The 56,937-nt window shown below is 69.1% G+C and carries 52 protein-coding genes and 1 tRNA gene (2 of these 53 only partly in view); 20 read left to right on the forward strand and 33 right to left on the reverse strand.

Annotated features, from left to right (window positions below; translation table 11 throughout):
- The 3 genes in view from C471_RS07030 to C471_RS07040 are tightly spaced (each overlapping or abutting the next) and all read right to left on the reverse strand, a layout consistent with a single transcriptional unit that may run on beyond the window.
- Window positions 1-204 carry the 5' portion of a DUF7126 family protein gene (locus C471_RS07030; protein ID WP_004047472.1) on the reverse strand. It extends 183 nt beyond the left edge of the window, so the window shows 204 of its 387 coding nt (coding positions 1-204); its start codon is at window positions 202-204; its stop codon lies beyond the left edge, outside the window.
- The gene (gene guaA, locus C471_RS07035) at window positions 204-1,121 is read right to left on the reverse strand and encodes a glutamine-hydrolyzing GMP synthase (RefSeq protein WP_004047474.1); all 918 of its coding nucleotides are present in this window, start codon (window positions 1,119-1,121) and stop codon (window positions 204-206) included. Before guaA ends, C471_RS07030 begins: the two co-directional genes overlap by 1 nt.
- A complete protein-coding gene (locus tag C471_RS07040; RefSeq protein WP_004047476.1) occupies window positions 1,122-2,777 on the reverse strand; it encodes a CTP synthase in 1,656 nt (551 codons plus the stop codon).
- Between the two features lie 168 nt (window positions 2,778-2,945).
- Here C471_RS07040 and C471_RS07045 point away from each other — a divergent pair, with 168 nt between their 5' ends.
- Window positions 2,946-3,380 carry a hypothetical protein gene (locus C471_RS07045; protein ID WP_004047477.1) on the forward strand — a complete coding sequence of 145 codons (435 nt, stop codon included), beginning with the start codon at window positions 2,946-2,948 and terminating at the stop codon, window positions 3,378-3,380.
- Between the two features lie 588 nt (window positions 3,381-3,968).
- Here C471_RS07045 and C471_RS07050 read toward each other — a convergent pair.
- A tRNA-Leu gene (locus C471_RS07050) sits at window positions 3,969-4,052 on the reverse strand.
- Window positions 4,053-4,149: 97 nt separating this feature from the next.
- On the reverse strand, window positions 4,150-5,067 hold the full coding sequence (locus tag C471_RS07055) for an EamA family transporter (protein WP_004047480.1): 918 nt from the start codon (window positions 5,065-5,067) through the stop codon (window positions 4,150-4,152).
- A 165-nt stretch (window positions 5,068-5,232) separates the two neighbouring features.
- Here C471_RS07055 and C471_RS07060 point away from each other — a divergent pair, with 165 nt between their 5' ends.
- Together C471_RS07060 and C471_RS07065 are read left to right on the forward strand one after the other, a co-directional pair.
- Window positions 5,233-5,790 carry a DUF309 domain-containing protein gene (locus C471_RS07060; protein WP_004047483.1) on the forward strand — a complete coding sequence of 186 codons (558 nt, stop codon included), beginning with the start codon at window positions 5,233-5,235 and terminating at the stop codon, window positions 5,788-5,790.
- Between the two features lie 86 nt (window positions 5,791-5,876).
- On the forward strand, window positions 5,877-6,680 hold the full coding sequence (locus tag C471_RS07065) for a succinylglutamate desuccinylase/aspartoacylase domain-containing protein (protein ID WP_004047485.1): 804 nt from the start codon (window positions 5,877-5,879) through the stop codon (window positions 6,678-6,680).
- A 16-nt stretch (window positions 6,681-6,696) separates the two neighbouring features.
- Here the strand turns inward: C471_RS07065 and C471_RS07070 are convergent, their stop codons facing one another.
- Window positions 6,697-7,095, reverse strand: coding sequence for a cupin domain-containing protein (locus tag C471_RS07070; RefSeq protein WP_004047487.1), 399 nt, complete (start codon window positions 7,093-7,095; stop codon window positions 6,697-6,699).
- 115 nt (window positions 7,096-7,210) lie between these two features.
- On the opposite strand from C471_RS07070, the gene C471_RS07075 reads away from it, so the two are divergent.
- Window positions 7,211-8,398: a CBS domain-containing protein gene (locus tag C471_RS07075; protein ID WP_004047490.1), complete on the forward strand. Its 1,188-nt coding sequence runs from the start codon at window positions 7,211-7,213 to the stop codon at window positions 8,396-8,398.
- Between the two features lie 39 nt (window positions 8,399-8,437).
- Here the strand turns inward: C471_RS07075 and C471_RS07080 are convergent, their stop codons facing one another.
- Entirely contained in the window at window positions 8,438-8,641 is a 204-nt protein-coding gene (locus C471_RS07080) for a hypothetical protein (protein ID WP_004047492.1), read from the reverse strand.
- A 104-nt stretch (window positions 8,642-8,745) separates the two neighbouring features.
- Window positions 8,746-9,687, reverse strand: coding sequence for an ATP-dependent sacrificial sulfur transferase LarE (larE, locus tag C471_RS07085; protein WP_004047494.1), 942 nt, complete (start codon window positions 9,685-9,687; stop codon window positions 8,746-8,748).
- Window positions 9,688-9,820: 133 nt separating this feature from the next.
- On the opposite strand from larE, the gene C471_RS07090 reads away from it, so the two are divergent.
- Window positions 9,821-11,827: a MutS-related protein gene (locus tag C471_RS07090; protein WP_004047496.1), complete on the forward strand. Its 2,007-nt coding sequence runs from the start codon at window positions 9,821-9,823 to the stop codon at window positions 11,825-11,827.
- Window positions 11,828-11,853: 26 nt separating this feature from the next.
- Here C471_RS07090 and uvrA read toward each other — a convergent pair whose 3' ends face one another.
- Window positions 11,854-14,805: an excinuclease ABC subunit UvrA gene (uvrA, locus tag C471_RS07095; protein ID WP_004047498.1), complete on the reverse strand. Its 2,952-nt coding sequence runs from the start codon at window positions 14,803-14,805 to the stop codon at window positions 11,854-11,856.
- 123 nt (window positions 14,806-14,928) lie between these two features.
- Complete coding sequence (gene tatC, locus C471_RS07100; RefSeq protein ID WP_004047500.1) at window positions 14,929-17,160, reverse strand: twin-arginine translocase subunit TatC; 2,232 nt, start codon at window positions 17,158-17,160, stop codon at window positions 14,929-14,931.
- A gap of 134 nt (window positions 17,161-17,294) precedes the next feature.
- Between tatC and C471_RS07105 the strand changes: the two genes are divergently transcribed.
- Window positions 17,295-18,476, forward strand: coding sequence for a twin-arginine translocase subunit TatC (locus tag C471_RS07105; protein WP_004047502.1), 1,182 nt, complete (start codon window positions 17,295-17,297; stop codon window positions 18,474-18,476).
- 409 nt (window positions 18,477-18,885) lie between these two features.
- Here the strand turns inward: C471_RS07105 and argF are convergent, their stop codons facing one another.
- The 15 genes from argF to C471_RS07175 all read right to left on the reverse strand — a co-directional run bounded on the left by argF (window position 18,886) and on the right by C471_RS07175 (window position 34,745).
- A complete protein-coding gene (argF, locus tag C471_RS07110) occupies window positions 18,886-19,785 on the reverse strand; it encodes an ornithine carbamoyltransferase (RefSeq protein ID WP_004047504.1) in 900 nt (299 codons plus the stop codon).
- 167 nt (window positions 19,786-19,952) lie between these two features.
- The gene (locus C471_RS07115; protein WP_004047506.1) at window positions 19,953-21,131 is read right to left on the reverse strand and encodes a [LysW]-lysine hydrolase; all 1,179 of its coding nucleotides are present in this window, start codon (window positions 21,129-21,131) and stop codon (window positions 19,953-19,955) included.
- On the reverse strand, window positions 21,131-22,258 hold the full coding sequence (locus C471_RS07120; protein WP_004047507.1) for an aspartate aminotransferase family protein: 1,128 nt from the start codon (window positions 22,256-22,258) through the stop codon (window positions 21,131-21,133). The genes C471_RS07115 and C471_RS07120 overlap by 1 nt, the downstream gene beginning before the upstream one ends.
- On the reverse strand, window positions 22,255-23,163 hold the full coding sequence (locus C471_RS07125; RefSeq protein WP_004047509.1) for an acetylglutamate/acetylaminoadipate kinase: 909 nt from the start codon (window positions 23,161-23,163) through the stop codon (window positions 22,255-22,257). Before C471_RS07125 ends, C471_RS07120 begins: the two co-directional genes overlap by 4 nt.
- A complete protein-coding gene (gene argC, locus C471_RS07130) occupies window positions 23,160-24,209 on the reverse strand; it encodes an N-acetyl-gamma-glutamyl-phosphate reductase (RefSeq protein WP_004047511.1) in 1,050 nt (349 codons plus the stop codon). Before argC ends, C471_RS07125 begins: the two co-directional genes overlap by 4 nt.
- Window positions 24,206-25,093 carry a lysine biosynthesis protein LysX gene (gene lysX, locus C471_RS07135; RefSeq protein ID WP_004047513.1) on the reverse strand — a complete coding sequence of 296 codons (888 nt, stop codon included), beginning with the start codon at window positions 25,091-25,093 and terminating at the stop codon, window positions 24,206-24,208. Before lysX ends, argC begins: the two co-directional genes overlap by 4 nt.
- Window positions 25,094-25,134: 41 nt before the next feature.
- Window positions 25,135-25,323 carry a lysine biosynthesis protein LysW gene (gene lysW, locus C471_RS07140; protein ID WP_004047516.1) on the reverse strand — a complete coding sequence of 63 codons (189 nt, stop codon included), beginning with the start codon at window positions 25,321-25,323 and terminating at the stop codon, window positions 25,135-25,137.
- Between the two features lie 136 nt (window positions 25,324-25,459).
- On the reverse strand, window positions 25,460-25,618 hold the full coding sequence (locus tag C471_RS17360; protein WP_160163128.1) for a hypothetical protein: 159 nt from the start codon (window positions 25,616-25,618) through the stop codon (window positions 25,460-25,462).
- Entirely contained in the window at window positions 25,615-27,087 is a 1,473-nt protein-coding gene (gene argH, locus C471_RS07145) for an argininosuccinate lyase (RefSeq protein ID WP_004047518.1), read from the reverse strand. Before argH ends, C471_RS17360 begins: the two co-directional genes overlap by 4 nt.
- Window positions 27,088-28,329 (reverse strand): argininosuccinate synthase, encoded by a 1,242-nt coding sequence (locus C471_RS07150; protein ID WP_049909071.1) that lies wholly within the window; start codon window positions 28,327-28,329, stop codon window positions 27,088-27,090.
- Window positions 28,330-28,700: 371 nt separating this feature from the next.
- On the reverse strand, window positions 28,701-30,038 hold the full coding sequence (gene hemL / locus C471_RS07155; RefSeq protein ID WP_004047522.1) for a glutamate-1-semialdehyde 2,1-aminomutase: 1,338 nt from the start codon (window positions 30,036-30,038) through the stop codon (window positions 28,701-28,703).
- A 208-nt stretch (window positions 30,039-30,246) separates the two neighbouring features.
- Entirely contained in the window at window positions 30,247-31,926 is a 1,680-nt protein-coding gene (locus C471_RS07160) for an ammonium transporter (protein WP_004047524.1), read from the reverse strand.
- A gap of 568 nt (window positions 31,927-32,494) precedes the next feature.
- The gene (radA, locus tag C471_RS07165; RefSeq protein ID WP_004047526.1) at window positions 32,495-33,526 is read right to left on the reverse strand and encodes a DNA repair and recombination protein RadA; all 1,032 of its coding nucleotides are present in this window, start codon (window positions 33,524-33,526) and stop codon (window positions 32,495-32,497) included.
- A 193-nt stretch (window positions 33,527-33,719) separates the two neighbouring features.
- Entirely contained in the window at window positions 33,720-34,220 is a 501-nt protein-coding gene (locus C471_RS07170; RefSeq protein ID WP_004047527.1) for an ACT domain-containing protein, read from the reverse strand.
- A gap of 54 nt (window positions 34,221-34,274) precedes the next feature.
- A complete protein-coding gene (locus C471_RS07175; RefSeq protein WP_004047528.1) occupies window positions 34,275-34,745 on the reverse strand; it encodes a hypothetical protein in 471 nt (156 codons plus the stop codon).
- A gap of 178 nt (window positions 34,746-34,923) precedes the next feature.
- On the opposite strand from C471_RS07175, the gene C471_RS07180 reads away from it, so the two are divergent.
- A complete protein-coding gene (locus tag C471_RS07180; protein ID WP_004047530.1) occupies window positions 34,924-37,119 on the forward strand; it encodes an ATP-dependent DNA helicase in 2,196 nt (731 codons plus the stop codon).
- A gap of 4 nt (window positions 37,120-37,123) precedes the next feature.
- Here the strand turns inward: C471_RS07180 and C471_RS07185 are convergent, their stop codons facing one another.
- Entirely contained in the window at window positions 37,124-37,483 is a 360-nt protein-coding gene (locus tag C471_RS07185; protein ID WP_004047531.1) for a DUF7473 family protein, read from the reverse strand.
- A gap of 60 nt (window positions 37,484-37,543) precedes the next feature.
- Window positions 37,544-38,101, reverse strand: a complete 558-nt coding sequence (locus tag C471_RS07190; RefSeq protein WP_004047533.1) for a TATA-box-binding protein — start codon at window positions 38,099-38,101, stop codon at window positions 37,544-37,546.
- A gap of 87 nt (window positions 38,102-38,188) precedes the next feature.
- Here C471_RS07190 and C471_RS07195 point away from each other — a divergent pair, with 87 nt between their 5' ends.
- The 3 genes from C471_RS07195 to rpiA all read left to right on the forward strand — a co-directional run bounded on the left by C471_RS07195 (window position 38,189) and on the right by rpiA (window position 41,373).
- Window positions 38,189-39,280 carry a THUMP domain-containing protein gene (locus tag C471_RS07195; RefSeq protein ID WP_004047535.1) on the forward strand — a complete coding sequence of 364 codons (1,092 nt, stop codon included), beginning with the start codon at window positions 38,189-38,191 and terminating at the stop codon, window positions 39,278-39,280.
- Window positions 39,281-39,441: 161 nt separating this feature from the next.
- The gene (locus C471_RS07200; RefSeq protein WP_004047537.1) at window positions 39,442-40,569 is read left to right on the forward strand and encodes an ORC1-type DNA replication protein; all 1,128 of its coding nucleotides are present in this window, start codon (window positions 39,442-39,444) and stop codon (window positions 40,567-40,569) included.
- A 72-nt stretch (window positions 40,570-40,641) separates the two neighbouring features.
- Window positions 40,642-41,373: a ribose-5-phosphate isomerase RpiA gene (gene rpiA / locus C471_RS07205; protein WP_004047539.1), complete on the forward strand. Its 732-nt coding sequence runs from the start codon at window positions 40,642-40,644 to the stop codon at window positions 41,371-41,373.
- 115 nt (window positions 41,374-41,488) lie between these two features.
- Here rpiA and C471_RS07210 read toward each other — a convergent pair whose 3' ends face one another.
- Window positions 41,489-41,656, reverse strand: a complete 168-nt coding sequence (locus C471_RS07210) for a DUF1931 family protein (RefSeq protein WP_004047560.1) — start codon at window positions 41,654-41,656, stop codon at window positions 41,489-41,491.
- 186 nt (window positions 41,657-41,842) lie between these two features.
- Between C471_RS07210 and larB the strand changes: the two genes are divergently transcribed.
- Both larB and C471_RS07220 read left to right on the forward strand, forming a co-directional pair.
- Window positions 41,843-42,628: a nickel pincer cofactor biosynthesis protein LarB gene (gene larB / locus C471_RS07215; protein WP_004047562.1), complete on the forward strand. Its 786-nt coding sequence runs from the start codon at window positions 41,843-41,845 to the stop codon at window positions 42,626-42,628.
- Between the two features lie 70 nt (window positions 42,629-42,698).
- Complete coding sequence (locus C471_RS07220; RefSeq protein WP_004047564.1) at window positions 42,699-42,947, forward strand: GIY-YIG nuclease family protein; 249 nt, start codon at window positions 42,699-42,701, stop codon at window positions 42,945-42,947.
- 15 nt (window positions 42,948-42,962) lie between these two features.
- On the opposite strand, the gene hisG is transcribed toward C471_RS07220, so the two are convergent.
- Entirely contained in the window at window positions 42,963-43,853 is an 891-nt protein-coding gene (hisG, locus tag C471_RS07225) for an ATP phosphoribosyltransferase (protein ID WP_004047566.1), read from the reverse strand.
- 99 nt (window positions 43,854-43,952) lie between these two features.
- Here hisG and C471_RS07230 point away from each other — a divergent pair, with 99 nt between their 5' ends.
- On the forward strand, window positions 43,953-44,249 hold the full coding sequence (locus C471_RS07230; RefSeq protein ID WP_004047569.1) for a ribbon-helix-helix domain-containing protein: 297 nt from the start codon (window positions 43,953-43,955) through the stop codon (window positions 44,247-44,249).
- Window positions 44,242-44,520 carry a type II toxin-antitoxin system RelE family toxin gene (locus tag C471_RS07235; protein ID WP_004047572.1) on the forward strand — a complete coding sequence of 93 codons (279 nt, stop codon included), beginning with the start codon at window positions 44,242-44,244 and terminating at the stop codon, window positions 44,518-44,520. The genes C471_RS07230 and C471_RS07235 overlap by 8 nt, the downstream gene beginning before the upstream one ends.
- Before the next feature lie 397 nt (window positions 44,521-44,917).
- On the opposite strand, the gene C471_RS07240 is transcribed toward C471_RS07235, so the two are convergent.
- Window positions 44,918-45,325, reverse strand: a complete 408-nt coding sequence (locus C471_RS07240) for a hypothetical protein (protein WP_004047574.1) — start codon at window positions 45,323-45,325, stop codon at window positions 44,918-44,920.
- 122 nt (window positions 45,326-45,447) lie between these two features.
- Between C471_RS07240 and uvrB the strand changes: the two genes are divergently transcribed.
- The 5 genes from uvrB to C471_RS07265 all read left to right on the forward strand — a co-directional run bounded on the left by uvrB (window position 45,448) and on the right by C471_RS07265 (window position 52,773).
- Window positions 45,448-47,502: an excinuclease ABC subunit UvrB gene (gene uvrB, locus C471_RS07245; protein WP_004047575.1), complete on the forward strand. Its 2,055-nt coding sequence runs from the start codon at window positions 45,448-45,450 to the stop codon at window positions 47,500-47,502.
- Window positions 47,503-47,603: 101 nt separating this feature from the next.
- Window positions 47,604-48,134, forward strand: a complete 531-nt coding sequence (locus C471_RS07250; protein WP_004047577.1) for a hypothetical protein — start codon at window positions 47,604-47,606, stop codon at window positions 48,132-48,134.
- Between the two features lie 79 nt (window positions 48,135-48,213).
- The gene (locus C471_RS07255; RefSeq protein WP_004047579.1) at window positions 48,214-48,804 is read left to right on the forward strand and encodes a hypothetical protein; all 591 of its coding nucleotides are present in this window, start codon (window positions 48,214-48,216) and stop codon (window positions 48,802-48,804) included.
- Between the two features lie 331 nt (window positions 48,805-49,135).
- Window positions 49,136-51,748 carry a ribonucleoside-diphosphate reductase subunit alpha gene (locus C471_RS07260; RefSeq protein ID WP_004047581.1) on the forward strand — a complete coding sequence of 871 codons (2,613 nt, stop codon included), beginning with the start codon at window positions 49,136-49,138 and terminating at the stop codon, window positions 51,746-51,748.
- 32 nt (window positions 51,749-51,780) lie between these two features.
- Window positions 51,781-52,773: a ribonucleotide-diphosphate reductase subunit beta gene (locus C471_RS07265; protein ID WP_004047582.1), complete on the forward strand. Its 993-nt coding sequence runs from the start codon at window positions 51,781-51,783 to the stop codon at window positions 52,771-52,773.
- A gap of 119 nt (window positions 52,774-52,892) precedes the next feature.
- On the opposite strand, the gene C471_RS07270 is transcribed toward C471_RS07265, so the two are convergent.
- The gene (locus C471_RS07270; protein WP_004047585.1) at window positions 52,893-54,122 is read right to left on the reverse strand and encodes an SPFH domain-containing protein; all 1,230 of its coding nucleotides are present in this window, start codon (window positions 54,120-54,122) and stop codon (window positions 52,893-52,895) included.
- A gap of 174 nt (window positions 54,123-54,296) precedes the next feature.
- Here C471_RS07270 and C471_RS07275 point away from each other — a divergent pair, with 174 nt between their 5' ends.
- Complete coding sequence (locus C471_RS07275) at window positions 54,297-55,601, forward strand: O-acetylhomoserine aminocarboxypropyltransferase/cysteine synthase family protein (RefSeq protein WP_004047586.1); 1,305 nt, start codon at window positions 54,297-54,299, stop codon at window positions 55,599-55,601.
- A gap of 25 nt (window positions 55,602-55,626) precedes the next feature.
- On the opposite strand, the gene C471_RS07280 is transcribed toward C471_RS07275, so the two are convergent.
- Window positions 55,627-56,457: an ABC transporter permease gene (locus C471_RS07280; protein ID WP_004047588.1), complete on the reverse strand. Its 831-nt coding sequence runs from the start codon at window positions 56,455-56,457 to the stop codon at window positions 55,627-55,629.
- Window positions 56,454-56,937, reverse strand: partial view of an ABC transporter ATP-binding protein gene (locus C471_RS07285; RefSeq protein WP_004047590.1) — the 3' end only. Its footprint extends 518 nt past the window's final position; 484 of the gene's 1,002 nt are visible here — the last part of the coding sequence; its start codon lies beyond the right edge, outside the window; it ends in the stop codon at window positions 56,454-56,456. The genes C471_RS07280 and C471_RS07285 overlap by 4 nt, the downstream gene beginning before the upstream one ends.

The following is a 56,937-nucleotide window of genomic DNA, read 5'->3' on the forward strand; positions in this document are numbered from 1 at the left end:
CTCCACGTCGGTGAGGACGAAGTAGGCGGCCTCGGAGATACCGGCCTCGGAGAGCGTGTCGGCGGTGACGAGCCCGTCGATCCGGCGGATCTCGACGCCGAGCGCTTCGAGTTCTTCGCCGAGCCCGTGCTCGTCTGGGCCGGCGACGACGGCGATAGGCCCCTCGGCGCCACCGCCGTCGGGGCGGGCGGGTGTCCCCGCCATCACTCGTACTCGATCGTCGCGGGCGGCTTGTGGGTCACGTCGTAGACGACGCGCGCCACGTTCTCGTTCTCGCCGGTGATCCGGCTCTGAATCCGCTGGAGGGTGCTCCAGTCGAGCTCCTGAGCGCGCGCGGTCATCCCGTCGCGGCTCTCGACCGAGCGCACGGCGACGACCCAGCCGTGGACGCGGTTGTCGCCCTTGACGCCGGTGGCCTTCCCGAGCACGGCGGCGAACGCCTGCCACGGGTCGTACTCCTCCAGCTCCTCCTCGACGACGTGGGTGGCTTCGCGGGCGACCGCGGCCTTCTCCGGGGTCACCTCGCCGACGATCCGGACGGCGAGCCCGGGCCCGGGGAACGGCATGCGCTCGGAGATGATCTCTTCGAGGCCGAGCTCACGGGCGACTTCCCGCACCTCGTCTTTGTACAGGTCGCGCACCGGTTCGACGATCCCCTCGAAGTCGACGACCTCGGGGAGCCCGCCCACGTTGTGGTGCGACTTGATGTTCCCCTCGGACTCGATGCGGTCGGGATAGATCGTCCCCTGCACGAGGTAGTCGGCGTCGACGTCGCGCGCGACGGTCTCGAACTCGTCGATGAACCCCTCGCCGATGACGTGGCGCTTCTCCTCCGGGTCGGTGACGCCCGCCAGGCGGTCGAAGAACCGGTCCTGCGCCTCGATCACCCGCAGCGACTCCATGAAGGAGAAGGTGTCTCGGATCTCCTCGGTCTCCCCCTTCCGCATCAGCCCCGTGTCGACGTACACCGGGGTGAGCTGGTCGCCGACCGCCTCGTACGCGAGCGTCGCCGCGACCGAGGAGTCGACGCCGCCCGACAGGGCGATCACGGCGTTCGCGTCGCCGATCGCCTCCCGTATCTCCGCTTTCGCCTCCGCGATGAATTCCTCCGTCTCGACCATCTATAGCCTCACGTCCGCGTTCCGCTCGGTTGTGTCCGTCGATCCCAGCGCCGCCTCGACCAGCGCGACGAACGGCGGGCTCGCGCGGTCCGGGCGCGACCGGAACTCGGGGTGCGCCTGCGTGCCGAAGAAGAACGGGTGATCGGCGCGTTCGAGGATCTCCATCCGGTTGTCGGCCCGGCCGGAGAAGTCCAGCCCGTCCGACTCCAGTTCGTCGATGTACTCGGGATTCACCTCGTAGCGGTGGCGGTGGCGCTCGGTACAGGAGTCGGCGTCGTACACCCGCGCCGCGAGCGTCCCCGGCTCGATGTCGGTCTCGTGGGCGCCGAGCCGCATCGTCCCGCCCATGTCCTCCGTCTCGTACTGCTCGGGGAGGAGATCGATGACGGGGTGGGGCGTGTCGGGGTCGATCTCGGCGGAGTGGGCGTCCTCTAAGCCGAGCACGTTGCGCGCGTGCTCGACGACCGCCATCTGGAAGCCCAAGCAGAGCCCGAGGAAGGGCACGTCGTTCTCGCGGGCGTACCGGACCGCCTCGATCTTCCCGTCCGTCCCGCGAGAGCCGAAGCCGCCGGGGACGACGACCGCGTCGGCCTCGGCGAGTCGTTCCTCGTGTTCCGCGCGGGTCTCGTCGGCGTCGACCCACAGCACGTTCACCTCGGTCTCGGTCTGGATCCCGGCGTGTTTCAGCGCCTCGTGGATCGACATGTACGCGTCTTCGAGGGCGTACTTGCCGACGAGCGCCACGTCGATCTCCTCCTCGCGGTCGCGGGTGACTAACTCGCGCCACTCCGTCGACCGCTCCGCCTTCGGGAGCGCCTCGTCAGCGAGCCCGAGCCGCTCCATCACGTGCTCGTCTAACCCCTCGTCTTCGACCATCAGGGGGACGTGGTAGATGTCCTCGACGTCCGGGTTCGAGAAGACGGCGTCCGTGGGAACGTCGCAGAACAGGGCGATCTTCTCTTTCGTCTCCGGGTCCAGCCGGTCCTCGGAGCGCCCGACGAGGATGTCGGGCTGGAGCCCGATCGACCGCAGCTCCTTCACCGAGTGCTGGGTCGGCTTCGTCTTCTGCTCGCCGTTCTTCGAGTAGGGGACCAGGGTGACGTGGGTGAAGAGGATGTCCTCGTCGTCCTCCTCGTGGGCGAACTGCCGGAGCGCTTCGAGGAAGGGCATCGACTCGATGTCGCCGACCGTCCCGCCGATCTCGATCAGGCAGACGTCGCTCCCCTCGGCGGCCTCCCGGATGCGCCGCTTGATGTCGTCGGTGACATGCGGGATGATCTGGACGGTCTTGCCCAGGTAGTCGCCGGCGCGCTCGCGCTCGATGACGTGCTGGTACGTCTTCCCCGTGGTGACGTTGTGATCGAACGTCATGTCGGTTCCGAGGAAGCGCTCGTAGTTGCCCAGGTCGAGGTCGACCTCGCCGCCGTCTTTGAGGACGTACACCTCGCCGTGCTCGTACGGGTTCATCGTCCCGGCATCGACGTTGAGATAAGGGTCCACCTTCACGGCGGTGACGTCGAAGCCAGCGTTGGCGAGGAGACGCCCGGTGCTGGCGGCGGTGATGCCCTTACCCAGTCCGGACATCACCCCGCCCGTGACGAACACGAACTTCCGACCCAGCGAGGGGTCGTACCCGGTGTCGGGATCCGTTGGCATATCGACCGTCCGTCAGGGGCCGGCAAAACCGTTTCGGACCCTTCGTTTCGGGTGGACGTTCGTGACTTTTGGCGACGAGGGACAGAGCGGCGGCGGGCGCGGGCCGCGGTACCCCGACGCCGGAGCGAAAGGTACTCACGGGACGCGGACGCACTCACCGCCCGTCCCATGAACTGGTCCCCGATCCCTCCCGCGGTCGCGGCCGCCGTCGCGGTCGCGGTCAGCGTCACGCGTCGCGTCCCGGCGGTCGTCATGGAGTCGCCAATCGGTATCCCCGAACCGCGCGCGCTCACTCTGTACATCCTCGGCGGACGCTTCGCGACGTTCGCCCTCGTGTACGGGCTGCTCCTCGGCGCCGCGTATTGGGTCGGTCGCGGCGGCGGCGACGCCCTCGACCTCGGCGCGACGACGCTGGCCGCCGGCGCCGTCGGCGGACTCGCGTACCTCGTCGGGTCCGGTGCCGTGCTGCTGTGGACCGGTCCCGATCAGGTCGTTATCGTCGCCCTCGGCACGGTCGGCTCTGCGGTCGCCGTCGGCGTCGAACTGGCGGTCGTCGCGTTCGCCGGCCTCGCGCTCGGGCGATCGCGGATAAGCGGTTACTGATGGAGGAGTGAAAAACGGCTTCAGTAGCCTCGTTAGTCGTTTATAAGTAGTTATCCGTGATCGGTGGTGAACACCTCCAAAGCCCCAGCCGCTCGGCTATACGTGGTTGATCCCGGATCGTCGGTGAACACTCACAAAGCCCCAGCCGTGAGGACGACGCACGCTCGCTGTGCTCCTCGTCACTCGCTTCGCTCGTTCCTGTGGTGCTTGCGTCGCCTGCGTCGTCCTCACGGCTGCCCCTTTGAATCCTACCCCGCACAGCACCGCAACCGCACCTCACGCCTCCCCAACCTCGTCGGTCGCCCTCGCTTCGCTCCGGGCGACCGACTCCCTCGCGCGGCGCTCCTTCGCGGCCGCCGGTGGCGGCCGCTCGGAGGCGCGCGCCACCGCGATCCGGGTTATAAATAGCCGACGCTCGCCGAGTTTGAGTGAAGTTTTGCGAGGGAAGAGCGCTCCGAGAGCGTCTTCCGCATCACGGGGGTGGACCCCGGCGATGCGAGGGGAGAGATTTGAACCACGGTCGCGCCAGAGGCGCTCCCTGATTCAAATCCTCCCCCCTGATGCATTCGCGCGTTGTGGACGCGCTCATGCGAGGGGAGGGATTTGAACCCACGGACCTCTACAGGAGCGGAGCTTGAATCCGCCGCCGTTTCCGGGCTTGGCTACCCTCGCACGCGACCGAGGGTTCGGCGTCGCCCCCCTTTATTTCGTCGGTTGGTCGCGCTCGGTCCGGGCATTGGGTTCGAGTCGAAGTCCCACGGTGGGTGAGCTACAGCGCGATCATCCCGACGCCGACGACCGCGAGGAGGGCCGCGACGAGCCGGATCCGGAAGTAGCGCTCGCCGAGGATCACCCCGCCGAGCACGACGGCGACGATGGCCTGCGTGTTGATCACCGGCGAGGCGACGCTCGCGGGCAGCGCCGCGAACGCGACGGTGGTCAGGTGCTCGCCGAGCGCGATCAGGGCACCGGTCGCGAGGAACTTCGGCGCGTCGCCGCGCGTCACGCTCGGCGGATTCCGGACCGCACTCGGGAGCAACACGAGCGCGACGCCCGCGAGCAACAGCGGTACCCACAGCGTCCCGGGGATCGCGAGCTCCTGGAGCCCCACCCGCTTCCCGAGGTCGGAAAGGGCGTAACACGCCGCGCTCACCAAGGCGAACCGCGCCGGCCGCGAGTGAACCGCACTCGCGAGCGGGGCGAGCAGACTCCCGGGCTCGTAGTTGGCGACGTACACCGCGGCGGTAGCGACGACGACCCCGGCGACCTGTATCGGTGTGAGCACCTCGCCGAGCAGGAGCACCTCCAGCGGGAGCACGAACATCGGGACGACCTTGTTGATCGGGGTCACGTACGACACGTCGCCCTCGTCGATCGCCCGGAGGAAGAGCACGAACGCGGCCGCGGTCGCCAGTGCGGTCCCGGCGACGACGGCGACGGCGGCGGGATCCACGCCGGCTGCCGCCCGGACGATCCCCCCGGACCCGCCGGTGGACTCGGGCGCGGACCCGACCGCGGAGAGATCGGTCGTCGCGAGGGTAACCGGGAGGAACCACGCGATCGCCGAGGCGTTGAGGAGCACCGTGAGCCCGGCGGGCGGGTATCCCGAGAAGAGCCGCTTGAGCACGAGAACGTACGTCCCCCAGACGACCGCGGCGCCGATCGCGGAGAGGAGACCGGCGTCCATTGACCGACCCGACGCCCGGCGCGGGAAAGAACCGTTCGATCCGGCGGAGCAGGCCGGTCGACGCGAGGGGGGCGGCCGGGTCCGCGGGGCGCCTCCCCGCACGTCTCCCGGGAAACGGCCGTCTCCCGCGAAACGGTTAGGTCGCTGCGGGCGCGACGCGTGTCCATGGACGAGCACACCCGCGATCCCGGCGTTGCCCCGCCGCTGGGAAACCCGACCGGGTGGCACGCGGCCGGCGAGGGCGACGGGGGCGAGGGCGCCGCCGCGGACGGTGACCCCGCCCCCGACACGCGGATCGCCGGGGGGCACTGGGAGCACGCCACCCTCCGGCGGGCGACCGAGCACGGCGTCCGGCTGTTCAACGCCGGCGCGTACCACGAGTCGCACGATTGCTTCGAAGACGAGTGGTACAACTACGGCAGCGGCACCGCCGAGAGCGCCTTCCTCCACGGGATGGTGCAGGTCGCCGCGGGCGCGTACAAGCGGGTCGACTTCGAGAGCGACGACGGGATGCGCTCGCTGTTCGAGACCGCGCTGGAGTACCTCCGCGGGCTCCCGGGCGACTTCTACGGGGTCGACCTCGACGAGGTCCGGGCGACCCTCCGGGCCGCGCTCGACGACCCGACCGCGATCGACGAGTGGGCGATCCCCATCGACGGCGCCCGCCCGGAGGCGTACCCCGCCGACTACGAGTACGCGGAGCGGCTCGACGACGGGCACTGAGCCGACGAAGGGGGGTGAACCGACGACGGGCCTGAGCCGCGTCCCCGATCCGAACGCCACTTATCGGCGGGTCCCCTTTCGGTCGTATGGACGTTCACGACCTGGGCGAGGGGGAGCCGGAGGTCGCGGTCGTCGGCGCGATCCACGGCGACGAGCCCTGCGGCGCCCGCGCGGTCCGACGCCTCCTCGACGCCGACCTCGACCTCGAGCGCCCGGTGCGGCTGATCGTCGCCAACGAGGCGGCGCTCGACGCCGGGGTCCGGTACCTCGACGCCGACCTCAACCGGGCGTTCCCCGGCGATCCGGACGCGGAAGCGCACGAGGAGCGCCTCGCAGCCGAACTGCTCGACGCGCTCGACGGCTGCTCCACGCTCGCGATCCACTCGACGCAGTCGTACGCCGAGCCGTTCGCCGTCGTCGACTCGATGGACGAGGTCGCCCGCGCGGTCGCCCCGCACCTCCCGGTCGACGCCGTGATCCAGACCGACGCGTTCACCGAGGGACGCCTCATCGAACACCCGCACACCCTCGAAGTGGAGGCCGGTCTGCAGGGCTCCGACGCGGCCGCCGACAACGCCTACTGGCTCGCGCGGGCCTTCCTGGCGGCCACCGGCGTCATTACCGCGCCCGGCGCGGAGAGCGTGGTCGACGCCGGGGGTCGCGAGGACGTGGAGGTGTTCCGGCTCCGCGACCGCATCCCCAAGCCGGACGCCGACGTGTACGAGGTGTTCGCGCGGAACTTCGAACGCGTCGAGGCGGGCGAGGCCTTCGCGGCCGCCGACGACGAGCAGCTCCGCGCCGACGACCCCTTCTACCCCGTGTTGCTGTCGCCGTACGGTTATCGCGACCAGTTCGGCTACGTCGCGGACCGGGTCGGCACGATCGAGTGAGCGCGGGCCGCACGAGCTACTCGACCAGTTCGATCTCGTCGTCCCCGTTCGGCACCGCGCAGATGAACGCCCCCGGCTCCTCGCTCTCGTTCCGGTACCAGTGCTCGACGCCGGCCGGAATGAAGAGCGCGTCTCCGGGGGCGACGACGTGCTCCTCGTCGCCGATCCCCACCACGTACTCGCCGGCGAGCACGTACTGCTCGTGTTCGACCGCGTTCGTGTGGCGCGGGACCGCGGCGCCGGGGGCGAGCTCGAACCGCCGCATCGCGAAGTTGGGGGCGCCGTCGGACTCGTCGAGGAGGACGCCCTTCCGGAGCCCCTCGGCGGCGTCGACCGCCTCGTAGCCGATCTCGGCGCCGCGCTTCACGACGGGATCCGGTCCAGCCGTCGCCGCGTCGTCGGTGATGTCGCTCATACCGACCGATCGCCCGCCGCCGGCTTATAAACGGCGGCGGGCCGAGACCGCGCTCCGCCGGCGCCGCTCCGCCGGCGCCCCGACGTTTAACCGCCCACCCGTCTAACTCGCGAGTATGCGTGGAATCAAGATCGGGACGGTGTTGGGGATCCCGGTCAGACTCAACTGGACGTTTCTGATCGTACTGCCGCTCTTCGCGTATCTCATCGGCTCACAGGTCGGGGTGATCGCCGGGGTGATGAACGACGCGTTCGGCGCCGGCATCGACCCCGCCGCGGTCGGCGCGGGAGTCACGCCGTGGGCGCTCGGGCTGGCGGCCGCGCTGGGGCTGTTCGGCGGCGTTCTCCTCCACGAGTTCGGGCACTCGATCGTCGCCATGCGCTACGGCTACGAGATCGAATCGATCACACTCTGGCTGCTCGGCGGACTCGCCAACTTCGCGGAGTTCCCGGAAGACTGGAAACACGAGTTCTGGATCGCGATCGCGGGGCCGGTCGTCAGCGTCGCGGTCGGGGTGGCCTGTTACGGCGTGTTCGCGCTCGCGCCGGTCGGTTCGAACGCCGTGTTGTTCGTCTTCGGCTACCTCGCGCTGTTGAACGTCGTGCTCGCGGTGTTCAACATGCTGCCCGCCTTCCCGATGGACGGGGGGCGCGTCCTCCGGGCGATCCTCGCGCGGAACCAGCCGCACGCCCAAGCGACCCAGCGCGCCGCCGCGATCGGGAAGGTGTTCGCCTTCCTCATGGGGCTGATCGGGGTACTCAACTTCCAGCTACTGCTGATCGTGTTGGCCTTCTTCATCTACATCGCCGCCTCCGGCGAGGCCCAGCAGACGACGCTGAAGGCCGCGTTCGAGGACGTGACCGTCGACGACGTGATGACCCGCCGCGAGGACCTCCACACCGTCACCGAGGACACCTCGGTCGCGGACCTGATGAGCCGGATGTTCGAGGAGCGCCACACCGGCTACCCCGTGCTTCACGGCGGCGATCTCGTCGGGATGGTGACCTTGGAGGACGCGCGGTCGGTCAAGGAGGTCGAGCGGGACGCCTACCGGGTCGCGGACGTGATGGAGACCGACCTGGTCGGCGTCGGGCCCGAGGCCGACGCGATGACCGCGCTCCAGACGATGCAGGAGAACGGCGTCGGCCGGCTCCCCGTCGTCGACCGGAACGAAGAACTGGTCGGGATCATCTCCCGCACGGACTTGATGACCGCGTTCAACATCATCCAGACGGGCGGAACCCCGAGCGCCATCACCGGACGCCGACAGCAGCAGGCCGGGGGCGGTCCCGGCGTGTTCTGAAGTGGCCGCCGCCGTTTGGCAACGCCCGCAGGGGACCGACTACTCCCCGTCGGCGCTCGCGAAGAACTCCACGTCGCCGGCGATGACGGCGCTCGCGATCACCGCCGCGCCGACGAGTACCGCGACGACGAGCGTCGTCAGGGTCACGCCGAGCGTGTCTCCGCCGACGGCGACGCCGACGAACGCGCCGACGGACCCGCCCACGCCGCCCGCGATGATCGCGAGCGTCTTCGCTTCGCTCATAGGTGTCGGTTCACCAACACGGGAGATAAACGTTCGCGTCGGGTTCTCTCGGGTGATAACGGCTCGCTCGCGGTTGGCCGTGTCCAGTCTGACCCGCGACCGTCTCAGCGGGGGTACTGCCGACCGAGGTCGATGTCCGCTCCGCCGCGGTCGGCGTCGTCGCTCTGCTCCGTCTCCTCCTCTTCCCCTTCGCCCGCGTCGCCGCCCGGGCTCACGCTCCCGGTTCGATAGCCGGCCATATCGAGGGTGACGTACTCGAACCCCACGTCGGTGAGGTGTTCGTGGACCGCGTCGGCGAAGGCCGGGTCGAGCGCGCGCTCCAGTTCGTCGGGGGCGATCTCGACGCGCGCGAGCCCGTCGTGGTCGCGGACGCGGAACCCCTCGAACCCCCACTCGCGGAGCACCCGCTCGGCCTTCTCGACGCGGGTCAGTCGCTCTTCCGTCACCTCCAATCCGGTCGGGATCCGCGAGGATAGACACGCCATCGACGGCTTGTCGGCGACTGAGAGGCCGTACGCGTCGGCGATCTCGCGGACCTCGTCTTTCGTGATCTCCGCGTCGAGAAGCGGCGAGAACACGTCCAGCTCCTCGACCGCGCGCAGTCCGGGGCGGTGACCCTCGCCGGGGTCGTCGGCGTTCGTCCCGTCGCAGACGGTGCCGATATCGAGCTCTTGTGCCGTCTCGTACATCCGGCCGAGCCGCATCGTCCGACAGTGGTAACAGCGGTCGCCGTCGTTGGCGACGAAGTTCGGGTCGTCAAGTTCGGAGAAGGTGACCGTCTCGTGGGAGATTCCGATCTCGTCGGCGACGCGCCTCGCGTCGTCGAGCTCCGCGGCCGGCAGCGTCTCGCTCCGCGCCGTACACGCGACCGCGTCGTCGCCAAGCGCGTCGCGCGCGAGCGCCGCGACGACCGAGGAGTCGACCCCGCCGGAGAAGGCGACGAGCACCGCGTCGCGCTCGGCGAGCGCGTCGCGGGCGGCCGCCGCTTTCGCCGCCGTCTCCGGGGCGAGATCGCTCCCGTCGGCGGCGAGGGTGTGCTGGCTCATAGACCGGGATTCGCGGTCGGCGGGAAAAAGCGCGTCGGCCGCGGACGATCGGGGAGAGTAGCGGGTCGAGGGGTCGCGCTCGCGAATCGGGACCCCCTATCCTTTTGCGCGTTGCCGCGATATCGGCGGACAGATGGAGCTGGAGGCGATCCCCGGCGTCGGCGCGAAGACGGCCGCAGCGCTGCGCGAGCTCGACGACCCGGTCGCGACCGTCGAGTCCGGTGACGTGGCCGCGATCGCCCGCGCCCCCGGCGTCAACGAGGCCCGCGCGGCCCGCATCGCCCGCGGGGCGATCCGGCGGCGACACGGCGACGACGGGCGCGTGCTGGCGACCGACCGCGCCCGCGAGGTGTACCGGGAGGCGATCGACCTGCTGCGCGAGCGCACCGTCACCGACTACGCCGCCAAGCGGCTGGAGACGTTCTACCCCAGCGCCTCGGCCTCTCGGATCGAGGAGGCGCAGTCGTTCGTCGCGAGCGCGATCGAACGCGAGCCCGACCCCGCCGTCCGCGAGGCGCTCTCCGGGGTCGAACCCCTCACCGACCCGCCGACGGTTCGGGTGCGCGACCGGTGTCTCGCGACGGCCGACGCCGAGACGCTCGCTCGCGCCGAGTCGGCGGTCCCGGAGCTGTCGGTCGAGACCGTCGAGGAGGCCCGCGACGTCTCCGAGCTCGCGCGGTCGTACGCCACCGTGATCGTCTTGGACGAGGAGTTCGCCGGGCTCGACGTCGAGGGCGACGTGCACGTCCGGCCGAACGCGCTCGACGAGCCCGCCGAGACCGTCCCCGAGCGCCTGCTCGCCTTCTTCGCCGCGAACCGCGAGCGGCTGGAAGCGGCCGCGACGATCCACGAGGCGGCGAACCTCTCCCCCGCGGCGGACCTCGATCGGCTCCGCGACGCGCTCGCGCGGCTCGACGACGACGGGACGGTCGTCGGCGACGCGGAACTGGACCGGCTGACGGCCGCCGTCGACGACTTAGACGCCGCGGTGTCGACCGCGGAGTCGGTCGCCGACGACCGGCTCCGAGAGGCGATCCGCGAGCGCGACGTGACCATCGAGGGGACGGACTTCCTCTCGCTCGTCGAGCAGGGCGCCCGCGTCGACTCCCTGTTAGACCGCGAGCTCGCCGACGAGTACGACGAGGCGATCGAGCGCGCCCGCGAACACCTCGCGGACGCGCTCCGCTTGGAGCCCGAGGAGGCGGAGCTCGCCGATCGGGTGTTCGGCGGCGACCCCTCCTTCCCGGTCGAGCGCGACGAGAGCGCGGTCTCGCGGCTTCGGACCGAGCTCTCGGCGGCGCGCGACCGCCGAGCCGCTCGCCTGAAGGCGGAGCTGGCGAGCGACCTCGGCGACCTCCGCGAGCCGGTCGAGGAACTCGTCCGGGACGCGCTCGAACTCGACGTGGAGCTGGCGATCGCGCGGTTCGAACGCGACTTCGACTGCGCGATGCCGGAAGTGGTCGGGCCGGACGGGGGCGACGAGGCCGGAACCGCCGAAGCGGCGGGCTTCCGTATCGAGGGGGGGCGCTCGCCGCTCCTCGACGTCGACTTCGGGGACGCCGAGCCGATCGACTACGCGGTGTCGGGCGCAACGCTCCTCTCGGGCGTCAACTCCGGCGGGAAGACCTCCACGCTCGACCTCGTGGCGCTCGTCGTCGTCCTGGCGCAGATGGGGATGCCCGTCCCCGCCGAGTCGGCGACCGTCGAGCGCTTCGAGGAGGTCCACTACTACGCCAAGTCGCAGGGGACCCTCGACGCCGGCGCGTTCGAGGCGACGCTCCGGGACTTCGGCGACCTCGTCGAGGGCGCGGACGGTCGGCTCGTCCTCGTCGACGAGCTGGAGTCGATCACGGAGCCGGGCGCCTCCGCGAAGATCATCGCGGGCATCCTGGAGGCGCTCGACGAGCAGGACGCCACCGCCGTCTTCGTCTCTCACCTGGCTCGCGAGATCAGAGACGCCGCCGACTTCGAAGTCGCCGTCGACGGGATCGAGGCCGCCGGCCTCGTCGACGGCGAGCTCCGTGTGAACCGCTCGCCGCGCAAGGGCCACCTCGCGCGGTCGACGCCGGAGCTCATCGTCGAGAAGCTCGCCGGCGACCGCGACACCGACTTCTACGGGGACTTACTGGAGAAGTTCTGAGTCCGGCGGAGCAGTCGGAACGGGAGTCAGTCGTCGTCGGCCACCGCCGGCTTCCGGCGGTCGTCGCGCGGCCCCTCCAAGTCGATGTCGGGGAGCATGTCGCGGAGGTAGCGGCCGGTGTGCGAGTCCTCCTCGCGGGCCACCGCCTCCGGGGTCCCGCTCGCGACCAGCTCCCCGCCGCCGTCGCCGCCCTCGGGACCTAAGTCGATGACGCGGTCGGCGTTTTTCACCAGATCGAGCTCGTGTTCGATGACGACCACCGTGTTGCCGGCGTCGACGAGGCGGTGGAGCACGTCGATCAGCTTGCGCTCGTCCTCCTTGTGGAGCCCCGTCGTCGGCTCGTCGAGCAGGTAGAGGGTGTCGCCGGTCGCCTTCTTGCCCAGCTCCTCGGCGAGCTTCACGCGCTGGGCCTCGCCGCCCGAGAGGGTGGTCGAGGGCTGACCGAGCTCCATGTAGCCGAGCCCCACGTCCTTCAAGAGCTTCAGGCGGCGCTGGAGCCCCTGGTGGCTCTCGAAGAAGTCGTACGCCTCGTCGACGCTCATGTCGAGCACGTCCGAGATGGTCGCGCCCTTGTACTCCACGTCGAGCGTCTCGTCGTTGTAGCGCGCGCCGCCGCACTCCTCGCAGGGGACGTACACGTCCGAGAGGAAGTTCATCTCGATCTTCACGGTCCCCTGTCCGCCGCACTCCTCGCAGCGCCCGCCCTTCACGTTGAAGGAGAACCGCCCCTTCTCGTAGCCGCGGCGCTTCGACAGTTTCGTCTCCGCGAACAGCTCGCGGACGTAGTCGAACACGTCGGTGTACGTCGCGGGGTTCGACCGCGGCGTCCGCCCGATCGGCGACTGGTCGATGAGCCGCACCGTCTCGATCTCATCCATCCCCTCGATCGCGTCGTGCTCGCCGGGGTCGACCGAGGTGTTGTCGTTCATCTCGCGGACGAGGCCCTTGTACAGCACGTCGTGGACGAGCGTCGACTTCCCGGAGCCGGAGACGCCGGTGACGGTCGTCAGCGTGCCGAGCGGGAGCGCCACGTCGAGGTCCTTGAGGTTGTGCTGGCGGGCGCCCCGCACCGTCAGCTTTCCGTCCGGATCGCGGCGCTCGTCGGGTACGGGAATCTCCTTGCGGCCCGCGAGGTAGTCGCCCGTGACCGACTCGTCGGCGTCGATCACGTCGTCGAAATCGCCCTGCGCGACCACTTCGCCGCCGCGCTTACCGGGGCCGGGCCCCATGTCGATGATCTCGTCGGCGCGGCGCATCGTCTCCTCGTCATGCTCGACGACGACGAGGGTGTTCCCGAGGTCGCGGAGCCCCACGAGGGTGTTCAGCAGGCGGTCGTTGTCGCGCTGGTGGAGCCCGATCGACGGCTCGTCCAAGACGTACAGCACGCCCACGAGCCCCGAGCCGACCTGGGTGGCGAGCCGGATGCGCTGGCTCTCGCCGCCCGAGAGCGTCGACGCCTCCCGGTCGAGCGTGAGGTACTCTAAGCCGACCTCCTCCATGAAGCCGAGGCGCGCGCGGATCTCTTTGAGGATCTCCTCGGCGATTTTCGTGTCGCGCTCGTTCAGGTCGGCTTCCATCCCCTCGAAGTGCTCGCGCGCCTCCGCGATCGACATCTCGTTGACCTCGGTGATCGCGGTGTCCCCCACGAGGACGTGCCGCGACTGCTCTTTCAGGCGGGTGCCCTCGCACTCCGGACACGTCGTCACGGCCATGTACTCCTCGATGTGGTCGCGAGCGCGCTCGGAGTCGGTCTCGACGTGGCGGCGCTCCAGGTTCGGGATGACGCCCTCGAAGCGCTCGGTCTTCTCCCGGGTGCCGTTCTTCGTGGTCCACTCGAAGTGGACGAGGTCGTCGGTGCCGTAGAGGAACTGCCGACGAACCGACTCGTCGAGCTCCTCGAAGGGCGTCTCCAGCGAGACGCCGAAGTGGTCGGCGACGTTGTCGAGCTGGCGGGAGTAGTAGGTGCGGTCGTAGCTCCACGGCTCGAAGACGTGTTTGAGGGGCTTCGAGGGGTCTTCGATCACGAGGTCCTCGTCGACCTCCTTCGTCGAACCGATCCCCTCGCACTCGGGACAGGCGCCGTAGGGGCTGTTGAAGGAGAACGAGCGCGTCTCGATCGCCGAGAACTGCACGTCGGAGTTGGGGTTGCCGAGCTCCTCGGAGAACTCGACGACGAGGCGGTCGTCCGCGTCGGCGTCCTCCGCGAGCGATCCGGTCGAGCGCGCGTTCGACGCGAAGGGCACGTCCTCGGGCGGATCGGGGACGATCAGCTTGAGGGAGCCGCCGGCCTCCTCCAGGGCGGTCTCCACGGAGTCCGTGATCCGCGAGCGGGCGTCGGGCGAGACGGTCACGCGGTCGACGATCACGTCGATCGTGTGGTCGTAGTTCTGGTCGAGGTCGGGGTCGTCTAAGGTCAGGTCGATCGGCTCGCCGTCGACCTCGACGCGGGCGTACCCGTCGCTCACGAGTTCCTCGAATAAGTCCTCGAAGGCGCCCTTCTGGTCGCGGACGACCGGTGCGGCGATCTTCGCGCGGGTCCCCTCGGGCAGTTCGAGGATCTGGTTTACCATGTCCTGTGCCGACTGCTCGCCGACCTCCTCGCCGGTGACGGGGTCGTACTGGGTGCCGATGCGGGCGTACAGCAGCCGGAGGTAGTCGTGCAGTTCGGTGACGGTCCCCACCGTCGAGCGGGGGTTGTTCGCGGCGTTCTTCTGATCGATGGAGATCGCGGGCGAGAGTCCCTCGACAGACTCCACCTGCGGTTTGTCCATCTGCCCGAGGAAGTTGCGGGCGTACGCCGACAGCGACTCGATGTACCGCCGCTGCCCCTCGGCGTAGACGGTGTCGAACGCGAGCGACGACTTCCCCGACCCGGAGAGCCCGGTGACGACGGTGAACTCCTCGCGCGGGATCCGGACGTCGAGGTCCTTGAGGTTGTGTTCCTCGGCGCCGCGGACCTCGATGTAGTCCTTGCTCATCTTGTCCCCTCGTTGCGTGCGCGCGCGGGAATACTCGTCGGTCTCGGCGGTCCACCCCCGTCGGTCTCGCCGTCTAACGCGCCCGCGACGGAGCGAGGGGAAGAAAAGCGTTCGCGGCGCTCGTCAGGGCTCGACCAGTTCGGAGGGCGGCGAGAGGTTCCGCCGACCGCCGAACGTGACGAGGAACAGGACGCCGACGCCGATCCCGTACGCCGCCATCAGCGGGAGCGTCGCGAGGAACATCGTGATCACGTCGGCGGGGGTGAACACCGCCGCGAACAGCATGATCCCGACGGTGACCTCGCGCCAGCGGTTCCGGAAGACCCGGTAGGGGACGCCGGCGTTGTTGAGCAGGAGCATCGCGATCGGGATGTCCGCGAGGAAGCCGATCCCGATGGTGGTGTAGACGACGAGCCAGAGGAAGTCGCTCACCTGGTAGGTGATGATCATGTCCGCCAGCTTGGCGTCGGTGACGAGCCACCCGATGATCCCGGGCGCGATGTAGGCGTACCCGAGCGCGAAGCCGCCGATCAGCCCGGCGAACAGCGCCCCCGCCCAGAGGTACACCTGGTAGATGCGTCCGGCGACGAAGCCGCGCTCCCGCAGAGCGGGCCACGCGTAGTAGAGGACGACCGGGAACACGGCGACGATCCCGAGCAGGACGGAGAACTTCACCATGAAGATCAGCGCCTCGACGGGGTGGAGCGTGATGATGTTGATCCCGCCCTCGATCTCGGCTGGGACGCGGGACTCCAAGTCGTTGCGCACCGTCGCGAGCCCGCCGAGGTACAGCCACGTGAACGCGGCCGCCATCACGCCGCCGAAGACGGCGACGAGGCGGAACGACCGCGATCGCAGCGAGTCGAAGATGAACTTGAGGTCCTTGTAGTAGCCGCCGATGTCGTCTTCCGCCTCCTCCTCGTCGCCGTCGGTGAGCTCGGAGAGGAACGTGGAACTGGCCCGGGAGGTGCGGTCCTGAACGGTTCCCATCAGGCCGTCACCACCGGAACCGCCCTCGGCTCCGCCTCCGGCTTCCGTCGCGTCGCCGTCCTCGTCGCCGCCCTCGTCGCCGCTCTCGTCGCCGTCATGCACCGCGTCGAACCGGTCGAGGATCGCCTGCGCCTTCTCGGGGTCGTCGTCGTCGATCGCGGCCTGCGCGAGCGCGAGCGACTCCTCTTCGTCCATTTCGGCGAAGGCGTCGTCCGGGGCGGCGCGCACGCCTGGCGCGTCGAGTTCGCCTACGTCGACCGCGGTGGGATCGCCGTACTGGTACCCCGCGCTCGTCGTGTCGAGGTCGGCGTAGACGGCCCACAGCGTCGCGACGGCGACGAACGCAAGCGACCAGGCGGCGGCGTAGATCCCGGCCGCCGTCGTCGGGTCGACGCCGAGCCCCGCGCCGGGGTCGAGGAAGCGCCAGTCGCTGTTTGCGAGTCGGAGGAGGTCGTTGACCGCGGTTCGACCGCCGTACTCGTAGAAGGCGTACACGATCCCGCCGCCGAGGACGGCCGCCCCGCCGACGACGTTCCAGTGGTTCCGGGCCGCGCCGAGCACGTCGATGCGGTCGGAGCTCCGCTTGGCCGTGACGACGAGCTTCGCGAGGTAGAGGCTGAAGCCGTACAGGGCGATGAGCGGGAACGCCCACATCAGCTGGGTGAACGGGTCCGGCGGGGAGAACATCGCGCCGAAGACGAAGATGGCGACGACCGCGTAGCGCCACTTGTCGCGGAACGTCTCGTACTGGACGATCCCGGAGTAGGAGAGTCCGGTGATGAGAAGCGGCATCTGCCCCGCAAGCCCGAAGGAGAGCGAGAGGAAGACGATGAACTCCGTCCACATCACGATCCCGTAGGTGGGCTGGAGCCCGGCTTCCAGCCCGAAACCGGCGAGGAAGGAGAACATGATCGGGAAGAACGCGTAGACCCCGTAGGCGACGCCGACCGCGAACAGCCCGAAGCCGAGGAGCCCCATCCCCGCGAGCTTCCAGCGCGCGACCGGCGACTGCGGCCACGCCCCGCGGGCGCGGAGCTCGTCACGGGCGACGTAGATGAAGGGCGGAATCGCGAAGATCACGCCGACGATCAGCCCGATCTTCGCCTGGAGGAGGATCACCTCGAACGGGGTCGTCGCGATCACGTCGGTGTCGGCGGCGACCGCGGCCGACATGTTCGACTCGGTAACGTTATACAGGAAGTCCCAGATGAACACGCGGAGCGCCCAGAACGTCGCAAGAAATCCCAACAGGAAGACGATAAACACCTTCTGGAGGTCTTTCTGAATCGACCGAAGGAAGGCCTTCGCAGACTCGCGTCCGTCCGCGAGAGACTGCTGGGTATCTTCGTCGAGGGCACTCGCCATACGGGACCGGAAGTCCGTCGCCGTTATCAACCTTTTCGACCGCGTTCGGGTCGTCGCACCGACCCGTCGCACCGGCCCGTCGCTCGTCGCCATCCGAAAAGGCCTATAGTCACCCGGTTGCGTAGAAGAAGTGAATGGACGACTCGGACCGGTCGCGTGACGAGCCCTCGGCCCCCGAGGACGACTCGGTCGACGACGGGACGGTCGATAGTGCCGACGCCACGAATGACGAATCGACCGAAAGCGACCTCGATCCCTCCGTAGGCCGTCGATCCGCCGGGGACGAAGACGGGGACGACGACGAGTCGACGTCCGTGGAGCCGGAGGTGTCGCCCGAAGTCACGTCGGAAATCGGCGGCGACGACGGCGATGGGGATGATGACGCGGGCGACGGCGAAGACGACGAAGACGACACGTTCGACGCGCACGAGCCGGGGAGCGCGAAACACCTCGACTACAGCAAACCGGACCTCGAGGGCGATTCGTCCGACAGCGACTCCGCTACCGGAGACGACGCAGACGCACCGACCGTCGAGGACGGCGGCGTCGCGGGCGAGGGAGCCGCCGGAAGCGACGAGGAGTTCGCGGGGCTGGAGGCGCCCGAGACGGACGAGGAGATGCCGCTCGCGGCCCACATCGAGGAGATGATGCGCCGGCTCGCCGTCGTCTTCGTCTTCGGCGGGCTGGCGACGCTCGTCGTCGTCACCGAGTCGACGGAGCTCATCAACTACTTCTGGAGCTACCACATCCCCGCGCCGATGGAGAACCGGCCGCGGCTGTACGGCCCCCTCGAGCTCCCGCTCACGCGGCTGAAGGTCGCCGGGCTCGCGGGCGTCGTGGTCGGGCTCCCGGCGTTCGTCTACCAGACATACCGGTTCATGCGACCGGGGCTGTACGAGAACGAGCGGCGCTACTACCTCGCGGCGGTCCCCACGAGCCTCGTCCTCGGCGGGATCGGGATCGCGTTCGCGCACTTCCTCGTGTTGCCCGCGATCTTCTCGTATTTCACCACCTACACCTCCGACGCCGCGACGATCGCGTTCGGACTCGCGGAGACGTTCAACCTGATCGTCATCATGCTCGCGTTCATGGCGATCGTCTTCCAGATCCCGCTGTTCATCATGCTCGCGATCATGATGAACCTCGTCACCCGGCAGTGGCTGGAGGCGAAGCGGCTGATCTTCTGGGGGTCGTTCCTCGGGATCGCGTTCCTCTTCAGCCCCGACCCGACCGGGATGGCGCCGATCATCGTGACGCTGACGATGATCGTGCTGTACGAGGGGACGCTGGCGGTGCTGCGCTGGACCGGGAACTAGATTGCGGATCGGTTTTTTTTATAAGTTGTATAACATCGTGGTTCAGGTCTTCAAAGCCCCAGCCGCTCGGCGATACATGATCGACCGTTTCCTGATAAACACCGCCAAAGCCCCAGCCGCGAGGACTCGATGGGCTCGCTGCGATCCTCAGTCAGTCGCTGGCGCTCCCTCCTTGCGGTCCTTACGTCGCCCGTCTTCGTCCTCGCGACTGCCCCTTTGAGTCCCACCGCCCCGCACAGCACCGCACCTCCCACCTCCCCAGCCTCGTCAGTCGCCGTCGCTTCGCTCCGGCGACTGACTCCCTCGCGCGGCGCTCCTCGCGGCCGCCGGAGGCGGCCGCTCGCAGGCGCACGCCACCGCATGTCTGTTTATAAATAGTGTCGTCGTTCAACCGACTCCCGCTCCGCTCTCATTCCCCGCCGAGCAGTTCGACGAGCAGCGCGTTCTGGGCGTGCATCCGGTTTTCGGCCTGGTCCCAGACGAGGGCGCGATCGGACTCCAGCACGTCGTTCGTGATCTCCTCGCCGCGGTGCGCGGGCAGGCAGTGCATCACCTTCGCGTCGGTGCCGGCGAGCAGGTCGGCGTTCACCTGGAACCCCTCGAAGGCGGCCAGTTTCTCCTCGCGTTCGTCCTCCTGCCCCATCGAGATCCACACGTCGGTGTAGACGATATCCGCGCCGTCGATCGCGGCCTCGGGGTCGGTCGAGGGGGTCACGTCCGCCCCGAACTCCGCGGCGCGATCGAAGACGGCGGGGTTCATCTCGTAGTCTGCGGGGGTCGCGACATCGACGTCGATCCCGGCCATCGCCGCGCCGACGACGAACGACTGCCCGACGTTGTTGCCGTCGCCGACCCACGCGACCGTGGCGTCCTCGCCGACCGTCTCGCGGATCGTGAGGAGGTCGGCCAGCGTCTGGCAGGGGTGCGCCTCGTCGGTGAGGCCGTTGATCACGGGGCAGTCGGCGTGCTCGGCGAGGGTCTCGACGTCTTCGTGGTCGAAGAGCCTGGCCATCACACCGTCGACGTACCGACCGAGCACGCGCGCGGTGTCACGCAGCGGTTCGCCGTGGCCCAGTTGGATGTCGTCGGGGCCGAGGAACATCGCGTGGCCGCCGAGCCGGGTCATCCCCGTCTCGAAGGAGACGCGAGTGCGCGTCGAGGGCTTCTCGAAGATCATCCCGAGCGTCGCGTCTCCGAGTCGGGGATCGGTCTCGCCCGCCTTCATCACGGCGGCGCGGTCGAGCAGGGCGTCCAGTTCGGCTGGCGTCACGTCGTCGATGTCGAGGAAGTCGTCGGTGGCGAGTGGCATGGGTAGATGAGTGTGAGTGTGAAGTCGGTGGGTGGTGTCGGTGAGCGGTGGGGTCTGTGAGCGATGGGGTCTGTGAGCGATGGTGTCGTGACAGCGGTGAGATCAGTCGGCGGCGACGAAACGGTCTGGTTCAAAAGGAGGCGGCGTCACGGTCGGTGCCGTGACGCCTACGGTCGGTCCCGGCAGACATCGCTCAACACGGCCGTCGCGCGGTCCAACTCGGAGAGGGGAAGCCGCTCGTCGGGCGCGTGGTCGAGGTCCGAGTTCCCGGGGCCGTAGGTGACCATCGGGCAGTCCCACGCGGCCGCGAACAGGTTCATGTCGCTCGTTCCGGTCTTGCGCAGCAGGCGCACGTCACCGCCGGCGCCGCGGATCGCGACGCGGAACGCCCGCGCCAGCTCCGTGCGGGGGCTCTCCATCACCGGCGGGATCGGCTCCTTCCAGTGGACCGAACCGGTCGACAGCTCCGTCTCGGCCAGTTCGTGGATCTCGTCGACCGTCCGGTTGGGCGGAACGCGGAGCTGTACGTCCATCGTCGCCTCGACCGCCAGCCCGTCGTCGGAGAGCCCGCCGTCGACCGAGACGGGCTTGGTCGTCACCTGCTCGAAGACGGGCGTGTCGTCGTCGGTGGGGTCGAACGTCTCCTCGACGCCGTGCCACCAGTCGATCGCGTGCTGGATCGCGTTGGGCTCCGGCCGCGAGGTGTGGCCGGACTCGCTCGTGTTCACGTACGTCCCCGCGAGGAAGCCGCGGTAGCCGAGGGTGACGCCGTCCCAGCCGGAGGGCTCGCCGTTCACCACGGCCTCGGGCGCGTCGCGGTCCTCGACGAGAAACCGGGCGCCCCGCGAGTTCGTCTCCTCGCCGGCGACGCCGACGAACGAGACGCCCGTCTGGACCGCCGCGACCGCCATCGCGACGAGCGGGCCCGTGGCGTCCACGGCCCCGCGCCCCCAGAGGACGGGCTCGCCCGGCTCGCCGGCCTCGTCGTCCTCTGCCGCCGGCCTCACCTCGACCGGGATGTCGCCCGGTACCGTGTCGATGTGCGAGGTGAGCAGGACGGCGTCGCTGGCGGGCGCGCGGACGTTGCCGACCTCGTCGATCCACGCCTCCCGCCCGTTCGCCTCGAAGAAGTCGACGAGGCGCTTCGCGGCCTGCTCCTCCTCGCCCGAGGGCGAGGGGATGGAGACCATGTCGTACAGCAGCTTCCGGGCCGGCGTGTCGCAGGCTTCGGGGTAGCCGCCGCCGGCGACCACGTCGGTCCCGGCCGCGGACGACTCGTCGGCGGCGGAGCCGTCGGCAGTGGACTCGTCCGTATCGGCCGCCTCCCGCTCCTTCCCGGTCGACATCACCCGATCACCTCCGCGAGCGCGTCGACCACCGCGTCGGCGTGCTCGCGTTCGAGCGTCAGCGGCGGGAGCAGGCGCAACACGGTGCGGCCCGCGGGCAGCGCGAGCACCTGATGCTCGATCGCCAGGTCGCGAAGCAGCCGGTTCGAGCCGCGCTTCACCTCGATGCCGATCATCAGGCCGTCGCCGCGCACGTCGCGCACGTCGTCGCCGAGGCGCTCCTCGATCTGTCCGCGGATGTACGCGCCCATCTCGGCGGCGTGGTCGGGGAGGTCCTCGCGCTCGATCACGTCGAGCGTGGCTCCCGCTGCCGCCGACACGACGGGTCCGCCGGAGAACGTCGAGCCGTGGTTGCCGGCGTCCTCGGCGATCCAGTCGCGACACAGCGTCGCGCCGATCGGGAGCCCGCTGGCGAGCCCCTTCGCGGTCGTGAGCACGTCGGGCACCACGTCGTGGCGCTCGGCCGCCCACATCGACCCGGTGCGGCCGAGCCCGGTCTGGATCTCGTCGAGGACCATCGCGGCCCCCGCCTCCGCCGTGGCCTCGCGGACCGTCTGCAGGTACTCCGTGGCGGCGGGGTTGATCCCGCCCTCGCCCTGCAGCGGCTCTAAGATCACCGCGGCGGTCTCGTCGTCGACCGTCTCGCGCATCGCGTCGGCGTCGCCGTACTCGACGAACTCCACGCCGCCGGCGAGCGGCTCGAACCCCTGCTTGTACTTCTGTTTCCAGGTGGCCGCGAGCGCGCCCATCGTCCGGCCGTGGAACCCCTGCGTCGTCGCGACGATCTTCTCGCGGCCCGTCGCGTGCCGGGCGAACTTCAGGGCGGCCTCGTTGGCCTCGGTCCCCGAGTTACAGAGCCAGACGTCGTCGACGTCGCCCGGCCCGGCCTCGGAGAGCCGCTCGTACAGCGCCGTCCGCGCCGCGTGCGGGTACGACGCCTGCACGTACATGAGCTCCTCCAGCTGGCTCGTCGCGGCGTCGACGACCTCGGGGTGACAGTGGCCGACGGGGGTACACGCGTAGCTCGCGCCGAAGTCGAGATACTCGGTCCCGTTCGCGTCGGTGAGCGTCACGCCGTCGCCCGAGGCGATCTCGATCGGCTTCTCGGAGAAGACGAAGCCGCTCATGCGGTCTCACCTCCCGTTTCCGCCTGTTCCGCAATTGCGGAGCGCTCGATCGTGGTCCCCTCGCCGCCGAGCGCGGCGACGATCGGGTCGCGAACGTTGGCGTCGGCGACGACGACGCGCCCGGATCCACCCGAGAGCGCCTCCGTCGCGGCCATCACCTTCTTGCCCATGAACCCCTCGGCGGCCGCTTCGACCGCCGCGAGTTCGTCGGGCGTGGACGCCGACTCGATCAGCGTGTCGGGGTCGTCGGGGTCAGCGTAGACGCCGGCCACGTCCGTCAGCAGGACGAGGTCGGCACCGAGCGCGCCGGCGACCGCGGCGGCCGCCCGATCCGCGTCGGTGTTGACGGGCGTGACGCCGCCGTCGCCCTCTTTCCCCTCCATCGGGGGCGAGACGACGGGGGTGTAGCCGTCGGCGAGCAGCCCCGAGAGGAGGTCGGCGTTCACCGACTCGATCCGGCCCGAGTGCTCGCCGCGGCGGATCTTCTTCTTGCCGTCCTCGACCACGCGGACCGCCGACTTGCGCGGCCCCGAGAGGACCCCGCCGTCGACGCCGGAGAGTCCGACCGCGTCGACGCCGGCCTCGCGGAACTGCGCCGTCAGCTCGGTGTTGAGCTTGCCGGCCATCGCCATCGTGAACGCCTCCATCGTCTCCGCGTCGGTGAACCGGCCCGTGACGCCGGAGGCGGACTCGACGTACTCGGGCTCCATGCCGAGCCGCTCGATCGTCTCGTCGACGACGGTCGAGCCGCCGTGGACGACGACGACCCGCCGCCCGTTGGCGGCGAGGTGCGCCACGTCGCCGACCGCGCCGGCGGGATCGACCGCCTTCGCGCCGCCGATCTTGACGACGACGGGGGGTTCGTCGGCGGCGCGTCCGCCGGTGTCAGCCTGTTCCCCGCTCATGGCGATCCCACGGGGTGGAGCCCCTGGAACTCCAGGCCGGCGTCTTCGGGCAGCCCGAGGGCGACGTTCGCCGCGTGGACCGCCTGTCCGGCGGAGCCTTTCATCATGTTGTCTATCGCCGAGAAGACGACGATACGCCGGTTACCGGGATCGAGCTCGAAGCCGACCTCGCCGTGATTGGTGCCGGCGACCGCCTTCGGCTCGGGGTAGCGGTAGACGCCGCCTCCGCCGGAGACGATCCGCATGAACGGCTCGTCGGCGTAGGCGCCGCGGTACGCCTGCCACAGGTCCGCCTTCGAGACGGGCTCGTCGGGGAAGACGTGGCAGGTCGCGCTCGCGCCGCGCACCATCTCGACCGCGTGGACGGTGAAGGAGACGTCGAGCCCGAGGTACGCCCCGATCTCCGCCTCGTGGCGGTGGCTCGTGGGCGCGTACGGGCGCACGACGCCCGACCGCTCCGGGTGCGAGGAGGCCGCGCCGCCGCCGGCGCCGCCCTCCGAGGAGCCCACCTTCACGTCGACGACGACCTCGCCCGCGTCGGGACCGAGCGCGCCCGCGTCGACGAGGGGCTTGAGCCCGAGCATCGTCGCGGTCGCGTTGCAGCCGCCGCCGGCGATCAGGTCGGCGCCGGGGAGGTTCTCGCGGTTGATCTCGGGGAGCGCGTACTCGGCGCGCTCCAAGTACTCGGGCGACTCGTGGCCGTCGTACCACTCGTCGTACAGCTCGGCCTCGGGAAGTCGGAAGTCGGCCGAGAGGTCGACGACCGTGTCGGCGGCCTCGAAGTACTCGTCGATCCGCCCCATCGAGACGCCGTGGGGGGTCGCCGAGAACAGCACGTCGACCGACTCCAGGTCGTCCGGGTCCGAGAAGCGCAGGTCGAGCCCGCGCAGGTTCGGATGCGACCGACCGACCGTCATGTTGTCGGCCGACCGCGACGTGGCCTGCACCACGTCGAATCCGGGGTGTCCGGAGAGGATCCGCAACAGCTCGCCGCCGGTGAAGCCGGTGCCGCCGACGACGCTCGCGGTGTACGTCTCGTCGGTCATGCCGTGACCTCCTCGTCGTCGGCCGTCGCGGCCGCCTTCGCCTCCAACCAGTCGACGACCTTCGCGGGCACGTCGACGTCGCTGGCCGAGTCGAGCGCCTTGAACTCGACCGTGTGGTTCACCTCGTGAACGGTGTACTCGCCGGAGCCGGTGCCGCCCACCTCCATCAGGTCGACGCCAAGCATGCCGCCGCCGACAGCCGCAGAGGCGCGCTCAACCAGATCGAGCGCGCGGTCGTCGAGGTCGAACGACTTCGTCTCGCCGCCCTTCGCGGCGTTCGTGAGCCAGTGGTCGGACGACCGGGTCATCGCGGCGACCGGCTCGCCGTCGACCGCCAGCACGCGGATGTCGCGGCCGGGCTTGTCGACGAACTCCTGGATGTAGAACACCTTGTGCTCGTAGTGGCCGAGCGTCTCCTTGTGCTCTAAGATCGCCTCCGCGGCGTTGCGCGTGTCGATCTTCGCCATCAGCCGGCCCCACGAGCCGACGACGGGCTTGAGCACGCAGGGGTAGCCGAACTCCTCGATGGCCTCCATCGCGGTCTCCTTCGTGAACGCGACTTCGGTCGCGGGAGTCGGGATGTCGGCCTCCGCGAGCGCGAGCGAGTTCTTCGCCTTGTCGGCGCAGACGTCGCCCGTCTCGGGGGAGTTGATCACGGGAACGCCGTAGCTGTCGAGGAACTTGGTCGCGTACAGCGACCGGCTCGTCGACAGGCAGCGGTCGACGACCAAGTCGAGGTCGGCGACGTCGGCCGTGGTCGACTCCAGGCCGAACCGCTCCTTGCGCACGTCGATCTTCGTGACCTCGTGACCGCGGTCGCGGAGCTCGGCGAGCAGCAGCTTCTCGTCTTTCCGGATCCGCGAGTAGAGGATCCCTATTTGCATGTCGACCACTCGCGTGTTGCGGTCGTGGCGATCGTCGCCATCTACTCTCCCCAGTCCTCCTCGAGTTCGGGGGCCTCTTCCAACACGACGGGGTCCAGCGAGATGACCTCCAGCTCGGTCCCGGTGACCGGGCTGTCGATGATCTCGCCGACCTCGACGTCGGCCGGAAGCTCGATCTCTTCGCCCGTGATCGGGTCCTCTGCCATCACTGGATCGGTGTCGCTCGTCATCGTACCCCCTACTCGACCGTGAACCCGCATAAACCCTTCGAACTTGTAATTTAGATTACAATAAATAGGCTACCCGCTAACGGATGAAGATCGGTCGTACAACCGCCGTGTGAAATCCGATGTCAGATTTCAGTAGTTAGTGTGTCCCCTCGCGGGGACGGCGGCGCCGTCGGCGGTCGCGGGTCGACCGTCGACGGCACCGGTCGTCGCGGTGGTCGCGGTGGTCGCGGTCGCCGCAGTCGCGGTGGTTGCGGTCGCCGCGGTCGCCGGTTCGCGGCGGCCGTCGCCGGCTCACACATACTCGGCTACCTCCGCGTCCAGCAGTTCCGCCGCCGCCGCGAGCGACTCCCGCTCGTCGGCGAGCACCGCGTCGTCGTCTTCGATCCTCACCGTCGCGTTCGCGAGCTCGTCGTCGACGGCGTCGGGGGCGGGTCCCCCGGCCGAGTCGCGGCTCGCGACGCTGGCGGCGGGGTCGAGTGCGGACTCCACGTCCTCGCGGCTCACGTGTGCCGAGAGGGACTCGCCCGTCACCTTTCGAGTGGCCTCGTCAACTTTTGCGGCCGCGGCGGCCGGCGAGTCGTCGTCGGAGACGGTCTCGGCGGCGCTCGCGACGATCTCGTGGGCGGTCCGGAAGGGCATCCCGCCCATCGCGAGCAGGTCGGCAACCCCCGTCGCCGTCGAGAACCCCTCGCCCGCGGCGTCCGCGAGCGCCGCCTCGTCCCAGTCGACGGTCGCGACCGCGCCCGCGGCGACCTCCGTCGCCTCCCGCACGTCGTCGGCGATCTCGAACACGCTCGCGTGGGCGCGCTGGAGGTCGCGGTTGTACGCGCGCGGGAGTCCCTTGAGGAGACTCAGCGTCCCCGTCGCCTCGCCGATCGCGTCGCCGGCGACGCCGCGAGTCAGCTCCAGCGTGTCCGGGTTCTTCTTCTGGGGCATGATCGAGGAGGTGGAGGCGTATTCGTCCGACAGCTCCACGAACCCCTTGTTCGAGAAGAGGATGAGGTCCTCCGCGAGCCCCGACAGCGTCGTCGCGAGCGTCGCACACGCGGTCGACCCCTCGGCGAGGAAGTCGCGCGCCGACGCCGCGTCCGTCGAGTTCCGGACCGTCCCGTCGAACCCGAGCAGCTCCGCGGTCCGGTCGCGGTCGATATCGAACGGCGTCCCCGCGAACGCGGCCGCGCCGAGCGGCGACCGGTTCACCCGGTCGTACGCGTCGAGCAGGCGCTCGGTGTCGCGGGCGATCCCGCCCTCGTACGACAGCAGATAGTGCGCGACCGTCGTGGGCTGGGCCGGCTGGAGGTGGGTGTAGCCGGGCATCACGGTCTCGGTGTGCTCGCTCGCGACCTCGACGAGCGCCTCGCGGAGCGCGATCGTGGCCTCGACGACCGCGAGCAGGTCCTCGCGCAGGCGGTACCGGATGCAGGTCGCCACCTCGTCGTTGCGCGAGCGGGCGGTGTGCATCCGCCCGCCGTCGGGCCCGATCCGGTCGATCACGGCGGTCTCGATCGCCTCGTGAACGTCCTCGCCGTCCGGAAGCGCGTCGTGGCCGGCGGCCTCCACGTCGTCGAGCGCCCCGAGAATCTCGCCGGCGACCGCGCTATCGACGATCCCCCGCTCGGCGAGCATCACCGTGTGCGCGCGGTCGACCGCGAGGTCGGCCTCGAAGATCGCCGCGTCGGCGGCGAGGCTCGACAGGAACTCGCGGGCGGGGCCGCCGCTGAAGCGGTCGCGGCGAACGGCCGTGCCGGGGTCGTCGTCGGTCATTTAGAGCTGGTCGCTGTCGGTTCCGTCCGTCTCTCCGGAGCCGTCGGTGGCCAGTTCGGGCTTCGAGACGTTCGCCTTCACGTCGTTGGCGAGGCGCTCCTGCAGCCCGTGGTACTTCGCGACGCCCGTGGCGTCCTCCTGCGCGATGCCGGCCACGTCCTCGGTGTTGAACGAGGCCATCTCCTCGGAGTAGACGGCGTACTCCGAGTCGCGGGCGACGACGCGGCAGTTGCCGCCGGAGACCTTCACCGTCGCCGTGCCCGTCACCACGTCCTGCGTCTCGTCGATGAACGCGTCGAGCGCGTCGACGACGGGGGCGAAGACGAGACCCTGGTACGCCTTCTCGGACCACTCCTGCTCGATCCCCTTCTTGAACGAGCGCTCGTTCTTGGTTAAGACCAGGTCTTCGAGCGCCTGGTGGGCCGTCAGCAGGACGGTCGCGGCCGGATGCTCGTAGTTCTCGCGTACCTTCAGCCCGAGCATGCGGTCCTCCATCACGTCGGTGCGGCCGATGCCGTAGCCGCCGGCGTACTCGTTGAGGTGCTGGATGAGCGAGACGGGGTCCATCTCCTCGCCGTCGACGGCGACCGGGACGCCCTCCTCGAAGGCGACCTCGATGGTGGTCTCCCCTTCCGGCTCCGCAGTCCACTCGTAGATGTCCTCCGGCGGCTCGTAGTTCGGGTCCTCCAGCTTCCCGCCCTCGACCGCGCGCGACCAGATGTTCTCGTCGATGGACCAGACGCCGCCGTCGCCGGCCTCGACGGGCAGGTCCTTCTCGGCGGCGTAGTCGATCTCCCACTCGCGGGTGAGCCCGAGCTCGCGGACGGGGGCGATCACTTCGAGGTCGGAGCCGCGCCAGACGGCCTCGAACCGGAGCTGGTCGTTCCCCTTCCCCGTGCAGCCGTGCGCGATCGCGTCACAGCCCTGCTCCTCGGCGACGCCCAGGATCGCCTCGGCGATGACGGGGCGCGCGAGGGCGGTCCCGAGCGGGTAGCCCTGGTACGTCGCGTTCGCCTTCACCGCGTCGTAACACAGGTCCGCGAACTCCTCTTTGGCGTCGACGACGTGGATGTCGAGCCCGAGTGCCTCCGCGGTCTCCTCCGCCTCGTCGAACTCCTCGGTCGGCTGCCCGACGTCGACGTTGACGCCGATGACCTCGTCGTAGCCGTACTCCTCTTTCAACAGCGGCACGCAGACGGTCGTGTCGAGTCCCCCACTGAACGCGAGTGCAACGGTTGCCATTACCGGAGTAGAATAGACTCTACCCCTTAAATTCGTCGGTTTAGATGTTGTAAGGAAATGGCGGCGGCGACGCTACGGACGGACGTAGCTGTCACTCTCCGGAACGGAACGGCGCGAACGCGACGAGGGAGGAAGTTATCGGCCCGAAGGGGCCGGTCGTCGCGCCGCGCCGGAAGCCGGTCGCGGCGGTCGGACGCCTCGTCGCGGTCGCGGGGCTCGTCGGCCTCGGACGAGAGCGGCGTCGAGACGAGCCTCCGCGGTCATCACCTGTATCTACCCGAGTTTCGGTATAAAAAGATTCCGCACCTGGCGGCCGGTCGCAACGTTTGCCGGTCGGCGTCGTCGGCTACGGCGCCGCCCGGAGGCGACGGTTATAGCGCCTCGCGGTACGCCGCCAGCGTCTCCTCGACGTCCTCCTCGGTGTGCGCGTAGGAGGTGAACTGACACTCGAACTGGTTCGCGGTGAGGAAGACGCCCCGCTCTTTCATCTCCTGCCAGAACACGCGCTCCCAGCGGTCGGTGGCGGCGCGAGCGACGTCGGCGCCGGTCTTCGGACAGCCGTCGTAGCGGTCGCAGTCGGGGTCCTGTCGGCAGCCGCCGGGACAGCAGGCGTCGGGGTCGTCGGGCGCGTCGCGCGTGAAGACCGTCTTGAACATCGAGTCGGTGCCGACGACGGTGTACTCGGGCGCGCGCTCCGCGCAGATCTCGGCGATCCCCTCGCGGAGCTTCCGGCCGAGGCGGTTGACGTGCTCGTACACGTCGTTCTCGGCGGCGTACTCCAAGGTGGCTTTCCCGGCCGCCATCGTCACCGGGTGGCCGGAGAACGTCCCCGACTGGAACACGTCGCCGGCGGGCGTGAACTCCTCGACGATCTCGGCTTGCCCGCCGATCGCGCCGACCGGGAAGCCGCCGCCGACGATCTTGCCGAACGTCGTCACGTCGGGCGTGACGCCGAACTTCGACTGCGCGCAGCCGAGGCCGCCCACGCGGAACCCGGTGATCACCTCGTCGAAGACGAGGAGGGAGCCGTGGTCGTCACACAGGTCGCGGAGCGTCTCGTGGTAGCCGTCGATCGGGGTGACGATGCCCATATTGGCGAGGATCGGCTCGACGAGGACCGCCGCGATGTCGTCGCCGTGCTCGGCGAACACCTCCTTCGCCGCCTGCGGGTCGTTGAACGGGATCGGGAGGGTGTGCTCGGCGAACTCCTCGGGGATCCCCTTCGTCGAGGGGTGCGGGTCGTCCGGCGGCCCCTCCACGAGCGTCGACTCCTGTGCCCCGTGGTAGCCGCCCTGCATGACGACGATCTTGTCGCGGCCGGTGTGGCCGCGCGCGAGCCGCACCGCCGAGACGGTCGCCTCCGTCCCCGAGTTGACGAACCGGATCGACTCCACGCTCGGGACGTGTCGGGCTACGAACTCGGCGTGTTCGACCTCGATCTCGGTGGGCGCGCCGTACATCGGGCCCGCGGCGACGTGCGACTGGATCGCCGCCTCCACCGGCTCCGGAAGGTCGTGGCCGTACAGCAGCGGGCCGTACCCCATCACCCAATCGACGTACCGGTTGCCGTCGGCGTCGATCACGTGCCCGCCGTCGCCGCGCTCGACGAAGAACGGGTGCGGCATCGTCGCTCGGACGGAGGAGTTGACGCCGCCGGGCATGACCGACAGCGCGCGGTCGTACAGCCCGCGAGAGCGCTCGTGGTTCATGTCCCGGCGTTCGGTCGGCAGCGTGAAAGTTGTTGCCGAACCGGGCGACGAGAGGCGATCTGATCGCCGGAGGGCCACCGGAAACGCGGGCGACACCGTCGGTGGCGTCGCACCGCGGAAAAAGCGTCAGTCGAAGACCGCCGCCGCGTCGGTCGTTTCGCCGGCGCCGATCCGTTATCGATTCACCGCCGGGGTCGGCCGTCCGGCCCTACACCGCCTCCGGACCGGTCGTGCCGGTGCGGACCTGCAACGCGTCCTCGACCGGCATGATGAACACCTTGCCGTCACCGGGCTCGCCGGTCTTCGCGGCGTCGGCGATCGCGTCCGCGACCTCGTCGGCCGGGATGTCGGCGACGACCACGTCGATCTTCACCTTCTGGTGGAGGTCGACCGTGAACTCCTCGCCGCGCCACTGGCCCGTCTTCGCGGGCTGGCTGCCGCGGCCCGAGACGTTCGTCACGGTGAGCGAGGGCGCGTTGATCTCCGCGAGCGCCTGCTTGATGGCCCCGAGCTTGTCGGGGCGGACGACCGCCGTGACCATCTTGATCTCCGAGCCCGCCTCCTCGCCGCCGTCGGCGCGCGGGGATTCGTCGGTGGTGTCGACGACGGAGGGACCGCCGTCGGTCGCGACGTTCGCTTTACCGAACTCGGGGTACGTCTCGACGCCGTGTTCGCTGACATCGAGTCCGTCACGCTCGTGGTCGGGGGTGACGCGGGCCTGACCGGCGGCCTTGAAGACGCCGAACACCACGCCGGTCGCGACGACCGTCCACGCGGTGATGACGACGACGCCGATCACCTGCGAGACGAGCAGGTCCATCGAGAAGCCGTCCACGTGGATGAACGGCAGCGCGAGGACGCCGATGACGCCCGCAGAGCCGTGAACCGGGAACACCGCGCACACGTCGTCGATCTTCATTTTGTCCGAGACGAACTCGAACACGAGCGGGAGCTGGAGGCCGCAGATCAGCGCGACCGCGATGGCGCCCCACCAGGTGATCGCGTTGGCCGTGCCGGTGACGGCGACGAGTCCCGCAAGCACGCCGTTGGCGACGTACAGGGTGTCGACCTTCTTCGTGAGGTACATCGAGCCGAGCGCCGCGCCGATTGCCCCGGCTCCCATGCCGAGCGTCGTCGTCAGGGAGACGCGGCCGACCGCGGCGTAGCCGCCGAGCGCGAGCTCGCCGGACTCCGTGACCGAGAAGACGGTCGCGGTCGTCCCGACGTTGAATCCGTACCAGCCGAACGCCAAGATGAGCGTGCCGAGCACCGCGAACGTCATCGAGTGACCGGGGATGACGTTCGTGGACCCGTCCTCGGCGTAGCGATCCATGCGCGGTCCAAGCATGTACGCCGCGGTGAGACCGGCGATGCCGCCGACCCCGTGGACGATCATCCCGCCCGCGAAGTCAGTGAAGCCGAGGCCGGCGCCGCCGAGGAAGCCGCCGCCCCAGGTGATTCCCGCGACGACCGGGTAGATGACCGCGGAGATAGCGACCGTGTACGCGACGTACGCGCGGAGTTTCGCGCGGCCGGCGACCGCACCGGAGACGATCGTCGCCGCCGTCATCGCGAAGACGGCGCCGAACAGCCAGCTATTGACCCAACCGCCGTCGCTGAGGGCCGACGCCGGAGAGAATCCGCCGCCGCCGGCGACGCCTTCGATCCCGAAGCCGATCAGGAAGTACACTAAGACACCGACTCCCCACGTGAGGAGATTCTTCGTGAGCTGGTTCGCGACGTTCTTCGCGCGTACCTGCCCGGCCTCCAGCATCGCGAAGCCGGCGTGCATGAAGAAGATCAGGAAACAGACCACCGCGACCCACATCAGGTTCACGCCCTCCGCGAGGACGCTCGGGTCGATGCTCGCGAGTACGCCGGTCGTCACGCTTCGATCACCTCAACTGAACATTCGTTATCCAAACCGTGCATTTCGTCCGTGTTCATGTTCTGAATCACGTTCCGACAACGGGGAACAGGAATATATAAACGTTCGAGTTGAGTTTCACAAGAAATCTGCTTGATGATACGGAAGGTGTTCAATATAAGGACAAGTCAATGTTGTATTAGGTCATATGACCCGGGAGTCGGTAGCAATATTTGCACTCGAAGCGAACAGATGTTTTATTAATTTACTGTCAATATCTGCCGGAACAGAGGTTTTCGAGCCGCAAAGCGCCGTGCGCGGGGGGTGGTGGAAATACTTGCCACCGCAGAGATCGCCGTGAAAACCGCCAGATAGCCCGACTACCCGGATATCGGGTGTCTCGGTGATGTTCTTCGGGAAACTGACGTTTGTCAACCCGATTTCGGCTCCGCTGTGCGATCAGGAGAACGACATCACACAGCGTCACGTGTTCGATGCGTTTCGTCCGCAAAATTCTGTCCAAATCGGGAGACGGGGCGAAAGCAATAGCGGTGCTGGACTCGGAGGATCGATCCGCGAGGAGCGCCCGTTACTCCGGTTTCAGTCCCTCGCCCTGGACGCGCATCACGGCCTCGCCGTCTGCGAGGTTCGGCGCGTCGACGAGTCGGACGATCCGCTTGTTACCCTTCGACTTCCGGAGGTAGATCCGGAACGTGGAGGCGTGCCCGAGGATGTTGCCGCCGATCGCCTGCGTCGGGTCGCCGAAGTAGGAGTCGGGGTTGGAGGCGACCTGGTTGGTGACGAGGATGGCGGTGTTGAACAGATCGCCGATCCGCATCAGGTCGTGGAGGTGTTTGTTGAGCTTCTGCTGTCGCTCCGCGAGCTCCCCCCGCCCGACGTACTCCGCGCGGAAGTGGGCCGTCAGCGAGTCGACGCAGACGATCCGGATGGGCCACTCGCCCTCCTCGTGCTCGCCGGCGAGCTCCTTGGCCTTCTCGGCCAGCAGGATCTGGTGGTTGGAGTTGAACGCCTTGGCGACGTGGATCTGGTCTAAGAAGGCCTCGATCAGCTCCTCCATCGCCTCCTCGTCGTCGGGTGTTCCCTCGATCTCGCGGCGCTCCATTTCGTCGGCGAGGATCTCGTCGTCGAGCCCGCGAACCATGTCGTCGATCCGTTCCGGGCGGAACGTGTCCTCGGTGTCGACGAAGATACAGCCGCCGTCGAGCCCGCCGTTCTCCGGCAGGAGCTGGACGTTGACCGCCATCTGGTGGGTCACCTGCGACTTCCCGGACCCGAACTCGCCGTACACCTCGGTGATCGACTGCGTCTCGATCCCGCCGCCGAGCAGGTCGTCGACCTCGTCGATCTGCCAGGAGAGCTTCCCGATTTCCTGTCGGCGTTCGAGCACGGTCGCGCCCGTCTCGAAGCCGCCGACGTCGGCGGCGTCGCGGGCGGCGTTGATGATGTCCGCGGCCGACGATTCGCCGATGTCGGCGGTGTTGGACATCTCGCCGGGGCTCGCGACGGCGATCGACTGGTAGCTCTCGAACCCGTTCTCGACGAGTTTGTCTGCGGTGGCGGGGCCGACTCCGGGGAGGTCCTCGAGTTCGTCTTCTGGCATGTACGCGTCCCTTGTTCGCCATCCCGTATAAAGACTGGTTTACACCCGAGTGAAAGTGAAAATCGGGCAGGAACGCGTTCCGAACTGGCTCGGGACCGTATATAAGACGCAGGGCGGACGCGCCGACGCGGGGAGCCGGTGGAACTGGTCAGTTCGATCTGCCGGTCAGCGGCGGTCCCTCGGCCCAACCGCCTCAGAATCCGACGCGGCGGACGTACTCCAGGTCGCGTATCTCGACGAGCAGATCGCCGGAGAGGTCGGCGTCGGTGATCACGTACAGCTTCGGGTCGTCGGTGAACTCCGGATCCTCGCTCAGCACCTGCCGGATCGAAATCTCGTGATCGGCGAGAATCCCGGTCACCTCGGCGACGATGCCGGCCTCGTCGGCGGCCGCGACCTCTATCGTGAGCACCGTCAGGTCCAGCACGGGAGCCAGGTCCATCAGGCTCGGAACCGACGAGATGTTGGTGAAGATGCGCTTCAGTTCGGGATCGGCGAGGATCGCGTCCGTCGTCGAGTCGACGACGCGACGGTCGACGTCGAGCTCGCGCGCGATTCCGGTGTACGGGATCTCGATCCCGCCGGAGACGACCCGCCCCTCCTCGTTGACGGAGAAGCCGCGCTCCAAGAACAGTCGGATCACCGCCTGCTGGCTGGGTGACCCCTCGAACTTCTCGAGGATCTCGTCGAACATGCGTTGCTACGGTGGTCGTCGCCGAGGGGTTAAAAAGCGAGGTACCGCGAGGCGTCAGTTCGCGACCGCCGAGTAGACGCCGCCGAGGACCGTCCCGTACACGGCGTGACCGACGAGGCTCTCGACGCCGACGTTCGGCAGCGGCGGCGCGCCCGGGAACCCGACGGCCCCCAGCCAGATCGGCATCGCGATCACCGCGAGCGCGAGCCACACGAGGAGGCCGTAGCCCGCACCGACGCCGAGGCTCGTTCCGAGCGAGCCGCCGAGGTCCGGCCGCAGGCCCGCGATCGCGGCGAATCCGAGACCGATGACCGCGCCGTGAGACATGTGAATCGCCCAGCCGACGGCGCCGGCGGGGCCCTCGACCCCGTACATCGCCGGGAGCGCCATCTCCAGCACGCCGGGAGTCATCATCGACATCATCACGCCGAAGACGAAGCCCCCGGCCAGTCCGCCTGCCACGCCGGCCTTCCAAGCGCCGTTTTCGGTCGATACGTCGGTCGCCGTCGCGGTTTCGGTTGCCATAGCGGATGCGACATCGCCCGAGAACCGGTAATAAACGCCGGAAAAGTGTGTGTACGGTGCACAGATCCCAAACGGTTAAGTTCGCTGAAACGACGACGGCGAGGAGCGCGATCCCGCGGTCGACCACTTCCGCTCCGGCACCCCACCCCTTTTAGCCGATGACGACGAACCTCGTCCCGTGTCAGAGTCGCCGCATCTGCGGTTCTTCCCGTACGAGGAGCCGTACCCGAACCAGCGCGAGGCGATGGACAGGATCGCCAACGCGCTGGACCGCGGGCAGGACGTGCTGTTCGAGGGGGCGCCGGGAACCGGGAAGACCCTCTCCGCGCTCGTGCCCGCCCTCGAACACGCCCGCGAGCACGACCGCACGGTCGTGATCACGACCAGCGTTCACCAGCAGATGCGGCAGTTCGTCGAGGACGCCCGCGCGATCACCGGCGAAGAGCCGATCCGCGCCGTCGTGTTCAAGGGGAAGTCGTCGATGTGCCACATCGACGTCGACTACCAGGAGTGTCAGACCCTCCGGGACACCACCCGCGAGATGGTGGAGACCGAGAGCGAGGTCCGCGAGCTGGAGGCCCGCCAGCGCGAGCTGCTGGCCGAGAGCCGCGAGGGGGACGCGGGGGCCGCCGAGGCCCGCGAGTCGGTCATGGACGAGCTCGACGAGCTGGAAGCGGAGATCGAGGAGTACGAGACCGCGAACGTCTGCGCCCACTACCGGAACAACCTCGTCGAGGACACCGACGAGTTCTTCGGGTGGCTGTTCGAGGACGTTCGCACCCCCGAGGACGTGTACGCGTACGCGGACGAGCGCGAGCTGTGCGGCTACGAGCTGTTGAAGGAAGGGATGGAGGGCGTCGATCTGGTGGTGTGTAACTACCATCACCTGCTGGATCCCAACATCCGCGAGCAGTTCTTCCGGTGGATCGACCGCGACCCCTCCGAGATAATCACCGTCTTCGACGAGGCCCACAACGTCGAGGACGCCGCCCGCGACCACGCCACCCGCACGCTCACCGAGAACACGCTCGACGCCGCCCTCGACGAGCTCGCGGACAGCGACGACTCCCGCGCCGAGGCGGCCGAGAACGTCGTGCGCGCCTTCCGCGACGCCCTCGTGGAGACCCGCGACGACGCGCTCGGCGTCGGCCGGCGCGAGTCGGTCGGCGAGAACTGGGAGGACCTGTCGATCGCCAACGACGACCGCCGCGACGACCTCACGCTCGCGTTCCTCCGCAACTACGAGGGGAAGGGGATCGACACCGAGACGGAGCTCGCGGTCCAGCTCGGACAGGCGCTCGACGAGGAGTACGAGCGGCGCTACCGCGACGGCGAGACCACGACCCGCACGGAGTGTCAGACCCTGCAGGTCGCGCGGTTCGTCTCGACGTGGATGGAGGAGGGGACCGAACTGGGACAGTACCCGGTCGTCTCCGTGCGCCGCGACGGCGCCACCGACGAGGTGTACGGCCGCGCGGAGCTGTACACCTGCATCCCCCGACGCATCACGCAGGAGCTGTTCGGCGAGGTCGCCGCCTCGGTGCTGATGAGCGCGACGCTCCGCCCGTTCGACGTCACCAACGACGTGCTCGGCTTAGAGGACGTGGCGACGCTCGCGTACGAGATGGGATATCCCGAGGAGAACCGGCGGACGTTCGCCGTCGACACGCCCCCCTTGTTCGCCTCCGAGCGCAGCGATCCGGAGACGCAGGAGACGGTGGCGTCGCTGCTGCGCGACGCGATCCGCTTCACGCCGGGGAACACGCTCGCCTTCTTCCCCTCCTACGCCGAGGCCGAGCGCTACTACGAGCGGCTCGGCGGGTCGGCCGGTGGCAGCGGCGCAGACGCGGACCTCGGACCTCTCTATCTGGACGGACCCGGGCAGAACGAGGAGGAGCTTCGCCGGCGGTTCGTCGAGAGCGACGACGCGACCCTCTTCACCTCGCTGTGGGGAACGCTCGCCGAGGGCGTGAGCTTCGACGGCGACGACGCCCGGACGGTGGTGGTCGTCGGCGTTCCGTACCCGCACCTCTCCGACCGGATGGAGGCGGTCCAGGACGCCTACGACCGGGCGTTCGCCGACCGCGACCGCTCGCGCGACCCCGGCTGGGCGTACGCGGTCGAGATCCCGACGATCCGCAAGACGCGACAGGCGCTGGGGCGTGTCGTCCGCGGTCCCGACGACTTCGGCGTCCGGATCCTCGCGGACCGCCGATACACGTCCGCGGACATGGGGAAGTACTCAGTCCGCAGCGCGTTTCCGCTCGAGGAGCGCGAGGAACTGCTCGATATCGCCCCCGAGAAACTGAAGTTCGCGATGCTGAACTTCTACGGCGACCACGACGCGTACGACGGAGGGCCGCCGGAACCGTGACGGCTCATCCCGGCATCGTCGCAAACAGCAGAGAGACGCTGAATAACACGACCGCGAGCAGCGTCGTGATCACGGCGTGGATCACGGTCATTCCGACCACGAGGCGACGGGGCTGGTCGTAGCTCCACGCGAACATGGCGGCGTCGAGAAGGAGTGCGACGAAAACGATCAGGGCTTCCGGCAGTGCGTAGGTGACGCCGACGATTGCGGTGACCGCGGGAAGCGGACCGATGTAGAGAGCCCGGCGGGGATCGACGTCGCCGAGGACGTTCCGCGCCGCGAGATGGGCGGTCACGGAGAGGAACAGCGCGAACAGGACGGTCGTCCCCAGCACCGTGATCGGCGTCACCGTCTGGAGGAGCATGGGCGACCTACGAGGCGGCGGGTAAAAGTGGTCGCGGAATCGAATCGAGCGGGACCGTCGTCAGTCGAGCAGCCCGAGGCCGTCGAGTTCCTCGACGATCACGTCGACGGCGGCCGCGGCGTCGTCGGGGGTCGTCCCGCCGGTGATGACGAGCTTTCCGCTGCCGAACAGAAGCGCCACCACGTCGGGGTCGTCGATCCGGTAGACGAGCCCGGGGAACTGCTCCGGCTCGTACTCGATGTGTTCGAGCCCCAGCCCGATCGCGATCGCGTTGAGGTTGAGGCTCTCGCCGAGGTCGGCGGAAGTGACGATGTTCTGGACCGTGATCTCCGGGTCCTCGATCGGGATCTGGAGCTTTCGAAGCTCGTCGAACACCAGATCGAGACTCTCGTGGACGGCGTCGATGGAGTTGGCGCCCGTACAGACGATCTTCCCGGACCGGAAGATCAGCGCGGCCGACTTCGGGTCCGTGGTGCGGTAGACGAGCCCGGGGAACTGCTCCGGATCGTAGTCGGCGCCCTCGAGGTCCATCGCGACGCTCTGGAGATCGAGCTCCTGCCCGATCCCCGTGGAGGCAACGACGTTCTCTATCGTGATTGTCTCCTTCGGATCGGCCATTACTACCTCGGTACACAGTTGAAGCACGTAAAAAGGTGGCTGGTCGGAACCGCTATCCTCTTGCGACCGGCGGCCCGACTCCGCGGCGTGTACTGGCTCGAACTCGCCGGCGAGGAGGACGCGTTCGCCGCCCGCGAGGCCGCCGTCGCGGCGACGGGCGTGGAACTGCTCGCGCCGGGGATCGCGCGGGCCGGGAGCGTCGGGGGAAGGGGGACCGTCAGCGGTGAGGGGGGCGGCGGTAGCGCGGGCAGTTCGGTCCGCCGGCTCGCGTACACCCGCGCCGCCCACGAGGCGGTCGCCCGGACCGACGCCGATATCGACGCCGCCGCGGCCGCCCTCGACGCGGCGCCGCTCGACCGGTCCGGGACCGTCGCGGTCCGCGCCCGCAACGTCCGGAACACGACGGGGGTGTCGACGAGCGCCGCCGAACGGGAGTTGGGCGGGGTCCTCGTCGACCGCGGGTTCGAGGTCGACCTGGACGACCCCGACCACGTCCTGCGCGCGCTGTTCGCGGCCGGCGAGCGCGAGGACCACGACGCGGTGCGGGGGGCGGACGGCGACGACGCCGACACCTGCGCGCTCGGGTGGGTCGCCGTCGAGGCCGCCCGCGACTTCGCGCCCAAGCCGACCGACCGACCCTTCTTCCAGCCGGGGAGCATGGCGCCGGTCGACGCCCGCGCGTACGCGAACCTCGCCGGCGCCGCGCCCGGACGAGCTATCCTCGACCCGATGTGCGGCACCGGGGGGCTCCCGCTGGAGGCCGGGATCGTCGGGAGCGACGTGATCGCGTGCGACGCCCAGGCGAAGATGGTCCGCGGAACGCGTGAGAACCTCCGGGAGTACGTGGGCGGGGCCGAGAGCGACGCGGAGCGGTCCGCCCCCGACTGGCACGTCGCCCGCGGCGACGCCACGGCTCTCCCCCTGCGCGACGACGCGGTCGACGGGGTCGCGTTCGACGCCCCGTACGGCCGCCAGTCGAAGATCGCCCGCCACGAACTCGCGGACCTCGTCGGGGGCGCGCTGACGGAGGCCGCCCGAGTCGCGCCCCGAGCCGTCGTGGTCGCCGACCGCGACTGGCGCGGAGAGGCGCTCGCGGCCGGCTGGACGGTCGACGCCGCCTTCGAGCGCCGGGTCCACCGATCGCTCACGCGACACGTCCTCGTGCTCGATCGGGAGTGACCCGGAGCGGCGGTTGGCGAGGCGAGGACACCCCGAGACCACCGTCCCGAGAGTGAACGATCGACCGGCGATACCCGGCGGTTGAGCGTCGCAGGCGACAAGTTTCAGTTTCACCGTCCCCGCGGGCAACGGTTAAGTGGGCGGCCTCTCGTGGTGTGCACATGACCGGGGACGCCGGCGGCGACATGCTCTCGTGGGACGAGTCGGTGTTCCGCGACGAGTCGGTGTTCGAGATCGACCACGTTCCCGAGACGTTCCGCCACCGCGAGAGCCAGCTCGAGAGCCTGAAGTACGCGCTCCGCCCCGCCGTCCGCGGCTCTCGTCCGCTCAACACGATGGTGCGCGGGCCGCCGGGCACCGGGAAGACCACCGCGGTCCAGAAGCTGTTCGGCGAGCTCGGCGCCCGCACCGACGTGCGAACCGTACGAGTGAACTGCCAGGTCGACTCGACGCGGTACGCCGTCTTCTCGCGGCTGTTCGAGGGGATATTCGACTACGAGCCGCCATCCTCCGGAATATCGTTCAAGAAGCTGTTCGGCCAGATAACCGACCGGCTCGTCGAGGAGGACGACGTGCTCGTCGTCGCGCTCGACGACGTGAACTACCTCTTCTACGAGAACGAGGCCTCCGATACCCTCTACTCGCTGCTTCGGGCCCACGAGGCGCACTCGGGCGCGAAGATCGGCGTCATCGTCGTCTCCTCCGATCTGGGGCTCGACGTGATCGACGATCTCGACACCCGGGTCCAGTCCGTCTTTCGGCCCGAAGAGGTGTACTTCCCCGTCTACGACGCGACCGAGATCTACGACATCCTGTTGGAGCGCGCGAAGCGCGGGTTCCACGACGGCGTCATCGACGACGAGGAACTGGAGCGCGTCGCGGACCTGACCGCCGAGAGCGGCGACCTTCGGGTCGGGATCGACCTCCTCCGCCGGGCGGGGCTCAACGCGGAGATGCGCGCCTCGAAGACGATCGCCGAGGAGGACGTGGAGTCCGCCTACGACAAGTCCAAACACGTCCACCTCTCGCGCTCGCTCCGCGGGCTCTCCGAGTCCGAGCGCGCCCTCGTCCGCGTGCTCGCCGAGAACGACGGCGAGCGCGCCGGGACGGTGTACGAGGCGTTCCACGACGAGACGGACCTCGGCTACACCCGCTACTCGGAGATCATCAACAAGCTCGACCAGCTCGGCGTGATCGACGCGGAGTACGCCGAGGTGGAGGGACGCGGGCGCTCGCGGGAGCTCTCGCTGGCCTACGAGTCGGAGGCGGTGCTGGACCGGTTGGAGTGAGCGCGTCGCCGCGTGCCGACCCGCCCTCGAAACCCCGACGCCTTTTCAACGGCGCCGCACGCACTCGACTGCATGAAGACGAGCGGCGGCAGCGACGCGGCGAAGCGACGCGCCGGCGAGTCGGCGGCCGAGACGGTTGCCGACGGCGAGGTGGTCGGCCTCGGAACCGGATCGACCGCGGCCCATGCGATCCGACGGCTCGGGGACCGAGTCGGTTCCGGCCTCGACATCCGGGGCGTGGCGACCTCCTTCGCGAGCCGGGAGCTCGCGGCCGACTGCGGGATTCCACTGCTCGACCTCGACGAGGCGGCGGGCCCCGACGCGCCCGGGATCGACGTCGCGATCGACGGGGCGGATCAGGTCGCGGTCGGCGGGGGTGAAGACGACGGACCGACCGCCGGCCCCCTGATCAAGGGCGGCGGCGCCGCCCACGCCCGCGAGAAGCTGGTCGACGCGGCGGCCGACCGCTTCCTCGTCGTGGCCGACCCCTCGAAGGAGACGCCGGTCCTCGATCGACCCGTTCCGGTGGAGGTGCTCCCCGCCGGCCGAACCGCGGTCGCCGAGGCGGTGCGGGCGACCGGCGGCGAGCCGGCCTTACGGCGCGCGGAGCGGAAGGACGGGCCGGTCGTCACCGATAACGGGAACCTGGTGCTCGACTGCGCGTTCGGCGCGATCGACGATCCGGGCGCGCTGGCGACGACGCTGGCGACGACGCCCGGCGTCGTCGAGCACGGGGTCTTCGTCGACCTCGCGGACGAGGTCCACGTCGGGACGGAGACAGGTGTGCGGGTCGCGAGGCGGTGACGGCGGGCCGGCTCCTGCCGGCAGATAGTCGGACGCGTCGCTGAGGGATCGGCGGACGCGTCGCTCGGCGGTCGGTGGTCGCGTCAAAAAATAAAGAACGGAAAGCGCGTCCGTCTTAGAGGTCGCGAGGCTGGACCGTCTTCCGGTCGTTGGCCTCGGCGCGGCGCGCGGCGTCTTCGAGCAGCTCGTCCACTTCGTCGTCCAGCGCGTCGTAGAAGTCCGAAGCGACGTTCTTGTCGTCCAGGGCTTCCTTGACGGCCGCTTTGACAATAAGGTCTGCCATGCGGTCGACGCTATCCGTCGATAGTTAATAAGAGTTCCTGAATTCGACCGCGAGGGGCGTCGTGCGGGCGGTTCGCGGCGGTGTCCAAGAACGCGTGCTTATAAACCTTGTGAGAGCGAGAGGCGATCGGTGGCCAAATCGGATCAAATCGATAGGTACGACACCGTCGGACCCGGACAGGTGACCATGCGCGACACGCTTGAGGCGCTCGACGCCGGAGAGATCGGCGTCGCGGAGGCGGAGTCACGGCTCGCGGGCTACGCGACGACGGCGGCCGGGCGGTTCGACGCCGCCCGCGAGGGACGACGCGGGATCCCAGAGGCGATCCTCGCGGAGGGAAAGACGCCCGCGGAGGTCGCCGCGCTGACGACGACCGCGGTGGAGACGACGGGCCGCGCGCTCGTCACGCGGGCGGACGCGGACGACGCGACCGCGATCCAGACGGCGATCGCCGACCTCGACCTCGACACGCCGGACCCCCTGGACGCGACCGTCGACCACGACGAGCGGACCGGAACAGTCGTGGTTCACGCGGGCGACTTCGAGCGCCCGGACCTCGACGCGACCGTCGCGATCGTCGCGGCCGGCACCGCGGACGCGGCGGTCGCGGGGGAGGCGGCGGTCGTCGCTCGCGAGATCGGTGCCGCGATCGATCGGGTCGACGACGTGGGGGTCGCGAACCTCGACCGGATCCTGGACCAGCGCGATCGCATTCGCGAGGCCGACGTGGTCGTGGTCGCCGCCGGCCGCGAGGGGGCGCTCCCGACGGTCGTCGCGGGGCTCGTCGCTGCGCCGGTGATCGCGCTCCCGGTGTCGGCCGGCTACGGCGTCGGCGGCGAGGGGGTCGCGGCGCTGGAGGGCGCGCTCCAGTCCTGCTCGGTGCTCACGACCGTGAACGTCGATGCCGGCTTCGTCGCCGGCGCGCAGGCGGGCCTGATCGCCCGCGCGGTCGACGCGGCGTCCGACTCGTAGTTCGGGGCGTGGCCCACACCGGCAATGCGGGGATCGCGGTGGTTTTGAGGCCGGAAGACAACCCGCTCTCGTGTCAGGTCATCACGTGTACGTCGTCGAGTGCGCCGACGGCACGCTCTACACCGGCTACACCACCGACGTGGAGCGGCGCGTCGCCGAGCACGACGCCGGCGAGGGCGCCAAGTACACCCGCGGCCGGACCCCCGTGACGCTGCGCCACGTCGAGTCGTTCGACTCGAAGTCGGCCGCGATGTCGCGCGAGCACGCGGTCAAGTCGCTGACGCGCGCCGAGAAGGAGCGGCTGATCGGCGACGGGTAGGGTCTCATCCCGGAGTCATTCGACGAGCCGCTCGATCTCGGTGACGAGGATGCCGGTCGCGCCGACCGACTTCAGCTCCGAGATCGTCGCGAACACGTCGCGCTCCTCCACGACGGCGTGGACCGCCACCATCCCGTTCCCGTCCTCGTCGGCCTCCACGTCCATCACCGTCGGCCCGCCGAGCCCGGGGATCACGTCTTTCACCTCGTCGAGGCGCTCCTTCGGGGCATTCATCATCAGGTAGCGCCGGCCGTCGGCCGCGAGCACGGACTCGAAGGCGGTCAGCACCTGCTCGACCTTCGCGTCGTCGACGACATCGGGGCGAGCGAACAGCCGCACCGAGGAGTCGAGCACGTCGTCGATGACGGCGAGGCGGTTCACCTTCAGCGTCGTCCCCGTGGAGGTGATGTCGACGATGGCGTCGGCCATGTCGACGTGCGGCGTGAGCTCGGTCGCGCCCGTCACGGTGACCACGTCGGCGTCGACGCCGACCCGGTCGAGGTAGTCGCGGGTGACCGCCGGGAACTCGGTGGCGATCGTCCCGCCGGCGAGGTCCCCGACGCCCTCGATGTCGCCGTCCTCCGGCGCCGCGAGAACGAGCTTACAGGAGCCGTACCCCAGATCGAGTAAGTCGACGAGGTCGCCCTCCGCCGCCGCGCTCGCGGCGTCGACGACGCCGCCGGACTCCGCGGCCTGGTCGAGGCCCGTGATCCCGATGTCGGCGGCGCCGTCGCGGACGTACTCGGGAATGTCGGCCGCGCGCGCGAACAGCACCGTCACGTCGGGGTCGACGGTGTCGGCGTACAGCTGGCGGTCGGCGGTCTCCTCGACGTGGAGCCCCGCGCGCTCTAAGAGCGAGAGCGTCGGATCGTGCAGGCGGCCCTTGTTGGGGACGGCGATGCGCATACGGAGAGCGTCGCGGGGAGGCGGGGAAACGTTTTCGTCCAATCGCGCGGTCGCTCTCCGCAAAACAGCTATACGTATACGTGCGTAAAGCACACGTATATGTCAAACGCCGACACGGGAACCGACGACGGCGGCCCGGAGACGGTGCAGATCAATCTCCGCCTCGGGAAGCCGTTCCTCGACGACATCGACGCGACGTGGAAGGAACAGGGGTTCAACTCTCGCAGCGAGTTCCTACGATACGCCGTCCGCGACGCCGTCAAGCATCCCGACTTTTCGAGAGAGGGATGGCGACAGATCGCGACGAGCGAGCACGAGCTCCGGACCGAGAGTTCCGAACTCGTCTCGCGGGAGGAAGTCATGAAAATGATGGACCAGAACGAGGACCGTGAGTGAAGAGTGGACGTGGGCGTTCACGTCGCGTGCAGCCGAGCAGTTCGAGGTCCTAGACGCACACGTGCAAGACCGGATCACCTCGAAGCTCGACGAGGTCGTCGACTCGGAGTGGCGGGAGCCCGCGGAGTTCGTCGAACCGCTGACCGGTGGTCCGTTCTCCAAGCTTCGCGTCGGACAGTACCGACTCGCGTGCGTGCTCGATCACGACTCATCGATCGTCGAGGTACATCGGATCGAACACCGGAGCGGGGCGTACACGGCCGACGACTGAGACGTGAGGACCGGATGTAGTTAGTCGCGGTGGCGCGCACCTGCGAGCGGCCGCCCTCGGCGGCCGCGAGTCAGCGTGTGCGAGGGAGTCGGCGCGGCGCTTATAAGCGCCGCGCCGACGAGGCTGGGGAGGCGTGAGGTGCTGGCGGTCGGGGTCGGGGTGGGACTCAAAGGGGCAGTCGCGATTTCCGCGAGCGTAGCGAGCGGAAAGACGGGAGACGAAGTCTCCCGGAAGGACGAAGACGCGGGACGCAAGGACCACAAGGAGCGAGTGAAACGAGCGACTGAGGACCGCAGCGACCGCACAGAGTCCTCGCGACCGGGGCTTTGGAGGTGTTCACCGCCGAACCAGCGCCAACAGTTTATGAATGAACGGTTGAGACTTTCAAGAATCCACCTCAACGACCGGTAGACGTACCCTCAGCCGTTCCAAACCTCTTTCTCACCAGCCAGTACGCGACGGGCAGACAGCAGGCGAACGCGACCGGCCAAACGGTCAACTGCGAGATCGGATCGGGCGGCGAGACGAGGCTCCCGACCACCAGCCCGCCGAGACCGGCGACGACGACGATAGCGGTGGCTCGCTCCCACTTGGACGCCGGATACTCGCGGGAGCGTCCGCGGCGCCACCACAGCAGGTAGTAGGCCAGCACGATGCCCGAAACCGGGGCCAGAACGCCCCAGAACCCCGGATGGTCGCTTCCGCGGGCGTGGGCGTCGAAGTTGACCCACGCGCCGATCGCGACCCAGACGAACAGCACGAGGGCCGCGCCGAACGCGGCGACGGGCGTGAGTTGGAGGGACACGGGCTCAGTTCCGTCCGGTCGCTAATCGGTCTTCCCCCTGATGGACCCGCCTGAGAGGAAACCGGGCAGTCGACCGCCGTAGCCGCGCCGCTCAAGTGGCTCGCCGCCCAACGACGCGTATCGTGAGCGACGCCGACTCCCCCCTCTCGGAGGACCGCCCGACCGTCGACCGCCCCCTCCGCGTCGACGCCCCGTTCGAACCCGCGGGCGACCAGCCGGAGGCGATAGCGGAACTCGTGGAGGGGTTCGAGTCGGGCGCCGACAAGCAGACGCTCCTCGGCGTCACCGGCTCCGGGAAGACGAACACCGTCTCGTGGGTCGCCGAAGAGCTCGATCAGCCCACCCTCGTCTTGGCGCACAACAAGACGCTCGCGGCCCAGCTGTACGAGGAGTTCCGCGAGCTGTTCCCGGACAACGCCGTCGAGTACTTCGTCTCCTACTACGACTACTACCAGCCGGAGGCGTACGTCGAGCAGACGGACACGTTCATCGACAAGGAGATGTCGATCAACGAGGAGATCGACCGACTGCGCCACTCGGCGACGCGCTCGCTCCTCACCCGCGACGACGTGATCGTGGTCGCCTCGGTCTCCGCGATCTACGGGCTCGGCGACCCGGGGAACTACCGCGACATGGCGCTCCGGCTGGAGGTCGGCGAGGAGGTGGGCCGCGAGGAGCTGCTCGCCCGACTCGTCGACCTGAACTACGAGCGCAACGACGTGGACTTCACGCAGGGAACCTTCCGCGTCAGAGGCGACACCGTCGAGATCTACCCGATGTACGGCCGGTACGCGGTCCGGGTGGAGCTGTGGGGCGAGGAGATCGACCGGATGATCAAGGTCGACCCGATGAAAGGCGAGGTCGTCTCGGAGGAACCCGCCGTCATGCTCCACCCGGCGGAGCACTACTCGATCCCGGACGACCAGCTGGAACAGGCGATCGCGGAGATCGAGGACCTGATGGAGAAGCGGGTCAGCTACTTCGAGCGGCAGGGCGACCTCGTGGCCGCCCAGCGCGTCGAGGAGCGGACCACGTTCGACCTCGAGATGCTCCGGGAGGCGGGCTACTGCTCGGGGATCGAGAACTACTCCGTCCACATGGACGACCGCGAGTCGGGCGACGCCCCGTACACCCTGCTCGACTACTTCCCCGACGACTTCCTCACCGTGATCGACGAGTCCCACCAGACGATCCCCCAGATCAAAGGGCAGTACGAGGGCGACAAGTCGCGGAAGGACTCGCTGGTCGAGAACGGGTTCCGGCTCCCGACCGCCTACGACAACCGCCCCCTCACCTTCGAGGAGTTCGAGGAGAAGACGGACCGCACTCTCTACGTCTCGGCGACGCCGGGCGACTACGAGCGCGAGACCTCCGACCGGATCGTCGAGCAGATCGTCCGCCCGACGCACCTCGTCGACCCGAAGGTGGAGGTGACGGAGGCGACGGGGCAGGTCGAGGACCTCCTCGGACGCGTCGACGAGCGGATCGAGCGCGACGAGCGCGTCTTGGTCACCACCCTCACCAAGCGGATGGCCGAGGACCTCACGGAGTACTTCGAGGAGGCCGGGATCGACGTGGCGTACATGCACGACGAGACGGACACCCTCGAACGCCACGAGATCATCCGCGACCTCCGGCTCGGCAACATCGACGTGCTCGTCGGGATCAACCTGCTCCGCGAGGGGCTCGACATCCCGGAGGTGAGTCTCGTCGCCATCCTCGACGCCGACCAGGAGGGCTTCTTACGCTCCACCACCACCCTCGTCCAGACGATGGGGCGGGCCGCCCGCAACGTCAACGGCGAGGTCGTCCTCTACGCCGACCGAACCACCGACTCGATGGAGGCCGCCATCGAGGAGACCCAGCGCCGCCGCGAGATCCAGCTGGCGTATAACGCAGAGCACGGCTACGAGGCGACCACCATCGACAAGCCGGTCGGCGAGACGAACCTCCCCGGCTCGAAGACGGACACCTCCTCGGTCAGCGTCGGCGACGTGGAGAGCGAAGCCGAGGCGAAAGCCCAGATCGAGGCGCTCGAAGAGCGCATGGACGAGGCCGCGAGCAACCTGGAGTTCGAGCTGGCGGCCGACATCCGCGACCGGATCGCGGAGCTCCGCCGCGCGTTCGAACTCGACGGCGGCGACGACGGCGTGCCGGCGCCGATGGTCGAGGAGTAGTCGGACGCACTCCCTCGACCGTCCCCGCACCGGGGCCGATTCTCACGCGCCGAAAACCGCGACGGCGGGGTTTTTACCCGCGACCGACGGAACGGCGTCACATGAAGCGCCGCGCGGTGGCCGCCGGGCTCCTCGCCGTCGCCAGCGCGGGCTGTACCGACCGCCTCTACGACCTGGCGGCGTCGACGCCGCGGGACCTCGCGGTCCGGAGCCGCTACGTCGACGGGAACCCGCTCGTCGAGGGGCAGAGCGTGCGCTCGCTGCCCGAGGAGCTGCGGACCCACGCCGCCTCGTTCCGGTCGAAGTCGGCGGCGACGTCGGCGGTGCTCCCCGATCAGCCGGAGACGACGGCGTTCGTCGAGGCGACCTCGTTCGTCGACGACGGCGGCGAGTCGGTGCTCGTCGTCGCCCAGCGGCTCACGGCCGACGAGGTCCAGTTACGTCTCGGCGGGATCAGCCGTACCGGCGACCGCGCGCTCCGGATCGCCGTCGATCAGGCCGGCGTCCGCGGCGATATCGAGACCGACGACCCGGTCGTCAAGACCCTCCTGTTGCGGCTCTCGGACGAGCGGGGGACACCGGAGCGCGTGATCGTCTCGATCGGCGGCCAGCGGGCCGGCGTGACGATCTGAGGCGGGCGCGCCGCTTGGTCCCCATTTTCATCGGCCCGCTCCCGCGACCGTTTTGTGTCCGCGCGGTGTCCGGCGGAACATGAGCACGCTCCGCCGTCGCCTCGTCGGATCGGTCGCCCTCCTCGCCGCCACGGCGTCGCTGTTCCTCGCGTCGGGCACCACTCCGGCGCTCGTCGCCTCGTCATCGAGTTCGACGGGATACACGGCCGTCACGCTCTCGCCGGTCTCGCTGCTCGTTTCGCCCGCGCTGCTCGCGGCCGGGTCGGTGCTTCTCGTCGGCGGTGGCGCCGCGCTCGCCGACGCCGATCTCTCCGCACGCGCCGCGATGGCCGCGCCGGCGATAGGCGCCGCCGCCGCGGTCGCGTTCGGCTTGGGGTTCGGGGTCGCTCCCGGCTCGGCCCTCGCGGCCGCGACCGATCCGGCCGCGTACGAACACCTCGGCTCCGAATTCGGTGCCCGGATCGCCGCGGGCGCCGTCGTCGGCGGTGCCGTGGCGCCGGTCGTCCGCGCGTCGACGACCGAGGACACCGCGGCGCTGCTCGTCGGCGCGGCGCTGCTGCTCGTGTCGGTCGCCGCGGGCTCTCCGCTCGCGCTCGCGACGGGAGGCGTCGCCGGCGCGCTCGCGGTGGGCGCGCTCTGGGCAGTCGATCCGGCGACGTGGCGCCCCTGAATCCGGGTCTCTCACCGGAGTTGGAGGCGTCGCCAGCCCTGTGACTCGCCCCGAGCGACCGATCCGACGGCGTGAGTACCGTAGTCCGTCGTGTGGCCGGAGTCGACGCGCCGTCTGCCTCCCGCGCCGAAGTACAACCAAAGTTGTTTTACTGAAAATTTGTTGGTAATGTTTATACCGGTGGAGCCGGAGTTGTCTGACACGGATCGAACGGGATTTCGCCGCCGATCGCGGCCGACAGCGACGCTTTCGCGGCGATCGGGACAGCACCCGTGAGTGGCGACGCTGTCGGTCGCTTCGCGGCGGCGAGCCCGGACGGACCGAACACACCATGAGCACGACGACACACGACACCGCTGTTCGCGACCTGCTCGACCGGGCTCGGGCGGGCCACGAGGACGTACTGGACGGCGACGAGCGCGACCGGATCGCCGACGAGATCGAGCGCGCGCTGTACGACGGCGCCAGCCCCGACGAGGTCGCCGAGGCGACGGTCGACGCGCTCACGGCGCGCATCGAGCGCGACCCCGCCTACGACGCCGCCGCCGCCCGCGTCGCCCGGGAGGATTACTTCCGACGCGTGACCGGCGAGCGGCCGCCCGAGGGCGACGCCGCGCTCGCGGCGACGTACCGCGACTCCTTCCGCGAGGCGATCGACCGAGGGCTCGACGCCGACCTGCTCGACGAGCGGATGGGCGAGTACGACCTCGACCGCCTCGCCGACGCGATCGAGCCGGCCCGAGACGAGCTGTTCGACTACACCGCGCTCGACACGCTCGAACAGCGCTACTACCTCCGGGAGGCCGACGCCGAGCCGTTCGAGCTCCCGCAGGTGTTCTGGATGCGCGTCGCGATGGGCGTCGCGCTCCGAGAGGACGAGTCGGAGCGGGCGGCGCGCGCCGAGGAGTTCTACGAGGTCCTCTCCACGCTGCGGTTCGTCCACTCCACGCCGACGCTGTTCCACGCCGGGACGACCCACCCCCAGCTCTCCTCGTGTTACCTCACGACCGTCCCCGACGACTTAGAGGGGATCTTCGACGCCTACAAGGAGCACGCCAAGCTCTCGAAGTGGTCCGGCGGGCTCGGCAACGACTGGACCCCGCTGCGGGCCGACGGCGCGCTGATCTCCTCGACCGGCGTCGAGTCGACCGGAACGGTCCCGTTCCTCAAGATCTCTAACGACGTGACCGGGGCGATCAACCGGTCCGGAAAGCGCCGGGGCGCGGCGGCCGCCTATCTCGAAGCGTGGCACCTCGACTTCCCGTCGTTCATCGACCTCCGGCGGAACACCGGCGACGAGCGCCGCCGCACGCACGACATGAACACCGCCGCGTGGGTGCCGGACCTGTTCATGAAGCGGGTCGAGAACGACGAGAAGTGGACGCTGTTCTCGCCCGACGAGGTCCCCGAGCTCCACGGCACCTACGGCGAGGAGTTCGAGGCGCTGTACGAGGAGTACGAGGAAGCGGCCGAGAGCGGGGAGCTCCGCCAGCACGAGACGGTCGACGCGAGCGAGCTCTGGCGCGAGACGCTCACCCGGCTGTTCGAGACGGGCCACCCGTGGATCACGTTCAAGGACCCGTGTAACGTCCGGTCCCCGCAGGACCACGTCGGTGTCGTCAACTCCTCGAACCTCTGTACGGAGATCACGCTCAACACGAGCGAGGAGGAGACCGCCGTCTGCAACCTCGGCTCGGTCAACCTCGCGCGCCACATGACGTTCCGCGGCGACGCGGAGGCGCATCCCGCCCCCGACGATATCGGGGTCGCGGCGCGGAGCGGCGGAGCCGAGCTCGGGGACGGGTCGGAGACCGCGGACGCCTCCCCCGACCTCGGCGTCGACGGCGAGGCCGCCGAGCTCGACGCCGAGCTGTTCGCCGACACCGCCGAGACGGCGATGCGGATGCTCGACAACGTCGTCGACCTCAACTTCTACCCGACGGATAAGGCCGAGCGCTCGAACGCGCGACACCGCCCGATCGGGCTCGGGATGATGGGGTTCCACGAGGCGCTCCAGCTCGCCCGCGTCCCGATGAACTCCGAGCGCGCGCTCGGCTTCGCGGGGCGGGCCGGCGAGCTGCTCGGCTACCACGCGATCGACAACTCCGCGAAGCTGGCGGCCGAACGCGGCGCCTACGAGACGTTCGAGGGGTCGAAGTGGGACCGGGACGTCCTCCCGCAGGACACCCTCGACCTGCTGGCCGACGAGCGCGGCCGGGAGGTCCCGGTCGACCGCGCGGAGACGCTCGACTGGGACGCGGTCCGCGATCGGATCGCCGAGCACGGGATGCGCAACTCCAACACCACCGCCGTGGCCCCGACGGCGACGATATCGACGATCGCCGGCACCTCGCCGTCGATCGAGCCGCTGTACTCGAACCTCTACGTCAAATCGAACATGTCCGGCGACTTCACCGTCGTCAACGAGCGGCTCGTCGCCGACCTCAAGGCCGAGGGCCAGTGGGGCGCCGAGGCGCTCGACCGCCTGAAGTACCGCGACGGCGCGGTCGGCGACCTCGACCTGCCCGGCGAGCTCTCCGATCTGTACCGCGGCGCCTTCGAGATCGACCCGCGCCACCAGCTCCGGCTCACCGCCCGGCGCGGCGCGTGGATCGACCAGAGCCAGTCGCACAACGTCTTCTTCCCGTCGACGGACGGCTCGCTGCTCACCGACGTGTACGAGACCGCGTGGGAGCTCGGGCTGAAGACGACCTACTACCTGCGCACGCTCGGCGCGTCGAGCATCGAACAGTCGACGCTCGACATGAGCGAGTACGACGACACGCAGTCGCGCGGGGGGGACGCCGACCGCGGGTCCGGCTTCGGCGAGGAGCCGACGTCGACCTCCGCCGAGTCCGAGAACGGTTCGGCCGACGGCTCGTCGAACACGGCGGGAGACGACCTCCCGACCGTCGAGGACCCGACCTGTGACGCCTGCCAGTAACCGTCCGAGACACGACCGACACCACACCACCGATGCCGATACTCAACACCGACAGCCAGCACGACCCGAACAAGATCCTGCCGATACAGTACGACTGGGCCCGCGAGTACTACCGGGACGGCGTCAACAACAACTGGGTCCCCGAGGAGATTCCGATGGCGGACGACGTTCACCAGTGGGAGAGCGACGAGCTCACCGATGCGGAGCGTCGGCTCGTCGAGTGGAACCTCGGCTTCTTCTCGACCGCGGAGTCGCTGACGGCGAACAATCTCGTGTTGGCCGTCTACGACTACGTCACCGCCCCGGAGTGCCGCCAGTACCTGCTCCGGCAGGCGTACGAGGAGGCGATCCACACGGACACGTTCATCTACTGCTGTGACTCGCTCGGGTTCGAGCCGGAGTACATGTACGGGATGTACGACCGGATCCCCGCCATTCAGAAGAAAGACGAGTTCGTCGTCGACCTGACGCGCTCCATCGACGACCCGTCGTTCACGGTCGAGACCGACGACGACGTGCGCGCGCTCCTCCGGGACCTCGTCGGCTTCTACGTGATCATGGAGGGGGTCTTCTTCTACGCCGGCTTCGCGATGATGCTCGCGCTGAAGCGGCGCGGGAAGATGGTCGGCGTCGGCGAGCAGTTCGAGTACATCATGCGCGACGAGTCGCTCCACCTCAACTTCGGGATCGACCTGATCAACACGATCCGCGAGGAGCACCCGGGCGTCTGGACCGACGAGTTCGAGGCGGAGATCGACGAGCTGATCCGCGAGGCCGTCGAACTGGAGTCGACGTACGCCGAGGAGGCGTGTCCCCCGGACCTCATGGGGATGTCCGCGGAGGGGTTCGTCGAGTACGTCGAGTACATCGCGGACCGGCGGCTCACCCAACTGGGCATGGACGAGCGGTTCGGCACGGAGAACCCGTTCCCGTGGATGTCGGAGGCAGTCGACCTGAACCGCGAGGCCAACTTCTTCGAGCGGCAGGTCACCGAGTACCAGTCCGGCGGATCGCTGGACTGGTAGGGCGCCGCAGACGACCGGCCGGTGACCCGTGACCGGCGACCGCCCGTTCGACCCGCGTCCCGCTCAGTCGCCCGTTCGACCCGCGTCCCGCTCAGTCGCCCGTTCGACTCGCGTCCCGCTCAGTCGCCCGGCCGCTCGCTTTCGGTCTCCAGTTCGATGTCGCGGTCGGCCTCGCGGGCCCGCTCTTCCTGCCGGTCCAGCTCGACGTCGCGGGCCGTGTCCGCGTCGCGCGTCTCGTCGGTTCGCAGGTCGCTGTCGGCCACCGTGTCGAGCTGTTCGAGGGCGCTCTCGATGTCCTCCAACCCGAGGAGCTTCTCGGTCTCCTCGTCGAACTCCTTCCCCTCTAACCCCTCCATCTGTTGCACGTCGGAGCCGGAGAGGGCCTTGCCGTAGCGGCCGACGAGGCTGGTGAGCTCCTGGGGGAGCACGAAGGTGGTGGACTCGCCTTTGCCGATCTCTTCGAGAGTCTCCATCCCGCGCTCGATGATGGCGCGCTCGCCCATCGACTCGGCCGAGCGGGCGCGGAGAACGGTGGAGATCGCGTCCCCCTGCGCTTCGAGGATCTGGCTCTGCTTTTCACCCTGTGCGCGGATGATGTTCGACTGCTTGTCACCCTCGGCCTGCTCGATCGCCGAGCGGCGTTCCCCCTGCGCTTCGAGGATCATCGCGCGGCGACGGCGCTCGGCGCCGGTCTGTTGCTCCATCGCGCGCTGGACCTCCTGCGAGGGGCTCACTTCGCGGACCTCGACCGCCTCGACGCGGATCCCCCACTCGTCGGTCGGCTCGTCTAACTCCTCGTTGATGCGGTCGTTGATCTGGTCGCGCCGGGAGAGCGTGTCGTCGAGCTCCATGTCGCCGAGGACGGCGCGGAGGGTGGTCTGCGCGAGGTTCGAGACGGCGTTCTTGTAGTCGTCCACTTCGAGAAAGGCCTTCTTGGCGTCCATCACCTTGATGTAGACGACCGCGTCCGCGGTCACCGGCGAGTTGTCCCGCGTGATCGCCGACTGGCTCGGCACGTCGATCGTCTGGGTCCGCATGTCGAACGCGTACGTGCGGGAGACGAACGGCGGGATGAGGTGGACGCCCGGTTCGAGCAGCTTCCGGTACTCCCCGAACACTGTGAGCGCCTCCTTGTCGTAGGCGTCGACGATCTCGACCGCGCTGACGACCGTCACCGCCGCGACCAGCACCGCGAGCGCACCGACCCCGTAGACGAGGCTCTGGCTGAGGAGGGCGAAGCCGACGAGGAGCGCGCCGGCGAGCGCCGTGTACCGCCAGACGGCGTCCGGGATCGATCCCGTCGCCTCCCCGATCTCGAAGGCGTCACCGCGCGGACCTTGTGTTCCCATAGACACAGTTACGGCCCGACGCTGTTAACGGTTGGCACGAGAGGGGTCGCACGGCCCGAAATTGCCGGGATGTCTCCGTGGAATACCCGACCCCGCCGGGGTCCGCCTCCGAGATACCGGAAACGTCCGCAACGGTCGGGCGGCTTTAAGCGCTCGGCGCGCGCACGCCCAGGTATGCCAGCCGACGAGGACGACATCGATCACGAGTTCCGCACGCGAAGCGTCCACGCGGGATCGGACCCGGACCCGGCGACCGGCGCGCGCGCCACGCCCATCTATCAGACGACCTCCTACGAGTTCGAGGACGCCGATCACGCCGCCCGGCTGTTCGGGCTGGAGGAGGCTGGCAACGTCTACTCGCGGATCATGAACCCGACGAACGCCGCCTTAGAAGAGCGGATCGCCTCCCTCGAGAACGGCGTGGGCGCGGTCGCCACCTCCTCCGGGATGGCGGCGTTCGATCTGGCGACGTTCATGCTCGCGAGCGCGGGCGACAACGTCGTCTCGTCGTCCGCGCTGTACGGCGGCACCTACACCTACCTCACGCACTCGGTCGAGCGCCGCGGGGTCTCGACGCGGTTCGTCGACCCGCTCGACTACGAGGGGTACGCCGACGCGATCGACGAGGACACCGCCTACGTCCACCTCGAAACGATCGGCAACCCCGCCTTGGTCACGCCCGACATCGAGCGGATCGCCGACATCGCTCACGACCACGGCGTCCCGCTGTTCGTCGACAACACGTTCGCGACGCCGTACCTCTGCCGCCCCCTCGACCACGGCGCGGACCTCGTCTGGGAGTCGACGACGAAGTGGCTCACCGGCAACGGCACCACCGTCGGCGGCGTCCTCGTCGACGGCGGGTCGTTCCCGTGGGCAGACTACCCCGAGAAGTATCCCGAGATCGCGCAGGACAACCCCGCGTACCACGGGATCAACTACGTCGAGGCGTTCGGTGACGCCGCGTTCACCTTCGCGGCGGTCACCCGCGGCCTGCGCGACCTGGGGGACCAGCAGTCCCCGTTCGACGCGTGGAACACGCTTCAGCAGACCGAGTCGCTCCCGCTGCGGATGGACCGCCACTGCGAGAACGCCGGGATCGTCGCGGAGTACCTCGCCGAGCACGACGACGTGGCGTGGGTGAACTACCCCGGGCTGGAGAGCCACGAGACCCACGAGGAGGCCAGCGAGTACCTGGAAGGCGGCTACGGCGGCATGATCACCTTCGGGCTGGAGGGCGGCTACGAGGCCGCGAAGGGGACCGTCGAGAACGCGGACCTCGCCTCGCTGCTCGCGAACGTGGGCGACGCGAAGACGCTCGTCATCCACCCGGCGTCGACGACCCACCAGCAGTTGACGGAGGAAGAGCAGGAGGCCGCCGGCGTCACCGGCGACATGGTGCGGCTCTCGGTCGGTATCGAGGACCCGGCAGACATCGTCGCCGACCTCGAAGCGGCGATCGAGCGCGCGTCGGCGTAGATCGGCCGCGGGGCGGCCTCTCTCCTTACAAGTCGTCGGCGTCGAACTTCCAGAGCCCGACCAGCGGCGGCGCGATCGTCCAGAACACCAGCATCGACACCGCCGAGACCTGGTGGTTGACGACCTCGCCCGAGAACAGCCGACCGCTGAGGAACGCGTTGGACAGCAGCTCGACCCCGGTTATCGGGTTCGCGACCTGCAGGAACACGCCGATCTGCTGTTGGGAGACCGGCAGGGGGTTGAGCAGCCCCGCGTCGCCCGCGGCGTTGAGGAACTGGCCGGTGACCGCGCCCCAGAGCATCACGAACAGGACGTAGATCGCGACCCCGCCGATCAGCGCGCGCCGCTGCGTGGACGCGGCCGCCGAACAGCCGGTCGCGATCGCGACGAAGACGACGCCGAGGACCGCGGCGAAGACGGTGTACCCGAGGTACGAACCGACGTTGAACGCCTGGATGTACCCGAGCTGAGAGAGCGCGAGCAACACGAGCGCCGGGAGGAGGAAGCCGGAGAACACCGCGAGCGACAGCGCGGCTCCCCGCCCGACCACCTTTCCGAAGACCACGTCGGCGCGCGAGTGCGGCAGCGACAGGAGCAACTTCAGCGATCCCGACTCGCGCTCGCCGCTGACGGCGTTGTACCCGACGACGACGCCCACGAGCGGGACGAGCGTCGTCACCAGGAAGGGACCGACGGCGGCGCTCAACAGGAACTCCGTCGCGAACTGCTCTCCAGGGGGCGCGAAGACGTACGCGAACACGGCGACGAGCAGCGAGAACAGCGCCACGAGGATCAGCATTCCGCGGGAGCGCACCGTGTCGTGGAAGTCCTTCTCAGCGATGGCGGGGAGGCTCATCGGTCCACCTCCTCGGCGTCGGCCGCGTCGTCATCGCTTCCACCCTCCCTCTCTTCACCCGGCGCGTCGCCCTCCGTATACGCCAAGAAGAGGTCTTCGAGCGACGCCTCGCGGGTGTGGAAGTCGGCGACCGCGACGCCGGCGTCCTCCAGCGCGCCGATGACCCGCGTCTTCGCGCCGTCGGCGCAGCTCACGACGAGCGCGTCGCCGTCGCGGTCGACGCGACTCACGCCGTCGAGGTCGCGGACCGCGTCGACGGCGGCATCGCCCGCGCCGCCCGCCTCGCTCGCGCCGTTCGCGCCGCCGGCGATCGCGATCTCCAGCGTCTCCTCGCCGCCGACGGCCTCGCGGAGCCCCTCCACGGAGTCCTCGGCGACGAGCTCGCCCGCCCTGAGGATGCCGACGCGGTCGCAGACGGCCTCGACCTGTTCGAGGATGTGCGAGGAAAAGAAGACCGTCGCGCCGCGGTCGGCCTCGGTC

The organism is Halorubrum saccharovorum DSM 1137, assembly GCF_000337915.1.
GTDB lineage: Archaea > Halobacteriota > Halobacteria > Halobacteriales > Haloferacaceae > Halorubrum > Halorubrum saccharovorum.

Bases quoted from the DNA above. Each gene is read 5' to 3' on its own strand.
- guaA (WP_004047474.1), bottom strand. From the start codon at position 1,121: ATGGTCGAGACGGAGGAATTCATCGCGGAGGCGAAAGCGGAGATACGG.
- C471_RS07040 (WP_004047476.1), bottom strand. From the start codon at position 2,777: ATGCCAACGGATCCCGACACCGGGTACGACCCCTCGCTGGGTCGGAAG.
- C471_RS07045 (WP_004047477.1), top strand. From the start codon at position 2,946: ATGAACTGGTCCCCGATCCCTCCCGCGGTCGCGGCCGCCGTCGCGGTC.
- C471_RS07055 (WP_004047480.1), bottom strand. From the start codon at position 5,067: ATGGACGCCGGTCTCCTCTCCGCGATCGGCGCCGCGGTCGTCTGGGGG.
- C471_RS07060 (WP_004047483.1), top strand. From the start codon at position 5,233: ATGGACGAGCACACCCGCGATCCCGGCGTTGCCCCGCCGCTGGGAAAC.
- C471_RS07065 (WP_004047485.1), top strand. From the start codon at position 5,877: ATGGACGTTCACGACCTGGGCGAGGGGGAGCCGGAGGTCGCGGTCGTC.
- C471_RS07070 (WP_004047487.1), bottom strand. From the start codon at position 7,095: ATGAGCGACATCACCGACGACGCGGCGACGGCTGGACCGGATCCCGTC.
- C471_RS07075 (WP_004047490.1), top strand. From the start codon at position 7,211: ATGCGTGGAATCAAGATCGGGACGGTGTTGGGGATCCCGGTCAGACTC.
- C471_RS07080 (WP_004047492.1), bottom strand. From the start codon at position 8,641: ATGAGCGAAGCGAAGACGCTCGCGATCATCGCGGGCGGCGTGGGCGGG.
- larE (WP_004047494.1), bottom strand. From the start codon at position 9,687: ATGAGCCAGCACACCCTCGCCGCCGACGGGAGCGATCTCGCCCCGGAG.
- C471_RS07090 (WP_004047496.1), top strand. From the start codon at position 9,821: ATGGAGCTGGAGGCGATCCCCGGCGTCGGCGCGAAGACGGCCGCAGCG.
- uvrA (WP_004047498.1), bottom strand. From the start codon at position 14,805: ATGAGCAAGGACTACATCGAGGTCCGCGGCGCCGAGGAACACAACCTC.
- tatC (WP_004047500.1), bottom strand. From the start codon at position 17,160: ATGGCGAGTGCCCTCGACGAAGATACCCAGCAGTCTCTCGCGGACGGA.
- C471_RS07105 (WP_004047502.1), top strand. From the start codon at position 17,295: ATGGACGACTCGGACCGGTCGCGTGACGAGCCCTCGGCCCCCGAGGAC.
- argF (WP_004047504.1), bottom strand. From the start codon at position 19,785: ATGCCACTCGCCACCGACGACTTCCTCGACATCGACGACGTGACGCCA.
- C471_RS07115 (WP_004047506.1), bottom strand. From the start codon at position 21,131: ATGTCGACCGGGAAGGAGCGGGAGGCGGCCGATACGGACGAGTCCACT.
- C471_RS07120 (WP_004047507.1), bottom strand. From the start codon at position 22,258: ATGAGCGGCTTCGTCTTCTCCGAGAAGCCGATCGAGATCGCCTCGGGC.
- C471_RS07125 (WP_004047509.1), bottom strand. From the start codon at position 23,163: ATGAGCGGGGAACAGGCTGACACCGGCGGACGCGCCGCCGACGAACCC.
- argC (WP_004047511.1), bottom strand. From the start codon at position 24,209: ATGACCGACGAGACGTACACCGCGAGCGTCGTCGGCGGCACCGGCTTC.
- lysX (WP_004047513.1), bottom strand. From the start codon at position 25,093: ATGCAAATAGGGATCCTCTACTCGCGGATCCGGAAAGACGAGAAGCTG.
- lysW (WP_004047516.1), bottom strand. From the start codon at position 25,323: ATGACGAGCGACACCGATCCAGTGATGGCAGAGGACCCGATCACGGGC.
- argH (WP_004047518.1), bottom strand. From the start codon at position 27,087: ATGACCGACGACGACCCCGGCACGGCCGTTCGCCGCGACCGCTTCAGC.
- C471_RS07150 (WP_049909071.1), bottom strand. From the start codon at position 28,329: ATGGCAACCGTTGCACTCGCGTTCAGTGGGGGACTCGACACGACCGTC.
- hemL (WP_004047522.1), bottom strand. From the start codon at position 30,038: ATGAACCACGAGCGCTCTCGCGGGCTGTACGACCGCGCGCTGTCGGTC.
- radA (WP_004047526.1), bottom strand. From the start codon at position 33,526: ATGCCAGAAGACGAACTCGAGGACCTCCCCGGAGTCGGCCCCGCCACC.
- C471_RS07170 (WP_004047527.1), bottom strand. From the start codon at position 34,220: ATGTTCGACGAGATCCTCGAGAAGTTCGAGGGGTCACCCAGCCAGCAG.
- C471_RS07175 (WP_004047528.1), bottom strand. From the start codon at position 34,745: ATGGCAACCGAAACCGCGACGGCGACCGACGTATCGACCGAAAACGGC.
- C471_RS07185 (WP_004047531.1), bottom strand. From the start codon at position 37,483: ATGCTCCTCCAGACGGTGACGCCGATCACGGTGCTGGGGACGACCGTC.
- C471_RS07190 (WP_004047533.1), bottom strand. From the start codon at position 38,101: ATGGCCGATCCGAAGGAGACAATCACGATAGAGAACGTCGTTGCCTCC.
- C471_RS07200 (WP_004047537.1), top strand. From the start codon at position 39,442: ATGACCGGGGACGCCGGCGGCGACATGCTCTCGTGGGACGAGTCGGTG.
- rpiA (WP_004047539.1), top strand. From the start codon at position 40,642: ATGAAGACGAGCGGCGGCAGCGACGCGGCGAAGCGACGCGCCGGCGAG.
- C471_RS07210 (WP_004047560.1), bottom strand. From the start codon at position 41,656: ATGGCAGACCTTATTGTCAAAGCGGCCGTCAAGGAAGCCCTGGACGAC.
- larB (WP_004047562.1), top strand. From the start codon at position 41,843: ATGCGCGACACGCTTGAGGCGCTCGACGCCGGAGAGATCGGCGTCGCG.
- hisG (WP_004047566.1), bottom strand. From the start codon at position 43,853: ATGCGCATCGCCGTCCCCAACAAGGGCCGCCTGCACGATCCGACGCTC.
- C471_RS07230 (WP_004047569.1), top strand. From the start codon at position 43,953: ATGTCAAACGCCGACACGGGAACCGACGACGGCGGCCCGGAGACGGTG.
- C471_RS07250 (WP_004047577.1), top strand. From the start codon at position 47,604: ATGAAGCGCCGCGCGGTGGCCGCCGGGCTCCTCGCCGTCGCCAGCGCG.
- C471_RS07255 (WP_004047579.1), top strand. From the start codon at position 48,214: ATGAGCACGCTCCGCCGTCGCCTCGTCGGATCGGTCGCCCTCCTCGCC.
- C471_RS07260 (WP_004047581.1), top strand. From the start codon at position 49,136: ATGAGCACGACGACACACGACACCGCTGTTCGCGACCTGCTCGACCGG.
- C471_RS07265 (WP_004047582.1), top strand. From the start codon at position 51,781: ATGCCGATACTCAACACCGACAGCCAGCACGACCCGAACAAGATCCTG.
- C471_RS07270 (WP_004047585.1), bottom strand. From the start codon at position 54,122: ATGGGAACACAAGGTCCGCGCGGTGACGCCTTCGAGATCGGGGAGGCG.
- C471_RS07275 (WP_004047586.1), top strand. From the start codon at position 54,297: ATGCCAGCCGACGAGGACGACATCGATCACGAGTTCCGCACGCGAAGC.
- C471_RS07280 (WP_004047588.1), bottom strand. From the start codon at position 56,457: ATGAGCCTCCCCGCCATCGCTGAGAAGGACTTCCACGACACGGTGCGC.